Raw genomic sequence first — 57,671 nt, forward strand, 5'->3', positions numbered from 1 at the left:
CATCAGGGTATCTCAGCATACTTAAAGGAAAATAGATTGATAGATATAAATTCAGAGAAGAAAATTGCGGTCTTAATCGATGCCGAAAATGCTCAATACTCCGTGTTAGACGCAGTATTAAAGGAGCTATCTAAACATGGGCACATACTCGTTAAAAAGGCTTATGGGGATTGGAGTTCTGAGTGCTTGAAAAATTGGAAGCAACCTTTAAATGAGCTGGCGATAAATCCGGTGCAACAGTTTTCCTACACTCAAGGTAAAAACTCGTCTGATGCAGCAATGATTATTGATGCAATGGATCTCCTTTACTCCAACAAATATGACGCATTTGCTTTAGTGAGTAGTGATAGTGATTTTACTAAACTGGCTTCACGGCTAAAGGAGTCAGAAATTTATGTTTTTGGTGTTGGTAAAAAAATGACGCCTGTGGCATTTCGTAATGCTTGTGATGATTTCATGTATACAGAGGTGCTCAAAGAAAGGTATGCACCTAAAGAAGAGCTGCCTTCAACCAATAGCACGAGTGAAAAACCATCCCTGAATGACAGTAAATCCATTCGTAGGAAATTACGCCAAGACACTAAACTTCTTAATATCTTGCGAGGTGCTGCTAGTGAGTACCAAGATGAAGATGGTTGGTCGTTCTTAGGGCACTGTGGCAGTTTAATAAAGCGTCAGTATCCAGACTTCAGTTCAAAGAACTATGGTTTCACTACATTAAGTCAACTAGTTGAGGCAACGGAGTTATTTGACATTTTGCGTAAGGAAACAGAGTCGGGGGCAGTGCATATCTTTATTAAAGATGCTCGAAAAAATGCCTAACAAACTGTTTAAGAGTGATTCGCAACGCGTGGCATTTTTAGTATGCGTTGATTTATGTGTTTAAGGTGCTATGCGGTGGCTTCGTATTGCGTTGCTCACTACTTAGCTTAGCATTATGTTCTATGCTGAAAGTTGTTGAGTATTGGCAAAGGGCTTACGTATGACATTTTATGATTGGTTAGGTACTACTAAGTTGGCGCCTTCTACAGTTGAAGATTACTTTTACTGTATTAAATCAAAAATCAGTGAATGGGCAAATGAGCATAAAGTTACAGATAAAAACCTATTACAAGTTACTGATTGGAATGAGTGGATTGATATTGAAAAAGGAATAAATTCAATACCCATTTATAAGTCATGGAATGAATCAGCTCACAACAAATATAGTAGCGCTCTCAAATGGTATAAAAGCTATTTGTATGAGCTAAAGCAAGCTAATTCTATATCAGGTGATATTAAGGAAGTGTATGAGTCTAGTAGGGATAGTACAGTCAAAGCACGTTTAGTCGATGCTCGGCTTGGGCAGGGGGAATTTAGAGATGCGCTAATATCATTGTGGGGCTCGTGTAGTGTTAGTAATTACGGTTTAAGCAATATGCTTGTAGCATCCCACATTAAACCGTGGCGTGTGGCAACAGATCTTGAGAGGCTAGACCCTTACAATGGATTGTTATTGATACCTAACTTAGACAAGGCTTTTGATAGTGGCTTAATAAGTTTCGATGACAAAGGAAAAATTCTTATCTCCAATGCTTTAAGTGACCCTGAAAAACTTGGCATCAATACTGAGTTAAAGGTCTCCCTACATTCAGAAAATAAAGAGTATCTCTCTTATCATCGTGAGAACGTGTTTAAACGAACATAACAAACTGTTTAAGAGTGATTCGCAACGCGTGGCATTTTTACTATGCGTTGGTTTTGGTGGTTAAGGTGGTTTGCTGCGGCATCGGTATTGCGTTGCTCACCCCTCCCTTAATAGGGCGTTAGGGCTCAATCACGCTAGTTAGTACAAGGATGATTATAAATGTTGGAGCAATACTTATTTCTACTGCCAATCGCTACGCTGTTACTCTTTGGCGCGATGACACCAGGCCCTTCATTTATCTTGGTTGCGCAAACAGCTATGTCAAAATCTAGATCTGAAGCCATGTGTATTTCTATAGGCTTAGGCTTGGGGGCAAGTACATTTGCATTTATTGCCTCAATGGGGCTCATTGCACTTTTTGACGCTGTGCCTGAGTTTTACGTAGCTTTCAAAGTTCTTGGTGGCCTATATCTATGCTATCTGGGGGTGAGAATGTGGAGCGCGAGCAAAAGCAAAGTTGTTTCTGCTGACGCAAAGTTAACTAGCAAACCAACTCATTTTAAGGCGGTAGTTCTTGGCTTGGCGACACAGTTAAGTAATCCAAAGACTGCAATTGTATTTAGTATTTAGCAGTGTGTTTGCAGCCATGTTACCCGTGAAAGTTCCTGTTCATACAACATCAATATTAGTTGTTGGTGTATTTGTCTTAAATTTTTCTTGGTACTTCCTAGTGTCTATTTTGCTATCGAGTCCAAAGGCCCAAGCCAGTTATTTACGATTTAAGTCCTACATCAACAAAGGTTCAGGTGTATTAATGGGGTCAATGGGTAGTAAGTTTGTTGCTGAGAGTTTCAAGCCCTAACAAAGCGTTTAAGGCAGATTCTGTAGTTGACCCGATCTAGTGGACACCTTCAATAGCAATTGGAGGTGTTTATGCCAGCTTATAAATCAGGTAAAAAAACTCAACAATATCTCACGGAATTTAAGGTAACTGCCGTCCGACTTTCGCTTCGAGAAGGAGCTACAGTTAAAAGCGTGGCGCTATCATTGGATATCCATCCTTATATGCTTTCTAAATGGCGAAAGGACTATAGAGAAGGGGGTATTTTGGAAGATAAACGTAAGAAAAGGACTAAGATCCCGAGTCAGAAAGCTGAGTCTAGTCGGATTGCGGAGCTTGAACGTCAGAACGAACAACTTAAGCTCGAGAATGACTTGCTAAAAAAGTGGAAACGATTCGTTGCCCAAGAAAATCGACAAAATTCCGATTCATAGCCCATTACAAAACGCGTTATTCCATTGTATTGATGTGCCGTTTTCTATCTGTTTCTAAGTCGGGTTACTACGCATGGCTTGATAGAGAGCCAAGCCGCTACGATCAAGAAGAGCAGGCTTTGAAGAAGCGGATAATTAAAGTGTTTACCCAGAGTCGAGAGACTTACGGTAGTCCACGAGTTCATGCCGAGCTGAGGCGCCAAGGAGTTTCGGTTAGCCGCAAGCGTGTGGCTCGGATCATGAGAGAGCAAGGGCTAAGAGCACGAAGCTATCGCATTTACATGAAAATGCGATAGCTACATCGGTTCTATCAATCGATTAAGAATATTAAAAAAGACACACCAAAACCAACGGCAGTTAATCAACAATGGTCTGGAGATCTAACGTATATAAAGCAAGGTAAACGTTGGATGTATCTAGCGGTCGTTATCGATCTTTACTCGCGTAAAATCGTCGGTTGGTCGCTTGGTAGTAAGAAGAGTACACAGCTAACGATGAGTTCGTTGAGAATGGCAATTAGAAATCGAAAGCCACAAGAGCGCTTATTGTTTCATACCGACAGAGGTTCTGAATATCCAGCATTTTTATAACCGTTATAGACTGCACTCAAGTCTTGGATATCGAACCCCGCATGAATATGAAGTAGCGACGGGTTAAAGATAATAGGGTGTCCATTTTATCGGGTGAAGATCATTCGCAACGCTCGGCATTTTCGGTTTGCTTTGAATTTAGTGTTTACGGCACAATGGTTTAGGTAAGGTGGCAATGTTGCTCACTACTTAACGCGGCGTTATGTATCAAGGAAGATTAGGATGACCAAAACTAATAAATTACTCTTAATTTTAGCTCTCTCTATGATTCTCATGGGAGCTTCAAAGGTGGTTGGATACTATTTCAACTATGGATTAACCAACATCGTATATGCAGCCTACGTATTGATTGGATTACTATTTTGCTTCCTGCTTTACGCAAAAATGCAAATTGCTAACTGGCTTTTGTTCGTGTTTTTTATAGCTCAGGTTGTCGTGATATATAGCCCTACATATAGATATGACTTTACTACGGGGTTGAGCGTGCACTTCACATATTGGGCTGGCTCGATTGACACTCCTGTAAACGAAAGATTTGGATTTGCTTTCAACTTTTTGTCAGTTTTTCTTATGGGGTTGTGTATAGCAGGGATAGGAAGCACCAAAAAAGCTAACACCCTTGAAAATAGCGGCAAAGTTGAAAATACATAACAATAAATTTGAGAATGATTCACAACGCTTGGCACCTTCACTTCAAGCCAGTTTAGTGTTTACGGCACAATGGTTTAGCTAAGGTATAAGCGTTGTTCACACATTAATTTGGCGTTATGTGCTTGCGAGCCCCTGTATGTAAAAGCCTTGTAATTAACTGATATTTAATGGAATTATCTATATGAAAGTCGAAGTCGTTGACTATAATCCGGACTGGTCGAATCAATTTGAGAACGAGAAGCATGCTTTGGTTAATGCGTTGAGTAGCGCTATCACGGGTATCCATCACATAGGCAGTACTTCGGTTAATGGCTTGGCGGCTAAGCCAATAATTGACATCATTATAGAGTGCAGCTCACTGTCTGAACTTGATACTCACAAGTCGAAGTTTGAATCTCTCGGATATGAAGTCATGGGAGAATTTGGGATCTCGGGCAGAAGGTACTATCGAAAGGGCGGCGACGATAGAACTCATCAGATTCACGCCTTTGTAAAGGGTGACAATCATGTTTACCGTCATTTAGCGTTTCGTGATTACCTTGCCGCTCATCCCGAAGCTCTCGAGTCTTATGCGCAACTTAAGAGAAAGGTAGCAGCTCAATGTAACCACGATATTGAGATATATTGTGACGGCAAGGATAGTTTTATCAAAGAGCACGAGGCCAAAGCGCTAGAGTGGAAACTACTCACATAACAAAGCGTTTAATGCAGATTCGCATGGCATTTTCACTATGCGTTGATTTATGTGTTTAAGGTGTTATGCGGTGGCTTTGTATTGCGTTGCTCACTACTTAATTGGACATTAATTTCTTACAAGGACTAGAAGGTAAATATGGCAGTTTTAGAAATTCTGACTGCACCAGACCCAAGGCTCAAGCTTAAAGCGGAAAAGGTGCAAGATCTGTCGACGGTACAAACATTAATAGACGATATGTTGGAAACGTTATATGCGACTGACAATGGTATAGGTTTGGCGTCGACTCAAGTTGGTCATAAAGAGGCCGTTGTTATTATCGATCTTTCAGAAAGTCGAGATGAACCGTTAATTTTGATTAACCCAGAAGTGGTTAGTGGCTCAGATAAAGCATTAGGTCAAGAAGGTTGTTTATCAGTTCCTGATTACTATGCAGACGTAGAGCGTTTTACTTCAGTTGTTGTGTCTGCTTTAGATCGCGAAGGTAAGCCAATTACCATAGAAAGCGATGATTTCTTAGCTATCGTAATGCAGCACGAAATAGATCATTTGTCGGGCAATTTGTTTATTGACTACCTTTCTCCACTTAAGCGTCAAATGGCCATGAAAAAGGTTAAAAAGCACGCAAAAGGTTGATTTAGTATTCTTAAGTGTGTCATATCGTGTTGTTTGCTACTGAATTAGATGGTTTGTGAACAGGGGAGTTATGGGTAATTATTTAGATATTTGGTTCACGGTTACCGCCTTAGTTTTTATTGTCAGCTTACTTTCAGCAATGTTTGTTGGCGTTTGGCATAAGAATGGAAAAGCGTCAATACTATTAATCGGAGTCGCGTTCATTAGTATTGTTCTGTTTTTTTCTCAAAAATATCAAATTAGATGGCTCCTTTCTGAAGAGTTGAGTGCGTCTAGTTTCGTCATTGAGGCACATGAAGAGTTTGAAGCATCTAAATTGTTAGATTCTTTGAAAAATAAGAAGTACGTGAAGATGAATAGAACGGCCCCATTGTCTAAAAGTAAAGTGCGTATTGTTACTAATACTGGTGAGGTTGAGTTATTAATAGCTCAAGACTCTAAGAACAAAGAACTATTTTGGATATATTACCCTAAGTATCGATTTAGCCGTCTAAACCCAATTGGAAAAGTGCGTATTCATTAGACTTAGGCCGGCAGAGACTTCCAGATGCGTACCGTTAAATACAAAAATACCGCCGAGATCATCAGCGGTATTTTTTATGGATCTAATTGTCCATGCAAGTAAGCTGTCGCTGCTTATTTAATCAACTCTAACTCTCGATGCTCTGTTTGTTGCTAGGTGTTTTGTATGTTGCTTGACCTTCTTTTGCTGTCTGTTCAGAGGCGTTTACTTTCGGCTTTACTTGCCAATCTCCGCCTAAGGCTTTGTATACAGCAATGGTGGTGCTGGCTGTTTGAAGTTTGGCGGCCACTTGGCGGTCTTGCATCATTTTTTGTTGTCTCTGTGCATCTAATACCGATAAGTAATCCACTAGGCCAGCTCTATATAATGACTTGGCTTTACTGACCGCGCCATCGACGGCTAGGGTGGCTTCATCAATACGTTTTTGGTTCTCTTGACTGCGGCCATAGGCGAACAGGCTTGAATCTACTTCTGTTAATGCACTGTCTACCGAATGTTGGTAATTAAGTGCAGCTGAGCGAAACCTTGCTTCGTTCATCTCGATCATAGCTTCACCTCGACCACCATCAAACACATTCCAGCTAATGCCTGCGGATGCTGCCCAACCAAAAGAGTCGCTGCTGAACAAGTCATCAAAGCTTCCCGCAGTCACGCCTGGTGTACCAGTTAGGAAGAACTTTGGATAACGATTGGCGATGCTAGCGCCAAGTTCTTCATTGATCGCGGCCATTTCGCGTTCCGCGATTCGAATGTCAGGGCGTTGTTCTAACAAGTCAGAAGGTAAGCCTGTTGGGATGACATCATTCATTCGTGGCAAGGTAAATTCGCCCGCTAGGCGTTGGTTGACGTTCGAGAGTGATGCTCCCAACAATACTGCTATACGCTGCTTGTGAACTTGTTCTGCAATTTCTAGTTGCGGAACAATCGATTCTGTCGCGGCAAGCATCGCTTTTGCTTGAGCTAGGTCTAACTCCGAGCCATAACCGCTACGAACGACTTTGGTAACCAGTTCAAGTGTGCGTTGTTGATCTTGGATATTGTCCATCGCAATTGCTTTACGTTCTTGTGCCCCACGATATTGTAGGTAATTGTGAATCACGTCTGCGGTAATCAGCGTATTCAACCCCGATTGGAATATCTCGGCTTGTTCTACTCGAATCGTTGCGGCGTTGGATTGTCTATCGATACGTCCGAATAAATCCACTTCCCATGCGATACTTGCCCCTAAGAAACCGCCGTCGTGTTGCGCGTCAAGTAGCGATATACCGGTCGTTGATTCAACCGCGTTAGAAGCGCCAAATACAGGGCCGAGTAGGGAGTCGTTCTCGCTTAGCTGAATATTGTAGTAGCCGCCACCAATATTCACCGTTGGCACTTTAAATGACGCTACAACACTTTTGTACGAGCTAGCCATGTTGATACGTTCTGCCGCCAATTTGAGTGGGATGTTTTGACTTTGAACATCTCTCACTAATTGGTTTAACGTTGCATCATTAAACTGCACCCACCAGTGATTGTCTTGTTTGCTTGTTTCGCTGTGGCTCTCGCTATCTTGGTTGTACAGAAAAGTTTTAGCCATCGTTGTTTGTGGCTCTTGGTAATCTGGGCCAACCGCACAACCTGTAAGCAGCAATGCTAGGGCAATAGGAGCCGCTTTAAACCGAGGTAATAGATACATGTTTATGCTCCTTATTGATTAATGTTTGACTGGTTGGTGTTTGTGGCTCCACGTTCTGTGAAATTGGGTGTCTCATCATGCACAGTAATTGAGTCTTTAATGGTTTCGTTTCCCGTAGTTACCCTCTCTTCTGAACGATAGAAGAGTTTGTATAACGCTGGCATCACGAACAGTGATAATACCGTTGCAGCGGCAAGACCACCGATGATGGTTGCGGCCATTTGGTCGAACAGCAAATCGGTTAACAGTGGGATCATGCCAAGACCTGTGGTTAATGCCCCCATCGAAATGGCCATGGTACGGTTCACGGTTGCTTCTTTGATTGCATCTGATAACGAACGACCATTAGAACGCTCAAGTTCAATCTGATCCATCAACACGATGCCGTTTTTGATGATCATACCGGTGAGTGTTACTGCGCCAATCAACGCCATAAAACCAAAGGGTTTATCTAATAATAATAAGCTGAATGTTGCACCTGTTGCCGCTAACGGCAGCGTAGCGAAGATAATGACGGGTTGCTTGAAACCGTTAAACATTGCGACCAAGATGATTACCATTAACAAGGTTGCTTTTGGAAGTTGCTTAAGAATATCGCTGACGGCTTTGTGTTCGTCGTAGTATTCGCCTCCCCATTCCATGCTGTAACCCGGTGGGAGCGCGATAGCTTCAATATCATCAATCACTGAGTTCCTTACTGCTGCTGGCGTAGTGTCATGGCCAACTCCTGCTTGCGCGGTAATGGTTTTTACGCGGTCACGACGCCAAATCATGGTTTCTTCGCTGGTGAGTTCAAACCCATCGACAACTTGGCCAAGTGGTACGCTGTGTAAACCAAGTAGTGAGCGGACGGGTAACGTTTCTAATGATTCAATCGAGCTTTCAGTTCCACGGACTTGAATTGTCACTATTTCATCGTTTAGGTTCATTTGGCCAACAGGCATACCCTCAGAAACACGTTTCATCGCGAATGCTATGTCAGCTCGATCAATACCAGCATGACGAATTTTGTCTTGGTTGATTATCGGCTCAAGTACTTTGCTTTTTTGGCGCCAGTCGTCACGCACGTATTTGGTGTCAGGGTGTGCTTCAAAAATGGCTTTCGCTTGGTTCGATAAATCATGTAACACGGCAACATCAGGACCAGAGAAACGTGCTTCGACACTGAATTTATCTGAAGTGGCGAGCTTTAAACCTCTGAATCGTGGTTCAGCGTCTGGAAATTCTTTCGCTAACCATTTATCACCACGAGTAACCAACGTACTGAGTGAGGGATAATCGGCCGCATTAATCAAGATCTGACCATAAGCGGGGTCGAATGGTTCTGGTTCTATGGTGACTGAGAAGCGCGGCGCACCAGCACCGACATAGGTTGAAATATTGGTGACTTCCGGCTGCTCTAATAACCAAGCTTCAATGCGTTTCATGTCTTGCGAGGTTCGTTCTATCTTCGCACCATTCGGTAGCCAATAATCAAGGAGTAAGATTGGGCGATCCGCTTGTGGAATGAAGTTAATCGCAATGTTTGGAATAGCTAGCGCCGTCACTAGAATCAGCGGAATGAGGCCAGTCAATGCTTTCATTGGATTATCGACTGTCCAGTTAACGCTCTTGCGGTACAAGCTCACTTTGTTATCGGTTTTTTGTTTGGTTGGTTTGATGAACATCCAACACATTAGGGTAGTGAATGTCATGGCCACGAGCCAAGACAGCAGTAACGATGAGGCGATGATTAAGAATACTGAGCTCGCAAATTCGGCGGCGTCTGTCTGAGAAAATATAACCGGGCTTGCACCCATAATGGCGATAACTGTCGCGCCAAATAGCGGCATTCCTGTTTCTTTAACTGAATCGATGGCCGCAACAGTGCGGTTGATACCTTTGTTAATCTTCACGATCATCATGTCGGTAATCACAATCGCGTTATCCACCAACATGCCAAGAGCGAGGATAAACGTGCCTAAAGATACACGGTGTAAATCGATAGCGGCAATATTCATGTAGATTAACGTTAGTAGAATCGTCAATAGTAGACTTGAACCTACAATCGTTGCACTCTTTAAGCCCATGAAAATCGACAATACGACAAATACAATCGCGACACTTTCAAGCAGGTTGTTAACGAAGTTATCGATCGATTTTTGAACTTCTTCTGGTTGGTTGGCAACAGTTGCGACTTTGACACCCAATGGCAGTGACGTTTGGAACTCTTTAACAATTCGGTTGATGTCGTCCCCCAGAGATACGACGTTCACGCCGGAGACAGGGCTTACCGCGAGTGTTACTGCTGGCACCCCGTTATAACGATTTGCCGTCATCATTGGTTCTTGATAACCCATAGTCACATCAGCAATATCGCCAAGGCGCAATAGACCGATGCCAAGCTCACTCACACCGCCCTTGATCATCAAGTTTTTAATGTCAATGAGCGAAGTAAATTGGCTCGATTGGTGAACACGAATGCGCTCACTGCCTGCAGAGAATTTACCGGAATCAAACGTGGTGTTCTGCGTGTTCAGTTGGCTCCACACTTGAGCCATCGACAAACCGTATTGAGCTAATCGCTCGTCTGGAATATCAATATGCACCACGCGAGGTTGAACACCGTGCAATTCCACTTTCTTAATTCCGTCTACAGTTTTAATCCGACGCTGTAACTCTTCTGCATAACGACGAAGTTCAACAGGGGACGCATCATTGCTATGTATTGAAAAAAGCATGCCATACACTTCAGAGAACTCATCTTGTACTACGCTGATTTGGGCGGTAGTAGGTAGGAGTAATTTCATGTCTGATACTTTACGACGTAGCAAGTCCCATTCTTGTGGTAGCTGTTTGGAGTTTAGTGACTCTTTCAAGTCTACAAACACCATTGATATACCTGGGCGAGACAATGAACGAAGTCGGTTTAACGATGCCATTCCTTGCAGCTTGGTTTCGACGGTGTCCGTGACTTGTTGTTCCACTTCTTCGGCTGAGGCACCAGGATATAGAGTCACTACCACGGCGGTTTTTATGGTGAAGCTTGGGTCTTCAAGTTTGCCCAAATCAAAATAAGAAAACAGGCCTGCGATAACACTCAATGCAGTGAAAAACAGGATGAAGGTGCGTTGTTTGATCGCGAAATCAGCTAGATTCATGATGGTTTACCTACAGGCTCTTAACTTGGATATTGGAGAAATGTTGGCCTTCGATAACGTATTGAGATCCGCTAACTACAACGTAGTCGCCACCTTTCAATGTTGATTCAACACACGCAGAGTCTTTTTTAAGTGACATAACACTAACCATCACACCTTGCGCTTGCTCATTTTCGATCGTGAACACTTGCTCGATACCAGATTGATTCACAATAGCTGAATAAGGTAGACAGAAGTTATTGGAGATGTCATCTAGCTGAGTCGACAAGGTTACGGCTTTGCCCGGTAAAAGCTGCCTACTCACTCGATCATCACCGATTGGTGCTAAACGGTAGGTCACCGAGTAGGTTTGTTTGATTGGGTGCGGTTGAGTCGAGATCTCGCTAGCGTAAGCCGTTAGACCTAGCTTTGAACCATACCAACTAATTTTCGATTGTTGATCAGGGCTGAACTTATGAATGAGATTCTCAGGGACATCAATTGTAACTTCCAGTTGGTCTGGGTTGTGAATCGTAAATACAGAGGTGCCCGGTAGAACTTGCTCGTACTGGTCAAAGTTCGAAGAAGCAACGACTCCATCGAAAGGCGCAAGTAGTTGGGTATAACGAATGGAGTCTTTAGCGCGACGGATATTTTGCTCCACCACTTTAACAGCCGATTCGCTACGCTCGTAGCTACTGATTGCTCGGTCTAAGTTGACGTTGGCAATGGCGTTGTCATCAATCGCTTGTTTCACGCGCGCTAGCTCCACCTTAGCAAGTTTACGTGCTGACTTCGCCTCTAGTGCGCGAGCTTGTAATTCTTCCAATGTCACTTGATAGTCATGCGGATCAAGTTCTGCTAAAGGTTGGCCTTTAACTACAGTGTCTCCCGTAGAAACTAAGATACTTTGAATGGTGCCAGGAACACGAAATGCCACGCCCGCGGTTTCAGAAGATTTTAGTTTACCTGTAAATGACTTTTGAGCTTGGTTCGCAAGCGGTTCAAGCTGAATGACCTGGATAGGTTGCTCTTGTGTTACTTTGATAGAAGCGCTCGATGGCGCAGAAGTAACGGATGGTTCAGTGATAGCAGATGGGTTGCAACCGATAAGAGGCAGAAGCGTAGTGGCAAGTAGGGAGTAGCGATAGATTGACATCATTAATTGTTCCTAAAAATTGATGGCGCAATTCTATCTAGATGTAAGTCACAGATAATCAGTGTTAACGGTATAACACTGTCATGATAATCGTGACAATAATTATATATTTGGCAGTTCTTGTAACAAAAAGTCAATCAATAATTGGCTGGCATGGCTCAAAGCTTTACGTTGTGGATACAATAGCCAAGCTTCTTCTTTTTGTATGACATCAATAGGGAATAGGTTAATCAGTGAGCCGTCCTTTAGTTCTTGCCTTACCATCAGTTCTGGTAACAGAGCGATGCCTCGGTGGCGTGTAGATGCACCTTTTACGAAACCTATACTGTCGCTGACGATAGAAGGTTCAACCTTAATTATATGATCAGAGACTTGCCATTCTTTGTCTATATCACCGCTTGGCCAACGGAAACAAACACATGGAAAGCGAGAGAGTTCTTCAATCGTTGAAGGCTTACCGTATTTTTTTATGTATTCTGGACTCGCAACAAAAATACGTCGTAAATCCATCACCTTACGCGCGACTACGTTGGAATCACTTAAGCGGCCACCATGCATTGCGAGGTCTAATCCTTGGCGGTACATATCAAGAAATCCGTTACTGATACTTCTTATATCGAGCTCAACCTCAGGGTATAAATCTTGAAATTTAAATAGGGTAGATTGAACGATATCGCCAGTCTCTGGAAGCAAACCAATTTTCACGCGACCATGTGGGACTTCTAAAAGGTTAGACGCCACGTGGTTGGCTTTTTCGAGTGCACTTAACGCTTTCAGTAATTCGTTATAGTAGAGCTCACCCGATTTAGTAACCGATAAACTCCGAGTAGTACGGAAGAACAGCTGAATATTGAGTGTTTTCTCTAAATCGTTGATCCGTCGACTTACATTTGCACGTGGGAGATCTAATGCGTTAGCGGCTGCGGTAAAGCTGCCAAGCTCAACAACGGTTGTGAATAGTTTCAGGTCTTCGATTTTCATAGTGATGGACGGATTCGAATACGGGCTGGGGATGATTAGCAGGTATCGTATATTAAATGGTATACGAAATCGAAAAAAACCGATGAGCAATTAAGTACTCATCAGTTTGAGTTGGATCCGAATTAACCAATGCTAAGCAAGAAAGTTTATACTTGAATGTAGCTATATTTGAACGTAGCTACGTTTTAACGTGACCAAAGGTTACCGCAACTCGATACTAGCGACCTCGGCCATCAACCATCACCAAAATTGTTTTTGTCATAATGTTTAGGTCTGCAGCAATCCATGATCTCATAGAACATAGACTAAGAGCATAACTGTGGTCGAAGCCAACTTTGCGACGAACATCTTCAATGCACGTGTCATACCCTTGGTTTACCTGTGCAAGACCTGTGATACCAGGCATAACACCATAAGTACGGTCAGCAAAGTAAGGGATTTCATTTTCCAGTTTGTTATAGAACGTTGGGCGCTCGGGGCGAGGGCCAATTAATGACATTTCCCCTTTCAACACGTTAAACAACTGCGGAAGCTCATCAAGGCGTGTTTTTCTTAAAAAACGACCAACTGGTGTGATTCGAGGGTCATTTTCCGTTGCCCACACTGCACCTGAGCGAGTTTCCGCATCTTGATACATGCTACGAAACTTCATGATTTCAAAAATCTCCATCTTTTCCGGTGTCGATTTTCCGACGCGCAGTTGACGGTAGAAGATCGGGCCGCGAGAAGTGAGTGCAATAGCCAGTGCGATAAATGGGAACACTGGAGATAAGATGACTAACGCGAGTAAAGAGCTAACAAAATCAAAGGTGCGTTTCGCGCGAGAAATCTTGTATTGGTATAGATTCAGGTTTGATAATTGATCAATGTTCATCATGGTCAGTCCTTAACGATTCACTCGAGTCCAAGGGGAGTTTTCAAGTCCCAGTAGGTAACGTACGCCACCAATGAAGTTGGCATAATGACCAACGATTAAATAAGAAATTAATGAAATAGGCTTATTGATCAGGGCTTTTGGCATGATGCAGCCCAGTACACCAATGCTGTAGACCGCGATTTGTATCCAAAGTAACACTTCGAATAACAGGTTTTCTTTGAGAAGGGCGGAGCAAACTAAGCACATAATCATTAGATAAGGAGTGAGAAGTCGTAGGCCTTTCCCGGAGAAGAAAGCAAAAGCGGTGCCTTTAAATTTAGGGTTAAACAAGCCACACAACAGAATCGCTTGTTGCATGTTGCCAGCAGAAATTCGCAAACGTCGATTGAAGTCTGTCTTTAGGTTTGATTCTTCTAATTCTAAAGCCACCATTTGCGTTTCGTATTCAGCGATATAGCCTTGTTTGACGATTTGCATGGGTAAGATAAAATCATCATTGATGGCGTTATGAGGTAATAACTCAAACAGTTTAGTTCGGAATAAGTAGAAGGCACCGTGAGAACCTAAGCTCGAACCCATTGACGATTCATACTCTTTGACAGCGGTTTGATACTGCCAATAACTATTCTCACCTGTGTTTTCCGTTGGGTATAATTGATAAGTGGCATTAACGACACCAACCTTGTCATTTTCAAAATGAGCAGCAGCAATCAATAACGCATCCAATGAAATGAGTGCTGAAACGTCACTAAGAGCAATGATATTGCTGGTTATGTTTGTTACTTCTTCGTTGATAATGGCGACTTTTCCTCGATTTTGAGCATAGTCATGTATCTCGAAGTGAACATCACTACACATCGCTTCTTGGATTGCCATTTGTGCAATTTCGACCGTGTTGTCGTTACAGCCATCACACGCGATAATGACCTGCAGTTTCTTTCTTGGGTAATCTAACGAAGCGAGGTTACGAATCTTTTCAGCTATCCATTGTTCTTCATTAAAAGCAGGAACTAGAATGGTGATAGAGGGAAGAGTCGAGTCTCGTTGCTCCTCTTTATAACAACGAGAGCTTTCTGATACTTGACGCACTGGATTACGTTTTGCGTACCAACGCAACAAAATGGGGTAAGCGGCGTGATGGTAGACAATTAGCATTCCAGAAAACAAACATAGACTTGCGAGTACCCAATCAATCATGCGTAAGCTCCTTCAGAAATGACGTCATAAGACGCGACCATTTTCACAATGTCGAAGTTATTAAGAACGTAGCGACGAGGGTTAGAAGTATTTTCAAAGGTTAGAGCTATTTGATGTTGCTTCTTGACTGATGAGTTGAGAGTGGCTTTAAGCAGTTCGCCTGCTAACCCTGTGATACTGCCATTTTTGACAAGATGTCCACTGATTGGACAGAGTGTTTCTTCGACAGCCCCCACATTCATCGCGACGGTCGGAATGTTACAAGCTTGAGCTTCTAATGTAGAAAGTGGTAATCCTTCATGACGTGAAGGTAGGCAGAAAGTATCGAGTGCACCATAAAAAGTCGTCATGTCATCAACTAATCCAAGAAAGATGACGCGATCTTTCAAGTTGAGGTTGTTAGCTAATCGTTCTAATTGTTTTCGTTTAGAACCGTCGCCCGCAAAAGCTACGATGGTATTTTTAGGCAGCAGTGCAAGAGCTTGAATCAGTTGATCTTGACCTTTAACGTGCTCCAATCGACCTGCGCAACCAACAATGTTCTTGTCTTGTGGTAGGCCTAACGCTGTTCGTGCTTCTATTTTCGATACTGGCTTGAATTTGTCGCAATCAACGCCATTTCTGATGGTAATAATATTGTTGTAGGTGAAAGCTGAGCGGAGTTGGTTGTAGACACGTGTTGCATCGGCCACGAGTGTTGGTTGAACGGCTTTCAGTGCTAGTGCTTGTAGATGACGGCGTTTATCGTCTTGAAGATGCCACGCATCGTGTTCGGTATGGATTCGGGTCTGTACACCGGTGAGGCGAGCGGCATATCCCGCGTAAAGTAGTGGGCCAATATGATGAGTATGAACCACATCTGGACAAATAGATTTGAATTCTTTGATTAACTTGAGAATAACATTGAATTGAATGCCTGACTCTTTGTCTAGAAATATGATTTGGTTTTGGTAACGCTCTAACTTTGGCCAGTTATCAATAGACTCTTGTTTTGTTCCCTCTAAGCTTACAATAAACACTTGGTCACAAGGCTTAGCAAGGCGAAGCAAATCTAAGGTGAGTGTCTCTAGGCCTCCAGGAGCGAGATGCTGAACAACATGTATTACCTTCTTCCCATGTGTTGTGAGTTGGTTTTCCATAGCGCTCTCCCTGCTATTAAGTTATCTAAGTTGTTTCGTTTTCATTTTGTTATTCAATAACTGCACGAGTTGTGCCAATTAATTAATCTTTAATTATCAACAGCTTAATTTCTTTTTTATTTTATCCTCTTGTTATTCTCAAAATAGGAATCAAAACAGAATGTCGAAATAGGTAAGAGACTAATTAAGTGGGAGAAGAATAAGGCGAGGCGGTGTTTTAATCTGATAAAGATAAATGGCAGAGATGAAAATACAAGCGTAAAAAAGTGCCCATAGAAAGAAAAACACCAGTACGAAGCTGGTGTATTGGTTAAGTCTTAAATTGGATTGCTCATTTTGGGGATAACGGTGATCACAGGAACGCCCAAAATATCTTCGATTTCTTCTTTACGTTTGATAGAAGAATCAAACAATTCGAATAACACCGCTAAACCGACACCAAGACCAATGCCAGCAACCAAACCTGCTAGGATAAATACGAATGTCGGCATGTTAGATTTTACGCTTGGTGTAAAAGGCAAATCAATAATCTTGACTCGCTTGTTCTGCTCGAATATACCTAGAGAGCCTGTTAGTTGTGCCATTTCATAGCGTTCAGTAAGTTCATCATATAACTGACGTTTGATCTTCACATCTCGTTGAAGTCGGTACATCTCTTTTGCGTTTTCACCGAAGTTGTTGGCCTTGTTTTCCAATTCAAAGATTATAGTGCGAAGGCTTTTTGTTTCTTCTGTTAATGATTCAAAGCGTGCTCGAACTAATTGAAGGCTTTGCAATTGTGTGACCAGCAATGGTTGATTGTCGGATAGCTTACTCAATGTTGCGCTACTGGCTATATCCCACAACTGGTCATTGTTCATTCCTGGTTGTTTGAGAGCCAGCAATGTCTTGCGCTCGTTCTCCAGCCTCTCTAGTTCGCGAACCTTGGCTTGAACTGCGCTGTGTTTGTCTGTGTATTTCGCTTGTAGCAAGGTTAGCTCACTACGAATATCAATCAATTGATCTTCTAGGCGCCCAATTACCGGGTTGGTTTTCGATAGTTGCTGATCAATCGAGCCTAGGCTTTTTTGGACACCAGATAACTCCGCCTCTTTCTCGGCCAATGTTTGTTTGAGTGACGCTAGTCGATTCAAACTCTGACTCTGAACTTCAGGTGTTGAGTGTACGTTTTCATTTACATAAAGCGCCAACGCTTCCTCTGCTTTGGCTAATTCTGCGCTGCGTTCGTCAATATGTACTTTTAAAAAGCTACTAGAGTCTTGAATTGATGAACGCTCCGGCGCTAATAGCTGTTCGATAAAATGTTCGCTGACTGACTGAAGAGTTGACTCCATGCCAATTGGAGTGTTTGAACTCAGGCTTATCTTTAGAAAATCTTTTCCTAGTTGAGTGACTGATAAACGTTGTGACAAATCGGAGATGAGTGTCTCTTTGTCGAAATTGGACATTTCCGGCGTGAGCAATTTAAGCTCTTCCGCCACTGAGTAAAGTACATGGCGGCTATGCAATAGTGTTCTCAGTGCGCTAATTCGATCTTTAAGCATTGTCGATACAGCGATGTCTTTTAAGAAAGGGTTCATCTTTGCGGTTTCTTGGATCAACATGCTGGTGTGAGCATCATATTTGGTAGGAGCCAGTTTACTGACTCCGAACCCAACGAAGGGGAGAACAAGAATCGGGACTAATATTACGTAGCGTTGACGCCACATTGCATTCAAAAGAATCAATAACCGCAATTTCAGATTATTCATAGTAGCTCCAACATCCAGTGTACGAACTTGGCACGGTTCTGCCAGCTGTCTTTTTCAACGAGTGATAGTGGTGAGTTGGTAAGCTGCTGAGCTTTGTTTAACGCCTCTATCATTTGTTGTGCGTTACTGACTTTTGTGACGTGATCTTGATAAGGTAATAGCGCTGGAAAAGGCGTGGTTACGATAGGCGTTCCTGCCGCAAGGTATTCCATGAGCTTCAAAGGGCTGCATGCACGAATCTGTTCGTTATCAACAAATGGTAAAAGGCTCACATCCCAATGTTGCGAATAACTTGGCAAAGAATGGTGGGGTTTTGGACCAAGGTAATGAACATTGTCAAGGTTAGGAAGCGCTAAACTATCAAGCTCATTCGGGCCAATGAAAACAAAATCCCAGTCGGGCATTGCTGTCGCTACATGTTCAATAAGGCCGTAATCGAGCCATTGAGATAGGCTTCCATAAAAACCTGCGATTGGTCTGTGATTACTGGGTAAGTCTTTCGCTCTCGGTACTTGAGTAGAGAAAAGGCTTACATCTACGCCATGTGGCAACAACTGGACTTTATCTTCTGGAAACTTGTTTATTAATGTCTTACTCGCGGCAAAGATTAGGTGCGATTTTTTTATCAGATCGGATTCATGCTCTGTAACAGTTTGATGGTCAACTCCGGCTAATGCGCTAAAATCGTCTCCACAATAATAAACCACTGCAGATTCACCAAGGTGACCACACAGGTCGACAGCGGTAGGAAGTGACGTCCACAAGATCGGTGCCCGCATGTTTAGCTTTGCGATAATGGGCTTTAGTTGTTTCAACATGAGCATTTGTGCAAGCTTTCTTGCTAATGTTGATGAAGGTGCGGGGATAGTTTTTAGGTTTACCACCGTAATATGACTGTGTTCATTTGCATCGAGCATATTCTGTGTCACGGCATTGGTTTTACCAAACCATTTGTTGAACGCACGCATGACATCTTTTGTTGACAGTTTAGGTTGTCTTAAACCAATGGAGTTAATCCATAGCACTTTGTGTGTCTTAGCTAAGTGGCGAATCAGATGCTGAGTGGATGAAGGAAGTCCGCCAAAGTCTTCACCAAATACGATTAGATCACGCATGGTCACCTCTATGAGTTTCAAACGATTTAACAGTATCTGGTTTGGCCGCTTCAACAGATTCAATCTGTCCTACAACTCGTGCTGGGTTGCCGGCTGCAATTGCAAATGGCGGGACACTTTTGATGACGACACTACCTGCAGCAATCACAGCACCTTCACCAATGGTCACACCGCCTTTTACGGTCACGTTTGTGCCTAGCCACACATCTCGCTCGAGGATAATATCGCTGATCTGTTGGGGATCATCGCCTTCACCATCAGCTCTTCGTTTTGCATCAAGAGGATGACCCGAATACCCAAACAAGAATGCACCGCCAGCGATACGAACATTGTCAGAGATGATGACGCGTTTGCCCACTGCAATCGTTGATTGCCAGCCGATATCAACATTGTTGCCAATCGATAGAAGAGGGGGCATGAAACTGTCTAGTGGCTGAGAGCACCCTGAAAATGTCGTGTGGCCAGAAACTCGACAGTTATCGCCAATTGAAATTTGTAAAGGACCACTCACAAACGGTAAACCACCGTACAGGTACAAATGTTTTCCGCATTGCGTGACTCTTCCTTTGAATGCGGGTGTCCAATAGCAAAAACGAGTAAAGCCCGTAATCATGCTCACAACCAACGTGTGTAATTGGTAAAGGCAACGGTTAACCATTTGTGGGGTCGGGAGCTCTGCGCTTCTTACGCTTTTCAAAACAGAAAATACATTTCGAATTCGAGAGTTTGGGTGAAACTTAAGCCAATGTTTGAATTGATGTACGGATACTGTCGTCATAATGAAATTCCTTTTACGTTGTTACATAGAAGTCTTTCATATTGCGTGCCACTAAATAAATATATAATTTTCAAATGGTTACAGCCTATCTTTTAGGTTTTCTCATTTTGACAAGCAGTATGAGACACGTTTGATACGCAAACGGTAAGTGCGGCTAAGATGTAAATTGGCCAGTTGAAACCTTGTGTTAGGAAGGTGCCTGATACAATGGTACCAATTAAGCCCGCATAAACAGCATAAGCAACTGCATTAAGCTCGGGAGCGACCGCCGTACCTGCTTCAGACAGTCTTGCTAGTGTGGAGCGAGAAGTTCTGATTAATGAGATAATTAGGATGACAAAAATCATGAGACCAATAAAGCCTGTTTCTGCTAGAACGCCAAACCATGTACTGTGAACCGCGTGATTTAAACCATCCCAGTGGGCGCTATAAAAGAAATAATTTGAGAAGAAGTTGTTTAATCCAACACCAGTCAATGGATTTTCCACGGCCATTTTTATTGCAGCTTCCCAAGCGTAAATTCTCCCCATGGCAGATTCATCAATGCCTTGCTCAGCAGCGCCTCCAGAGGCTCTGTCGGCAATGCCTGCGACAAGATAAAGTATAATCGCAGCTACGGATCCTAGCGATAGCAACAACACTTTTGAACGAATCAATTTCAAAGCAAAAATACCTATTACCGCAATAGAGCCAAGTAATCCGCCACGACTCTGAGTGGCAATAATCGCCGCTAACAATAGGACACAAACTAGCGCACTTATTATTCGCTTGAAATGGGAAATACCTGGCGTCGTGGTTTGACTAATGGCGAATGCGAGTGGGAAAAGCAACACCAAAGCGAGGTCGTTCGGGTCACCGAGCATCGAACCAAAATCTCGTCCAATGGTCACTCTGGAGCCTTCCACAAGACCGATACTGTACACGGAGTTATAAACGGCAATAGTACTCACTAATGCGCCGGCGTAGATGATGGTCATCGCTGTTTTAGCAAGATTTTCTGTTGTGTTAACGAGCCAAACGATAGCGAGGGACATGACTATTATCTTCCAATAAATGCCTTTGAACTCTGCGAGCGCTATGGTTCGGTTCGACGCGAATACGATTCCAATAATGGTTAACACCCAAAATATAGAAAGCCAATTGAGTGAAGGGTGCCAATAGATTTTTAGCTCTTTACTGATTAGTGAGTGCCATAACAGTGCCGATAAGGCCCCCATGGATAGCAGCAAAGGTATTTTCAAAGGGTAAAGTAGCGGTAAAGCTTCGTGAATTCTAAAAAATGAAAACACCACAAACAGGATCACAAACCAAAATGCTTTGTTGATAATTAACAGTGCGCCTAAAGGAATGAAGGCGATCAATATCACCATCGCTGGATGAGGAGCCAAATACCAAGCAGCACCAATCAGTAGGCTTAAGGTGGATAGCCCAATAATGAGTGGTATTCTGTTGGCTTGATATTTCATTGCATCTCCTAGAAACGGATATATCGGCTAGTTCTGTTGATAGGCCTTTCTAATCGACAATTTGATTCTAAAACCAATCAATAATTTTACTTCTTAACAAGAGATAGCAAGGTAAGTGCCACATACGTATTAAATTTAAATCGCTGTATTTGATGAATATTTCAAATATAGATGGGGTGTACTTTGACGATTGTTCAAATTGAGAATCAGATTGAATGGAGAATTAAAGAGATTGAAGTAACTGATTAGAAGGAAATTATGAGCCGTAACACTTTAAGATTTGGGGAATAACAGCTTGAGGGGAGTAACGCTCAATGATGGTGCTTCTTGCTTTATCTCCCACCGTGCTTTTATCTTGAAGAGGAAGATTGATCCAGTTCTGCAGGCATTTATGGAGTTCTGCTTCACTTTGAGCGAGATAACCATTGGTTTGATGTTCAATCAACTGTGGTAGATTACCAACTGCTGTGGCGATAACAGGGATACGTCGTGCCATGGCTTCGAGTGCTGCCATCGGTAATCCTTCATATCGAGAAGGTACAACTAATACATCGATGGTTTGCCACGCTTTTTCCATACTTGTTTGGTGGCCATGAAAGGTGAGATTAGCCGGTTGATTACACTCTAACGATTGTCGTTCAGGGCCATCACCGAAAATGTGGAAGTGTTGATTTGGGTTAGACTTCGCTAACATTACAAATCTATCGGCGGCTTTTTCGTGGCTCAAGCGTCCAACAAAACCTATGTCATAAATGCTGGTGTTTTCTTTTAATACGCCAGGAACTGTCGAGTTAGACTTGCAAGATGAACAGGATCGTTCCGGGATTGAAATGAAGTTATTGAGCAGTGTTGTTTTCGTTGGAATCTTATCTCTGATTTTATCGCTCACCACTAAAGAGTGATTAGAGATAAAACCGCTATACCGGTCGAGAAAATCGTAGAGCCACACTTTTCCTCTTGGCTTTTCTCCTGCGTGATAAGTGGATATTTGACGCAGTTTGTTCGGAGTCGTCGTGAACTTAGTGACCTTACTCACTATGCTCGCTTTGTAACCATGGGCATGGATAAAGCTAGGTTGGTATTCGGTAATTGCCTGTTTGAGTTGAGATAGTGCGTTTTGGCTATTTGGAGCAAGCTCGCAGAGGTGACAGTAAGGAAGCTGTAATTGGTTTAAGCGTGTGATAATCGGCGGTGGAGGGTTGAACTTAGTGAGAAGAACGACTCTTACTTTCTGTTTATGCTCAATTAAACCTATTGCTAATTCAATAACGTGAGTTTCAATTCCTCCGAAAGTTTGGCTGTCGATCAACAGCCAAATTTCATCATGCCCAAGAGCAAGTTGTTGTTGAGCCGAAGTGAGTATCGTCGTGTTCAATTGATTAGGCTTGATTGTACTCATCCTCTGATTCCCAAGCCTGTTTCTTACGATAAACAGTAGAAGGGCTTAGTTCTAGCAATACGGCAGCGCTTAGTACATTGCCATCACAATGATTTATGGCGTGCTGGATTGCTTCACGTTCAATTTGCCACATAGGGCGAATTGCGCCATCACTGGTTGTTAGTGGCGGTGTTATTGGAGCATGTTGTGCTGGCATTTTGTGATCGTGAGTCGTTGAAGTGTGCAGCAGCTCTTCAGGGGGGATTGGTGGTAATCTAGTTTCGGAGACAGCGGTATCTTGAGGCGCAGCAACAGAGGGCGACGCTACATTTCGTATTGAAGTAACACTTTTCGGCGTCGCAATATCCATTCTGTTGATTGGCGGCGGTACCATCTCTATAGTCACGCTCGTTTCGTTGTTTAACACCACTATGTTTCTAATGACGTTCTGTAATTGACGAACGTTTCCTGGCCATGGGTAACGTTTGAGTTGTGTCTGTGTTTCTTTGTCGATGGATTTGAATTTCTTTTTATCTTGCTTAGCGTACAGTTTTAAAAAGTGGTTAGCTAAGGTGAGAATATCACTCCCGCGTTCTCTTAAGGGGGGCATTTCGATAGGCACGACATGTACCCGGTAATAAAGATCTTCTCGGAATCGGCCTTCTTCAACTTCAACGAGTGGATCACGGTTAGTTGCGCAGATAATTCTGACATCAACTTTTATTTCTCGATGACCACCTAACGGTGTGAAGGTTCCGGTTTGCAAGAATCTCAGCAGCTTTTTTTGCATCTCCAATTCCATTTCACAAAGTTCATCAAGAAATAGGGTTCCGCCATGGGCCTGCATTGCTGCGCCTTTACGATCAGTTGTCGCTCCAGTGAAAGCGCCTTTTACGTGACCAAAAATTTCACTTTCCATTAAATCACGAGGAATCGCACCACAGTTAATGGCAACGAATGGTTTACCGTTACGTTGACTTTCTTGGTGAATAGCTTCTGCGCAGACTTCTTTACCCGTACCACTTTCGCCGTGGATGAATACGCTTGCGGTGGTGGGTGCTACCGAGTCAATGATTTTGTAAACCGCTTGCATGGGTAAACAAGAGCCAATGAAATTATGAAAGCGGTTACGATCGAACTTACTCTGTATGTCGTCGACAAGGTTTTCGAGCTTAGCTCTACGTAGGTGGAGGTTGATTGACGTTCTCAGACGGTCGGCCTGAATGGGTTTCTCTAAGAAATCTTCCGCACCACGTTGAATGAGGTCAACAGCGATATTCACGGAACCATGTGCAGTTGCGATTACAACGGCTGTGGGAATGTCATTATCACTGATCCAATCCAATACTTCTTCACCCGGCATATCGGGCAGTTTCAAATCAAGGATAACCAGTTGTGGAGCGTGTCTTTCAATGAATATTTTTGCTTCAGTACCAGTCTCAACATGAAATATATCGTAAGGCTCGTCTTTAACATACTGTTTGTAGAGCACTGCGAGAGAGGTGGAGTCTTCAACCAACAATACTTTAGGGCGCATTGAGTCTTCCTTTTGAAACTTTATCCTAACCAATCAATAGCATAGTGATATGCAACCATCAACATGAAACAAGTAGAATTGTTATCTACGTGTACAATATCTTTAATAACACTTGGTGAGTAACGAATAGTTCTTAATTACTGGATCTTAACAATAAATGTGGTTAAGCCTACTGCAGAGACTTAAATAAGTATTGATACCGTCCTATTCGAAGTTTTGCTTTTCCAGGATAATTCGAAAGCTGACTTATTAACTAAAGCCTTCGTTTTTTCTTTTCAGTAAGGCCTTAATTGAACGGTCTGCGAGCTCTAACAACTCTTCAACCCTAAGAAAGGCGGCATCATACTCTTGCTCTAGACATTGTTTTTCTAAAGTTCGAGACAGCACTGATAGAGGGCGGTTGCCTAACACCAATGCCGTACTGCCTATAGTGTGTACTTCAAATTCGAGGGCTTGTGCGTCGTTATTGGTGGCGGCATGTCTAATGGCGGCTAAGCGCGTGCGTGATTCTTCAACATAGTGATCGATTAGAATAGGGATAACCTCCGCACTTGTGTCATGAATTAGCTGTTTTATAATTCGCTCATCAACAAGTTCTGCAGAGGTGTCTGAAGCTAAAGTCGAGTTGTCCACACTAACTCCTTTATTGTCCCGCGAGTAAATACGCTCGCTTGAGGTATATATACTTTGAGCATTATTAAGTTTTAGTCATTTATTAGAATAATTTCAACTGCTTGCCGGTAAAAGATGAGAATTACTCGACTGGCTCTATAACTAATGACTTAATAAAATCCTGAATGCAGACCTATACCTAGTTGTTCTTGATTCTTTTTAAGGTGTCGAAACCATAGACTATGAGCGAAAATGTGATTTCTTTTCTTTAAAAATCAGTTTCTTAATGATTTCCTCAGTAAGAGGATTGATTATAGAGTTTAAGAGTTTAAAGGCTGGAAGCGCTAGGAAGGGAGAAAGCTGTCAGTTTTAAATGACAGCTAACATATTACATCGACAGGTTTAAGAATTCATTACGATGCAGCTTATTCGCCAAGTTATCACGAATTTTTTTGGGAATGAACTTCATCCGATTGATCTGCCTAACGAGCTCTTGAGCGAAACTAGGATGTTGTTTCATATTCATTACGCAGCCCATGAGAGAGATACTTTTTGCGTCGAGTAGTTGCTTAGCTTGCTCTAGATGATGAGTTGACGTTTCACCATAGGCGACAACCAGTAATGCACAATCACAAGCACTTGCGACGGATTGAGCTGGGATATTACCTTTGTTGATATTCAGTAGTGGTGAGGTATCGACGATGACACGATCATAGCTGTGCAGCCATTGGGTTACTGCTTTTTGAAGCGTCGAAGGATCTTTGTATGCCAGTTGGGCAGACGCCAATTGTGGGGCCGGGACCCCAAGGAACATACGTTGTGACTCTATGTGCTCTATAAGTTGGCCTGACTGATCTTCTTCAAGCATGTTTACATCCTTAAACCCAGGATTAAACAGGTTAAGGTCTACGTAAAGCGTAGAGTGACCTGCCAACAAAAAACGTTCTGCAAGTGCAGTGGCGATAGATGTTACACCGTCACCAGATTGACAAGCCGTAACACAAATCGAACGCTGACCATTAAGTTCCGAAGCTAAATACAATTGTTCAACTTCGGCATGCGTGGCTGAAATAGTCATTATAAAGCTCCTATAAGAACGATGGTGGTCGTGAGACGAAGAATGTCATCTAACCCTACACGGGCTTTTTCAAGAAAACTTTCACGACGGTCAGGAATGTAAATGGTGTCACCCGCGCGCAATACCGGTAAATTGTAAATATTCGCGGTTTTACTGAACTCGATAAGGTTGAAGGTGCGTGCTTGGCCTTGGCAGCAAGACATATTGACGATGGTAATTTTTTCTACGTAAGCATTGTCGGTAGGACCTGCTGCTTCTGCCAATATATCAAGGATCGTCATATTGTCGTTGAACACATAACGACCAGGGTTGTTGATAGCGCCCAGCACTCGAACGGTTGCTTCTTTTGGCGTATCTAACCAATTCTTGTTTTTCTCTGGAATGTAAATGGTGTCACCAGTGGTCACGTTTGGCAGCAATGATTCATCGCCAGTTTCAAAGTAAACGGATAAGTTTAGCTTGCTTACTTGCGAATAGGTTTTGTCACGATGTGTCACTCTAATATTGTGTATATCGGCACCTTTAGCTGGGCCATCAGCGGCAGACAATATGTCTAAGAAGTGCATGTCCTTGGTAAAACGGTAACGGCCGGGGGAATTCACTTGACCAAAAACGTAGATCGAAGCATCTGAGCTTTGACGAACCCATTGTGATTTATTGTCTGAAGGATCTTGTGGTAAGTCATGAACACGAACGATTGAACCCGCTCTAATGGAGGGCATCTGATCTCGTGGGGCGCCGTTTTTAATAAATTCATCAAGGTTAAACACAACCAGTTTTCTGCCTGTCACCACCTCAATTTTTGACGTGTCTGCACGTAGAGTTGGGCCTCCCACATGAGCTAACAAACCCATGAAATTCATTTCATCTGACCATTCGATACGACCGGGGCGATTCACCTCTCCAATAACATTAACGGCTCTATCGGGCGTAATTTTCAACCAAGACTTCTCATTCATATCGGTTTTTTCAGGAACGAAAATCGCGTCACCCGCCTGAATTGAAGGGGGAGCTGAATCTGATATGCCTTCAGTATAGGCTGCTAAGTCAAATTTAAGTACACGGCCATTGGATTTGATAACACGGATTTGTCTAGACTCAGCAAATCGAGTCGGGCCACCAGCATTCGCAAGAATATCCATAAATGTCGCGTCTTTTTTACCTTCAAAAGCACCAGGTGCTGCTACTTCTCCCATGACGTAAACGGTATTCGCACCAGATTTAATCTCTTCTTCTTGTTTCGGTACAAAAATGGTTGAGCCGGGTTGAAGGACGGGCAACAAGCTTTCATCTCCAGAGTCTAGGTAGCGCTTAAGGTTAAACAGGGTCGGTGTGTTGTTCGAAATTACGCGGATTTGTTCGACGCCGGCATAGCGGGTTACACCACCAGAACGCATCAGTACATCAACTAAGTCGGTGTTCTCTTTGTAAGTAAACGAGCCAGGTGCGTTCACTTCACCAAACACCTTAATGGCGTTGCGAGAATCGGCACTGTCGCCAGAGTTAGCAAGTTTTGCAGCATCAAACTCTTGCTCGATGTTGCCTACTAACGGAGAAGCTGGAACAAACAAAGAGTCAAGCGATTGAAGCGTTGGTAAGGTAGATTCATCACCAGAATCAAGGAAACGTTTATAGTTAAACTCTGTCTTACCAGCCCCGCGTTTTAAGATAAGTTTGTCTAATTGTGCGCCCGGACGCAGACCACCCGCAGCATACAATGCCATTTGAATACTAGAGCCCAATGATAATGTGTATTCACCTGGCTTTTCTACGTAGCCTTGAACAGCGATAATGATTTGTTGCTCTTTCACGTAAACTGAAGCGTTAGTTAGATCTTTATATGCGGAGGCTAGTGCTTCAAGCACGACTTGATTCAACTGGTCGTTATCGTAACCCGCGACAAAAATTGTCCCCACTTCCGGAAGAGTGATTCGCCCGCGCTTGTCAACCTGAAAACCTGTATTCAAGGTGACTTCTCCGGGTAAATTGACTTGAATAAGATCGCCCACTTGTACTGCACCTGAAAATTTGTCTTCTGCATTGATTGTGGCTGCAAAGCATAGCGAGATGGTAATAATAAACGTCAGTAGTATTTTCATAATGCGCCTCCCATTTTCGCCGCATTTTCATGTGAGATCACTTCAATGCTTACCCGACGATTGGTTAAACGTGTTTCGTCATTCTCACCTTCGAAAAGTGGTACTGTTTCACCGACTGATACGGCTTTGATTCGTTGTGGGCTTAACCCAAAGATAGTGAGGTAACGCTCAACTTGTTTAGCACGGCCGAGCGCCAGTTTGTTGTTGTAAGTTTCTGATCCGCTTGCGTCTGCATGCCCCGTAACAATGAGGTCTAGCGATTCATTTTGCTTTAAAATATTGGCCGCCTCAGCGAGGTGTCCCATGTACTTAGGATTTACTTCGGTAGAGTTTTTCGCGAATTGATTGTCGACATTGAGTAGGTCATACAACTGCTCAATCACCGACAGTTGCATACGGAATTGACTTTCATTCTTAGGAGGTTCACAACGAGCCTGTGAGGTCACGTAATCAAGTTGGAGCTCAAGTTCATTAAGGCGTTTTCTTTGAATAACCAAATCGTTAGCAGCATCTAACAACAACCCACCTTGCAGTTCGCGTGCAATTCGGTTTTGCTTTTCGATGGCTTGAAGTACCGCAGCAGGAAAGCACCAACGAGCGCCTTCCTGAATTAAGGCGTTTAGGTGCAGTTTTGCTAATTGCCAATCAAAGCGTAAGCCGTGTTCTGGGCCGAGTGGTTCGTCAGGCATGACTGGCGATAAATCTGAATTTTGATAGTTAATGGAATCATAACTTTCAGCCAATCCCCCCGTGCCTTGCTCCGGGTAGCTTGTACAACCAAGAACAAGAAAAGACAGAGAAAGGCCAATATAATTTTTCAGTATTTTCATGCCAACGTCCTTTGTTTTCTATTTTTATTATTATGTTTTGTTATTTCTAGCTTAGTGGATCTTCATGAATTAGTAGGATTTTTTGAGTTAACTGGGATCGCGTGGCCAATGCGAAGTAGCTGCATAATTTCAAGAGGTTGTCCTGAAACATTTTCTAAACGCATATTTCTTTCTCGCTCCGTAAGACGTTTGAACATATAAACAATGGCACCTACACCTGATGAATCAAGAAACTGAACTTGGCTAAAATCCACTTCGATTTCTTGATGCCCATAATTTGAAATAACATCATCAATATCGGCTTGCGCCTCGCGGCTACCTGCTGCGTCTAAATTGCCAAAAATAGAAAGGGTCAGTGTTGTAGTGTCTAAGTCAATTTTACGTAATTCCATAATGCTATCTCCTTTAATGTATGACTTAACAAGAGCATGTAGCATGCCAATTTTAATTTTATTGTTTTTCAATGAGTTACAATGTCTATTGTTTTTAATCTCATATTGATAGAGGTTGTTTCTCAATATGAGAATTAGAAATGAGCTAATTTTTGTGAGTTATAAGTCATTAATTTTATGAATGAAATTTAAAATTAAATAAGGTTGATGTCTGGATCGCATCTTATTCCAAAGTTTGTCTATCTGTGGAGTGGAACGCTTAGGATTGAAGGAGTTATTAATACGGAGCAGATAATGAGGCTAACCAAACTGGCTATAGCGACTTTATGGGCGTGTTCGCTTTCATCTCATTCATACAATTTACCGCCAGAAAATTTAATCTTGGCAAACACATACCAGCAAGGTATTGATGTTTCTGAATATTGGAAAAGTGAAAAGCTCGATGGGATTCGGGCGCTGTGGGATGGTAACCATCTCTATACTCGTAACGGAAACCAGATTTATGCACCAACGTGGTTTACTGAGCAGCTACCAAAGGTCCGCCTTGAAGGGGAGTTATGGGCCGGTAGAGGCAAGTTCCATTTAGTGCAATCGACTGTTCTTGACCATACCCCTAGTGATACAGCATGGCGTGAAATAAAGTTCATGTTATTCGATATGCCGGGAGCGGCGGGAGATTACCAAAAACGCTACTATAATATCTTGCATTGGGTGAGTCTAATTGACGAGTCTCATGTGGGTTATATTGAACATGTCCCAATCAAAAATGAAAAGGCGTTATTTCATCAGTTAGACAATATCGATGAACGTAACGGGGAAGGTTTGATGCTCCGCAAGATCACAAGTCGTTATCAGGCAGGTCGAAGTAATGATCTTCTAAAACTGAAAAGGCATCATGATGCGGAAGCAACAGTCATTGGTTACAAAAGTGGTACAGGGAAATACAAGGGGATGATGGGTTCAATTCTGGTCCACACGGAAGAGGGGGTTGAGTTCTATATCGGTAGTGGATTTAGCGATAAAATGAGACTGTCACCTCCTGAAATCGGCAGCAGGATTACCTTTCGTTATAATGGCTTTACGCAAAATGGAAAACCGAAGTTTGCCCGCTTCGTTCGAGAGAAGAGTGAATATTAGACTACATTCACTGAACTCATACAGTAAAAAATTGAGCTCTAGACTCTTATCTTAAGAAAGTCAGAGCTCTTTTTTATTTGTGGTATCGGTTCTATCAATTTAGCAATTGAGCATTTAACGAGAACTAAATTCTAACTGTACAACGTCATCTTGCTTGTGCATCCAGTGCAGGCGCATACCAAGCATCATTGCGGCTGAAGTGAGTCCGATAATGAAACCAATCCAGAAGCCGTGAGCCCCCATTGGTTCCACAAGCCAATCCGTCATCCCAAGAATATAACCCGTCGGTAGACCAAGTAACCAATACGCAATAAAGGTTATGTTAAAAATAGAACGCATGTCTTTATATCCACGTAATGCACCCGCCGCGATCACTTGAATCGCATCAGTACATTGATATACCGCGGCAAAAATAAGAAGCTGCATGGCAATGGTGATCACTGCGGTGTTTTCTGTATACAGTAATGATACTTGTTCTCTAAACAACACCGTCAATGCTGCGGTCATAAAGGCGGTAACCAAACCAACAATAATCCCTACATGGGTCGCAATCTTAGCGCCTTCGGTATTATTCTCGCCCAGTTTATGTCCCACACGAATACTCACAGCAGCGCCGATACTCATTGGAATCATAAACACTAAAGTCGAGAAGTTAATGGCGACTTGATGCGCTGCAACCACTAATGAACCTAATGGAGCAACCAGAAGAGCAACCACCGCAAACAAGGTCACTTCAAAGAAAAGTGCCGCGGCTACAGGAAAACCTAGCTTAAATAAACGGATTTGTGCTTTTAACTCAGGTTTATGGAATTGACCAAAGATGTTGATCTTCGCGAGACGCTTCGAAGTGAGTATGTATGCAAATAGTAGAGCAAACATTATCCAATAAACGATAGCCGTTGCTACGCCACAACCAACACCACCCAGAGCAGGAGCTCCAAGCTTACCGTATACAAACATCCAGTTAAGCGGGATGTTTAGCAACAAACCAATAAAACCAATCACCATTGCCGGTTTGGTTAAAGACATACCGTCCGTAAAACTTCTTAAGGTTTGAAAAAGTAAGAAAGCAGGCACCGCAAACATTACCGCATGCATATAGCCAATGGTTTTTTGAGCCATCAAGGCTTCAATGTCCATTAGCTCAAGTATGGCTTGAGTTTGAAAAAGTACGCCAATGATCGGCAGTGATATCAACAACGCCAGTACCGCGCCTTGTTGAATTTCGTATGGAATTTTAACTTGACGACCTGAGCCATTAAGTTGAGCAACCACTGGGACTAATGCCATCAATAAGCCTACACCGAACAAGATCGAAGGAAGCCAAATACTCGCAGCTATTGATACTGCGGCCATGTCAATGGCACTCACGCCACCGGCCATCACGGTATCGACGAAACCCATTCCGGTCTGTGCTACGGATGCGATCAATACAGGGGTCGCAAGTTTGATTAGATTTGAGGCTTCTTCTTTGTAACGATGCACAAATTACTCCAAATTAGATTAGTAGTATGAGGGATAGACGTTCAGAAGAAATCAGAGGCACTGATCATTAAGCTTCCATTGGACGAATCATAAAGAAATGTCACAATAACTGCTATTAAAAACTGATAGTAATACGCTAAATAGGAATCTTATGTTTACAGGTATTGTTCAAGGAATGGCAACATTGGTTGCTATAAATAAAAAAGAGTTGTTTCAGACTCATACCATTGAGCTAACAGATGAAATGATTGAAGGACTAGTGATTGGCGCTTCATTAGCTCATAACGGTTGTTGCTTGACTGTCACTGAGATTTCAGGAAACCATGTCGCATTTGATTTAATGCAAGCAACGTTGAGGTTAACGAACCTTGGTCAATTGAATGTTGGAGATCAAGTAAATGTAGAGCGTGCAGCCAAGTTTGGCGATGAAATTGGTGGTCACAGTATGTCTGGGCATATTGCTCTTAAGGCTAAACTGGTTGAAGTGATCACAACTGAAAACAATCGTACGCTATGGTTCGAATTGCCAGAAACATCAATGAAATATGTACTAAGTAAAGGCTACATTGGTTTAGATGGGTGTTCATTGACTATTGGTGAAGTTAAAGACAATCGTTTCTCTGTGCATTTAATACCAGAAACATTAAACCGAACTCTATTTGGTGTTCGTAAAGTAGGGGATGATGTCAACATTGAATTCGACCCTCAAACACAAGCCATTGTCGATACCGTTGAACGCGTACTGGCTAATCAGAAATAGCTTTCTGTTTACTTTAAAGTTTCGTTTACTCTCGAATCAGCCCGGAACATTGCGATAAAGACACTATATAATTAAAAAAGAGCACTTGATGTGCTCTTTTTCTCTCTCTCTATGGGATATCAATACATACGACTCAAAACACCTGCTCGTCATCAGCGTCAATGGATAGACTTATTTTGTCTCTTATCTCGTCGACCTGCATATCTAAGTGAATCGGATTGCAACACACAGGACAATCGTCATAAAATTCCTGGCTGCCGTTGGATGCATCAAGCGTTATATTAATGGCGTGCCCGCAATGCGGGCAGGAGACATGTTTTTCGGTGTATTTATGCATGGCAAATTCTCCCCACTGTAACCAACACCAACCCTAGTAAATTACGGTGATTAGCATTAAACGGCCTGAATTTTCTGAATACACGCTTCGGTTTGTGCCAAATAATGACCGCCAAATTGATTACAGTGATTAAGCAGGTGGTACAAATTGTAAATGTCTTTGCGATCAGTATAGCCAATATCGAGTGTACTGACGCTTTGATAGCCTTCATAAAATTCTTTTGGAAACCCCTCGAACAACTCTGTTAATGCTAAGTCACATTCATGATCACCCCAATAACAGGCTGGATCATAACAGATTGGACCAAAAGCAGAGTTCGCAACATTGCCATACCAAAGATCACCATGAAGCAAAGAAGGGCGAGGGTTGTGGCCTGCGAGGCGCATATTAACAACATCGACGAGTTCATCAATATCACCGAATTTAATGCCTTTTTCTTTCAACAGTTGCAGTTGAAAACCAATGCGTTGTTCTGAGAAAAATCGGCCCCACTTCTTATGCCAAGGGTTAGGCTGCAGTGTACTACCGATGTAATTGTCTTGATCACAACCAAATTCTTTCTGTTCACCCCATTGATGAAGTTGAGCAAGTTGAACGCCGAAATCAAAGCTATTATTGCCGGTTTCTAGCGGCTTGGTTGGTAAGTAATTAAGAATGATGAATGAGCACTCTTTGGTTTTACCAATAAGTACGAGTTCGGGAACATAAACCGTGGAGGTCTCTCTCAACAAACGCAAGTTCTCGGCTTCAATTTCGAACTTTGGTAAAAATTCTCGCTGATTCACTTTCACAAAGTAACGCTCGTTACCATCACTTATCATATAGCAATCATTAATGTCGCCACCAGAGAGCTTGGTGCGTTCAGTAATCTGGAAGCTAAATAGAAGTGTATCTGAAAGCTGTTGAGAAATGGCTTGCCACATAGAAAACCCTCAGGGAATGTTTGTTTAATAGCAATAGTTTAGGATAAATCTGAGTAATTTATAGATGTACTCGTCAATGTTCTTGTTTCTTATTCATCTTATGTTGATTCATTTGGGTAATTTGTGAACTCGAACTATTTCAAGCTCATTGATAAACAAGAATAAATTGAAAATACGATGTCATAAATGGTTTGAGACGAGTCTCACAAACGGCACGTTTTGGATCGTAATAAACTGGAAAAGTCGACATGACTTGTTATTGTTTCAGCTTCATCTTAGGTAAAACCTCAGAGTGATAGAATGTACTATCATTCAGTGGAGAGCCAGGCTGCTGGAACGCTCGTCTAACTCTTTGGAAGCATGTGACTGTCTATGTCATCCGTATATTGCTTGAAATTTAAGCTTAAAGGCTCATTAGTAGCATTTTAATATGATTTTGAGTAATAAAGTGATGACAAACAACTTCATTTACATAGTATTAGGCAATTACGTATTAATCTGCTCTAGAGCTTAAAACGGAGATTTATTGTGGTTGTAGAAACCGATGGCTATTTGGCTTTGATCGAACACTTATCATTTAACTTAGATGTCTTTACGAATAGTAATGGCTATACAGGTAATGAAAGTGTTGAAGACATCATTACTGACATGATTTCAACTAACATCATGGCTATTTTCGAGCAAAATCCAGAGTTACATTCCAGCGTTCGTTTTCAGTTATTGAAAGAAGCTGATGCCGTAGTAGCTGATTTAGGTGAAGTGCTAGCCGGTGTGTGGACCAAAAAAGCAACCAACGAGCAAATTGTATTTCTAGACGAATACATCGCTTTGGTGAAAAACCTATTTGATTCAGCCGTCGCTAAATACGATTAGATAGAACTGATATTATGATGCACGCTTACCTAGCATATTAGTGAGCGTGTAAGGTCGGGTATAAGCCTGCAGTGGATCTGTTATAAACGTCTAAAGTGCCAAAACTTGGAAGCCCAATAAGGGTTATCCAGCCTCGATATAATCACACCTTTCGATGTAGAAGCATGTAGAAATTGATTATTTCCGAGGTAGACACCTACGTGTCGCACAGTCATCGATGTCTTAAAAAACACCAAGTCGCCACTTGTTGCCTGTTCATACGCAATTTCTTTTCCCTTTTGACTTTGATCTTTTGTGGTTCTTGGTAGAGCTTGTTGGGTCGCATTTTGCACGGCAATCTGCACAAAAGCGGAGCAATCTACACCTCTAAATGAGGTTCCACCGAAATGGTACGGCACGCCTTTCCACTGCTCATACACGCTCATATAAGCATTTTTAGTCAATTGTTCCGATTTTGATAAAGGTTTCTGTGCGGTTTGACTAAGCTGAGAGGGAGACGGGGTCGAGCTACATGCAGCTAATGTTGCGAAAGTTATTGTAACTGCAAGCATTTTTCTGAATTTCATATGTAACTCTTCTGAAAAAAAAATGAAATAAAAACGTCATCAAGGACTTCTAGTATACAAACTAACTTAAGGATATCTCTTTTCGTAGTCAAACTGGATTTCACATGCCCGACACAAATTTATCAATAAAACCCTCACGTTATACATTCTCGCTCATCCAAACCGTCACTACCGTATTTATCTCCATTCTTTTACTAGTTAGTTTTTTGTCGATGGTCAGCATAACGGGAGTTGAACGGATTGGGGGTCACTTCAACGCGTTGTCCGAACGAGCACTACCATTAGCTCTTCATAATGCAGAACTGACACAAAACGTGTTAGAGCAGGTGAAGCTCCTCACTTACAGTACTCAATCGAAAGATCTAAACACATTGAATACGACTCGCTCATCTATTGAACAACTCGTCGAGTCAAGTAACAAAGTGCTAGAGGAACTCCTTTTTATCTCTCAATCTTTTCCTGAAGCGATTTCTGTTGAACAAAAGCAAAACCTAACTGAAGACATGACGGCATTAAAGCTTATGACCAACAAGGTCTTGATGTCTCAAATTGAGATTCAAAATAAACAAAATCATATTGATGGCCAAGTCGCTGAGTTTCGCTATGGTGTAAATTCAATTGGACCTGAGATGAATCGTATTAGCTCTTTTCTTGTTCAGGAAAACCCCGCTGCACACGATGCCGCCAACCGCTTCACGGCGAGTGCTTCGTCAATGGCGAATACCTTCCTAATGCTGATGATGCAATCGGACTTAGACAAAGCTGAAAGTGAGTTTCGAGAGCTACGTAATCGCATGGCTGGGATTAATCTCGCTTATGACGATTTTTCAGAATGGCACCCTGATATCACTGAGTTTGCAAGTTTAACGGCCCCTTATGAGATGGTTCAGACTGGATTCCAAGACAATGGTGTCTTAAAACAAATTCTGCTAAAGCTTAAGTTAATCAAGCAACAAGAAGCCGACCTTGCTGAAGTGATAAAGCTTGCCAACACTGTGATAGGCACCTTAAATCAACTGTCTAATACTGCATCCATATTAATTGATGAAAGTGAATCTGTGGTCAATCAAACGATAGCGACCATTGACAGAGTGTTATTTATAAGTGGATTAGTGATCGCTGCTATTATTGCTACTTCATGGTTTGCGTTACGTCGTTGGGTCAATAAAGGGCTCAAAAACATCACTTGCCAACTAAGCTCCCTTGCTGAGCACGATTTTTCAAAGCAAAGCGAACTGGTTGGGCCAAGAGAGCTTCAAGTTATCGCTTCGAAGCTCAATAGCGTTGTAGACTCGACAGCCGATTCTGTACGATCGGTGACGCGTAACTGTGAAACGCTTTACCAAACAGCAGAAGTAAGCCACGACGCTGCAGAACAAACTAATTCTAGCTTGAACGAGCAAAACGAATCGCTGCAGAACATGATCACCACCATTACTGAACTGGAAGCGTCAATCGGTGAAATTGCACGTATTTCGAATGCATCCAATGACGATGCACAAGTTGCAGAAGACGAGTCGGTCAATGGTAGCCAGGTGGTTGGGCTCAACCAGCAACGTTTGCAAGCGTTAGAACAGTCACTAAGCATGAACGAAGAATCAATGGCCGACCTTGATGGCCGCGTGAAACAGATTCGTGAAATGGTCGATATGATCAGTGGCATTGCAGAAAACACTAACTTGTTAGCACTGAATGCGGCCATTGAAGCAGCACGAGCAGGAGAGCAAGGTCGCGGCTTTGCTGTCGTTGCCGACGAAGTACGCAAATTGGCGAGTGGCACATCTCAACAAACCACCAATATTCGCAATATGATGAATGAGCTGGTGGCTGCGGCTGATCGCTCTCGAACGTCTGTTACTGAATCTCGAAGTGAAATGGCCAATGCACTACAAACCAGTGGCGATGTGAAGCAAGCTTTTGAAAAAATTGAGGTTGCAGTTAGCCAAATTAAAGGACGTGTTGAACAAATCATGGTGGCAACAGAGCAACAAGCACGTGCAACGGTTGATGTGACACATTCGATCACTCGTGTTTCTGAACAAGGTGAGAATACTAAGTTACAGCTTGAATCCATGATTGAAAGTTCAGAGCAAGTGGCAGAAATCGCGGGCCACCAACAAGCTATGCTTCATAAGTACCAGTTTGATGCAGAAAAATAACGAATATTGCTAGTGCCTTAAAAACTGAACCACAATAATAAAGCAAAACTTTCGGATAGCTTGTTAGTTCTTATTTTCCTGATTATATCTAAATGGCTGGGTAATCAACTTATCTAGCCTTTGTTCTTTTCCATCGCGTATTTCTGGAACGCCAATGCTTACCTTGTCGTGACCAAGCTTAGGTTGAGCGCGATAGGTCTTGAACCAAATGTCCCACACCGATAAAAAGAAACCAAAATTCGAATGGGTTTCTTTGACGATAACTGAGTGGTGCACTCGATGCATATCAGGCGTGACAATCACTTTGCGTAATTGCTTATCGAACCATAACGGCAAACGACCATTACTATGGTTGAACATCGCACTCACATTCAACACGACTTCGAATATCACGACCGCTAATGCCGGTACGCCGAGTACAAAAATCAATGCGACTTTAATCAGCATCGATAAGACCATCTCAATCGGGTGGAAGCGTGTGCCTGTCGTTACGTCAATATCCAGATCTGCGTGATGAACACGATGGAGTTTCCAAAGCAGGGGAATACGGTGGAAGACGAGATGCTGAGTGTAAATGGCAAGGTCTAGCAACACGACACAGAGAAACACGGTGATTTCAAAAGGAAGCGTAATGTTATTAAACAAGCCCCATTGGTTTTGTTCAGCAATCAAAGCCGCTTGAAACGCTGCAACGGGGATTAATGTTGCCAATAAAATGCTATTAACCGCCATCAACGAAAAGTTATTTCCCCAACGAAACCACTTGTTTTGAGTCAGTGTTTTTCGAGGAGCACGGTACTCCCACAGCGCACACAAGATGAAAGCGGTGATAAAACAGACAAGGCGAAGTAGCGATGGGTCCTGCATAAGAATTCCTTCTATCATTATCAAGCCACTGTAAGTACAATCGTGCCACTTTTCTAGTTCTATCTGTCGTTATTGTCCATGAGAATCCACGCTTTCCACCGTTTGTACCAACACCGTTTATCTCTTTCTACCAAACCGTTTAATGCGCGCGGGTGTAAAGTGGTGCGATGTGAGTACTGCAAAATCAAACAAGACAGTTGTATCTGTGAACACCAACCAGACATAGATACGAACGTCGCGACCATGTTGATCTTGTCAGACAACGAAATCTTAAAGCCGAGTAACACCGGCCGATTGATTGTGGACACGGTAAAAGACAGTCATGTTTACCTTTGGCATCGTACAGAGCCAAACACAGAGATGCTGGAAGTACTCAAAGACGACAAGTATCAGCCTGTCATCGTGTTCCCTGAAGATTACACCGATGACAAAACGCGAGTGGTTCAAGACTTACCACAAATGCGTGACCCGAATAAAAAGCTACTGCTAATTTTCATCGATGGTAGCTGGCGTGAAGCAAGACGTATCTTCAGACGTTCTGAGTACCTGCAAGATTTACCGGTGCTATCGATTGAGCCTGAATCGGTTTCTCAATACATGATGCGTAAGTCTGATAACGACCAACACCTTTCAACCGCAGAAGTAGCGAGCTTAGTATTAAAACAAGCAGGTGAAGAGCAGGGCGCGAAGACTTTGCAGCTTTGGTTTGAAGCCTTTCGTGAAAGCTATATGTTGAGTAAGACTCGTTATAAGTCGGATCCGACCAAACCAAGTCTGAACGCTTTCATAGAGCACGGTAAAAATGAGAAGTCACTCTAACCTTTAACCGCTTTGTGCTGACTTGTTGTTCAAACGGACTCGAACACGAGATAAGTTTGTTATCTATCACGGTTTGTAGGGGGAGTGTTATGGATAATGCTCCTTAGTTTTTTATTTACAAAAATTTGTTTGCCCGAATTTAGGGAAAAATTGGAGAGATTTCATGTATTACGGCTTCGATGTTGGCGGCACAAAAATTGAGTTTGGTGCGTTCAATGAAAAACTTGAGCGAGTAGCAACAGAGCGCGTACCAACGCCAACGGACGATTATCAATTACTGCTTGAAACCATTGCTGACTTGGTAAAAAAATACGATCGTGAATTCTCTTGCGAAGGCAAAATTGGCCTTGGTCTTCCTGGCATGGAAAACGCAGACGACGGCACAATGCTGGTTGTTAACGTACCAGCTTCAACAGGTAAACCACTACGTAAAGATTTAGAAGCGCTGATCGGTCGTAGTGTAAAGATCGAGAACGACGCAAACTGTTTTGCGCTTTCAGAAGCGTGGGATGACGAGCTTAAAGATGAGCCATCGGTTGCTGGCTTAATTCTAGGTACTGGCTTTGGTGGTGGTTTAGTTTACGAAGGTAAAGTGTTCTCTGGCCGTAACCACGTTGCAGGTGAGCTAGGTCATATGCGTCTTCCTATTGATGCATGGTTTCACCTTGGCGACAACGCACCATTATTAGGCTGTGGTTGTGGCAAGAAAGGTTGTCTAGACAGCTACTTATCTGGTCGTGGCTTTGAGTTGATTTACGAGCACTACATCGGTGAGAAGAAGAAAGCGATTGAGATCATCCAAGCATACAACGAAGGTGAAGCAAAAGCGGCTGAGCACGTAGATCGCTTCATGGAGCTCTTGGCTATCTGTTTCGCAAACCTGTTTACTGGTCTTGACCCACATGTTGTTGCATTGGGCGGCGGTCTTTCAAACTTCGAGCTTATCTACGAAGAGATGCCAAAGCGTGTGCCTAAGTACCTGTTGTCTGTAGCGAAGTGTCCTAAGATCATCAAAGCGAAACACGGTGATTCAGGCGGCGTTCGTGGTGCTGCATTCCTTAACATCAAGTAAGATCTATTTGATGTAAGTTATTTAAAAGCACAAATAAAAATGCCGCAATCTCGAAAGAGGTTGCGGCATTTTTTATGGTTTGGCGTTTTCGTTTCTTAAGTCTTAACTACTAACTCTTAGTTCTTAAGTACAAACGAAAAGCTAGAAGCTAGAGAACAGAAAAAGAGCCAGAGGGCTTACTTCTTCTTTTTACCAACACCAAGGTTGTCTTTTTGCTTCAACGTAAGCTTAGTAAAGCCAAGTTTACGGAAGTAGTTGTCTTGGTAGTTACGAACCGCTTTCGTATCAGAAATCAACTCAAGCTGTTGCTCAGTTTTAAGATACTCAGAGATGTCGATACCTTCAGCTGCAGCGACAGCTTCTTGGATCGTGCGGTGTTCTTGTTTAGAAAACAATAACTCTTTATCTTCGTCTTTATAGGTATACAGAATGGTACGAGCCATGGTGCTCTCCAATAGGATTATTACTTTCGCGCACTCTACATAAAAACAGTACGTGGCTCAAGGTAATGGTAAGAAATCTTAAGATTATCGCCTTAACGCTTATCGCTATGTGAGCTTTGAATTAAACGCGGCCCTGCAGAGGGATAATCGTCACTGTTTCGCCTACCTTCACCGTATCAACCGCTGGTGAGATTTCGATCAAGCAATTTGCTTCGCTCATTGAACTCAGAATACCTGAACCTTGTTTACCGGTTGTTTTTACTTCAAGCACACCAGATTCGTTCATTGAGAACACACCACGGCTAAACTCAGTACGACCTTGGCGAGAACGTAATTGCTCAGTCGCAACTGCGTTCGCTTTCACTGGTGTCCAATTCGTTTGACCTTGAAGCTTACGAATCGCAGGCTCTACAAAGTTAATGAACGACACCATCACAGCTACTGGGTTGCCCGGTAAACCGAAGAAAGGTTTGTCTTCAATTTTGCCGTAAGCAAGAGGTCGCCCCGGACGCATGTTGATACGCCAGAAGTTAATCTCACCCAACTTATCTAACGCGAGTTTGATGTAGTCAGCATCACCAACAGATACACCGCCAGACGTTAACACCATGTCAGTCTCCAACGACGCAGAATGCAGTACATCCATCATCTTCCGTTCGTCATCTTCAATGATGCCGTAGTCAACGATCTCACAGCCAAGCTTTTGTAACATGCCGATAATAGTAAAGCGATTAGAGTCGTAAACAGAGTTTGGTTTCTGCTCGCTACCCGGCGCTTGAACTTCATCACCCGTCGAGAACACGCCCACTTTCACTTTACGTAGAACAGGGCAGGTACCGAAACCCAGTGACGCCATCATACCCATTTCTGGTGCTTCGATTCGTGTGCCGCGCGTAAAGACAGGTTGACCGATTTCTAGGTCTTCACCCGCCATACGGACATTTTGTCCTACTGAAATTTTCGCGTCTGGGAAGCTAACGGTGTCGCCCTCTTGAGCGGCTTGCTCACGCATCACAACCACATCAACGCCTTCAGGCATTGGCGCGCCAGTCATGATCTTAACAGCTTCACCTTGTTGAACGGTTTTGTCATAGCTATGACCAGCCATCACTTCAGCAATAACGTGGTAGCTATCTAGATCTAAATCTTCACCACGAATGGCGTAGCCGTCCATCGCAGAGTTAGTGTTCTGAGGCACGTTGATTGGCGAGATAACATCTTCAGCCAATACACGACCATAGCCTTGCTCTAACGCAACAGATTCAACAAGCTCTAGTGCGTCAATGCTATCAACAATTTTCTGCTGACCTTGAGTCACCGTTAAGCCGGCTGGAGAGAAAGAGTCACAACACACAACTGGTGCGTTGTCTTTTGACGATGCACACGCAGCGACTTTACTTGTTTTCGAAGCAGGGGCGAACGATTGAGCATAGTCGATGATGAAATCACGAATCGCTTCTAAGTCGCTGATCGCCATTTGTGGCAGGTTAGATTCAACGTTGCTGTCTGCGGCGATAGCAATGATGTTGTCATCGTTTGGATACAGCCAAGGTTTGCCAACTTCGTCACGGTGAAGCTCAATCTTAGGAAAGGCGATGTTCTTACAGCCTTCAACCAGAATTAAGTCCAACGTGTTGGTATCGAAACGTGTAAGCAGATAATCAAAGTCTGCTTCGGCTGCTGGCGTTTCTGTCATCATCACGTGACGGTTACGCGAAGCGATCAGCATTTGATTCGTGCCCGCTTTGCGTAGGCGGTAGCTGTCTTTACCCGGCTTATCGACATCGAAATCGTGGTGAGCGTGTTTAAGAACACCCACTTTCAAACCTGCGTTGGTAAGTAAAGGCAGTAACGCTTCAAGTACGGTAGTTTTACCTGTGCCGCTGTAGGCAGCGAAACCTAACAAAGGTAGGTTAGGGCGTTGTTTTGAATCTTTCATTATTGAAGCGTTCCGAATTGGGTGAGTTCTTCTGGCGTATTGAGATTTACAAAGCAGTTAGGCGCGTCGCTAAAATCGACGTACTCCGTCACACACTCTTTATATAACAAGATGATCTTGCGGTCGCCACGCTCTAAAAACGCTTCTAACTTTGGAAGAACACGTTTGTGGAATAGGGTAAACACAGGTTGTTTATATTCACCATCGTGAGCCACTAGAATGTCGCTGTCTTCCTTTACCGCAGCGCAAAAACGCTCGACAAGGTCGTCACTGATTTGCGGGCTGTCACAAGGAACAAAGCCCACCCAGTCTGTGGCCGCGTTTTTAAGGCCAGCGTGAATGCCACCTAAAGGACCTGGATAATCAGGGAACGAATCGGAAACAACCGGAGCGAATGTTTGGTAACTGTCGAGGTTACGATTCGCATTGATGGTGATGCTGACATCTTGTTGTGACAGCTTGTTTATAACGTATTGAATAAGCGGGGAACCGTTGAGCTCAACGAGTCCTTTATCTTTTCCACCCATACGGCTGGCTTGTCCGCCAGCCAAAATAACCCAACTAGTTTGCGTTGGAAGCAGCATAAATATTCTCTTGTGCTTTGTTCTTTTTAATTACTTGCAGAAGCGGTGATTCGGTCAAGGTATTGTCTTTGATCCACCACTGCTTCTTGCACAAATCGGTTAACGCGTTAGTTTGGTGACTGGTAATGACTAAACTCGCGCCTCTCTGAAGAAGATCTTCGGCCATAATCACCAATCTTTCAATAGATTCTTTGTCTAAAGAAGCACTTGGTTCGTCCATCAGCAAGATTGAAGGCTTGAGAATCCAAGCTCTTGCCATTGCTACGCGTTGACGCTCACCACCAGACAACACGGAAATGTGCTCGTCTGCTAGGGTTTCTAAACCTACCATCCTCAATGCATTAATTATTTGAGCTCGCTTATCTTTTTGGTTCTGTTTGTTAAAGCGAACGCCATAAGCGACATTTTGGTACACCGAGCCATCAAATAGGTAAGGGGTTTGATGGAGATAGATGATGTCTTTAAATTTTAGTCTGGGAAACAGGTTATGCTGCCAACTTTGTGTCGGGCATTGAAGACGGCCAGAGCTTGGTTTGAGCAAGCCTGACAATATTTTAAGCAGGGTCGTTTTGCCAACACCGTTATCGCCTTTAAGATAAATAGCATCGTTTGGGCCGATAGACAGTTCAGGAATATGGAACAAAACACGCTCTTTATAGCGCATTGAAATTTGCTGCGTTGTTATTTTTATACTCATGACAGCGTTCCTAAGTTCTTAAATAGCCTTTTCCTCTCACACTGGAAAGGAAAAAGTTAAGGGCTAATGCCAATGCTAATAACACCATGCCTAGCGCAACACCTTGTGCGAATGCGCCTTTGTGACTTTCCATAGCAATAGCCGTTGGGATATTTCGTGTCATTCCCATAATATTGCCGCCGACCATCATCGAACAGCCGACTTCGGTTACGATGCGAGAAAATGCAGCAATGGCAGCTGCAAGTAGCGGGAAACGAGTTTCCCAAATCAAGGTACACGCAACTCGAGTGGTAGAAACTCCAAGGGTACGTGCCGTTTCTACCGCTCGGCGATCACTGGCTTGAAGCGCGCCGTGCATCATAGCAACCAAAATAGGGAAGCAGATCAGCATTTGGCCCAGAATCATCGCCTTTTGAGTGAACAGCAATTGCCAGTCACCTAAAGGGCCAGAGCGAGAGAGCATCATGTACATCAACAAGCCAATCACCACAGTCGGTATCGCTTGTAAGGTGTTGATCACCGAAAGCAGTGCCCATTTACCGGGGAATTCGGTGTAAGCCAATAAGAAAGCCATAAGGATTGCAGGAACAATCACCAGAGAAATGGCAGACAAAGACACGCTGAAGGATACCGCTACGATTTTCCACAGTTCGTGGTCAAAACTGACTAGTAGGTTCATTGCATCAATCGTTGTTTGCCATAGGGTCATGAAGTATCTCGTGTGAATCGACAATAAGTCTTAAAAGGTAATGCTGATATTTAGGTTATAGCTGACACGGGATTCGTCAAACAGGGTGAGTCAGCTATTCATTTTTTGCGAGCTCAATATTCACCCTGTAAGAGTAGTGCAATGACGACTATTCAGCGCTCGCAACAAACAACTGCTTGTCGTGTAGCTTGAAGTCGTTAATCAGTTTCTGACCTTTAGGGTTCACCAACCAATCACTGAATACCTTCGCCGCTTGGTAGTTGATGCTTGGGTAGCGCTCAGGGTTTACAAGAATCACTTGATAAGGGTTAAATAGGTTCTTGTCACCTTGGAACAATACTTTTAGGTCAAGCTTGTTTTGATAAGCCAACCATGTACCACGGTCTGTCATGGTGTAGCCTTGCATTTCAGACGCCATGTTCAGAGTAGGGCCCATGCCTTGACCTACACTGCGGTAGCCACCAAAGTTTGGTTCCATTTTGGTTTGTGCCCAAATCCCCATCTCTTTCTTGTGCGTACCTGAATCGTCACCACGAGACACAAACGTCACGTTGTTGGTTGCAATCGCTTTGAACACATCAGCCACTGCTTTTTGAGATTCAATTTTTGCCGGATCGCTTTGAGGGCCAACAATCACAAAGTCGTTGTACATCAGTTTACGAGGTAAAACGCCATAGCCTTGTTCAACAAAGTTTGCTTCAGCCTTTGGCGCGTGAGTCATCACCAAATCCACATCGCCATTTTCACCCATGCGAAGAGATTTACCCGTACCCGCAGCTAGAACATCGACTTTAATACCAGAATCTTTTTCGAATTCAGGTAATAAGTAGTCTAGTAGGCCAGAGTGATATGTGCTTGTTGTTGTCGCAAGTTTGATATGCGTGGTGTCTTCTGCGCTGCTAGCCGAGTAACTGACGATAGATAGAGCGGCAATCGTTAAGGGAATTGCTTTCATTATTATCATGTCCATTCTGTTATAAATGAATGACACGCTTTCTTTTAAAGAACTCAAAGAAGAGCATGTGCATAAGATGCTAATTTTTGTAATTAGAAATCATCACATTATAAGCAAGCTTAATGCCAATAAATAGTGCATCAGACTTCATTAAATTGCTGTTATTCCGCACAAAACTGCGCCATTTGACCCGATAAAATGCATCAAAATATGAGCTAGGACAAAATGTCGCACGTTGACCCTGTTGATCAAAAGGTTAATTGGTACACTCTGTCCCAACTTTTCCTATCGGCTGATCATTATGTCTTTACCTAGTTCAAGCGCGTCTCATCTCAACTCAAACACATTGACTCAATATCAAGCATTTTCTGTCTTGGTTGTCGATGATGAAATTGGGATGCAGGCAGTTCTTAAGAAAGCACTAGGTAAGTACTTTGGCAAGGTATCGAGCGCAGGTTCAGTAGAAGAAGCTGAGGTTCTGCGTTGCAACGAACACTTCGATCTCATTGTTCTCGATATCAACCTTCCCGGCCGCTCAGGTATTGAATGGGAAGAAGCTTTTAACGACAGTGACCGAAAAGCCGATGTGATCTTCATGACCGGCTATGCCGATTTAGAAATGACCATTTCGGCACTTAAGCTTGGTGCTTCTGACTTCATTCTAAAACCGTTCAATCTAGAGCAGATGATACAAGCTGTGCTGCGCTGCATGGATAAACGCCTAGACCAAAGAATGCAATACGCGTTGAAGCGCGATGTTAGCCGTCATATCAAAACCGAGCTGATCGGCAGTTCAGACAAAACTAAACAACTTAAGCTGCTCATCAGCCAATTCGCGCCATCACGAGCATCGGTTCTGATTGAAGGCGAGTCGGGCACAGGTAAAGAGTTGGTTGCGCGCGGCGTACATGAAGCCAGCAAGCGAACAGGGCCGTTTGTGCCAATTAACTGCGGTGCGATTGCTCCAGAGCTCTTAGAAAGTGAATTGTTTGGTCACACCTCTGGCGCGTTTACTGGTGCCAAGAAAAATCGTGAAGGCTTATTCAGAGTGGCAAGCGGCGGCACACTTTTCCTTGATGAGATTGGTGAAATGCCACTGCCAATGCAGGCTGCGCTTTTACGTGTGTTAGAACAACGCACAATCCGACCGGTGGGCAGTGAGAAAGAGATCGCCGTTGATGTACGTGTCGTTGCGGCGACCAACCGTAACCTTCAACAAGAGGTAGATAAAGGAAACTTCCGTCGCGATCTCTTCTATCGATTGAATGTATTGAAGATTGATGTCGTGCCGCTCAGAGAGCGTCCAGCGGATCTGATTGAGCTGGTTCCATACTTCACCCGTCTATTATCGAGTGAGCTAGGCATGCCCGTTCCAAACTGGGCACATGAAGATATCTTAGCGATGAATGAATACGAATGGCCGGGGAATATTCGGGAACTTAAAAATTTAGTGGAACGCTGCATTTTATTAGACAAGCCACCAGCTCACTATTGGCGTGAAGTGAATGGCGACCCGGCACCAACCAGCATTTCGGTGACGGTGTCACACGGCGCAGAAGTACCAAACCTGAATAACGCAGCAGACGCCGTAGAGGGCTACCCAAATACTTGGACGCTCAAAGAAGTGGAAAAATCCCATATAGAACAGTTGGTAAGTTTCCATGATGGTAATAAGTCTGCAGCAGCAAGAGATCTTGGTGTCGCACGAAAAACCTTAGAACGTAAATACAAAGACTGGAATACAGAAGGCTCTGAATATGCCGATTAGACGTCAGTGGTGGTCCAAGTGGGCGTTCCGCTTCAAGACCATGGTACGTTACCGTTTATTGTTTCTGACATCTGCGCCGATCATTCTGACGTTGTGCGCGCTTGTTGCTATCACGCTGTATTGGTCGGTTCATTACACGTGGCAGGGGGCATTAATTGATGTTGATGAGCGCTTGGACGTTGCCGACAACAGTATTCAACTGATTCAAAGCCAACAGGCCTATAACGTCCGAGCATTTGCTGAGTCTTACAACTTCCGGATCAAACTTTCGAGTGATATTTCAAAAGAAGAGCTCACACGTTGGGTTTCAGAAAACAAATCTCGCTATGAACTCGATTTTCTACGCTGGCATAGTGTCGAACGTATGGATAAGAAGCTGGAATACCTGAATCTGACCCATAAAGCGTCGTTTTTCAGCGTATTAAGCCAAAATGAACTCAGCAACCTAGACCGAGATCTCGCGAGAAAAGCCGAAGTGCCTATGCTTAACGGACAGAGTGTCGAAACACGAGGTCTAGTCAGTCGCACAGTCGTATCCATTCGGGATGAGAATGACCGTGTAATTGGTTTCCTAGATGGCGGTATCCTACTCAACAACAGTACACAGCTCGTCGATCAAATCAGCAATTTGATCTATCCGCAACGCGATGGACTTAATCGTCGTATTGGTACTGTCACCGTGTTCCTTGATGATCTACGTGTCAGCACCAACGTGCCTTTAAGTAGTGAAAAAAGTGCAGGACGCGCGATTGGTACGCGTGTTTCGCATGAGGTTCACTCAAAAGTCTTAAACGAAGGCAAAGAGTGGCTAGATCGCGCGTATGTTTATGACGCTTGGTACATCACCGCATATCAGCCTATACATGACCAGTTCGATAATGTGATTGGCATGCTTTATACCGGTTATCTGATTTGGCCGTTAATAGAAACATATCTGACCAACCTTGGTGAAATCAGCATTACGATTGTGCTGCTATTGCTGGCTTCTGGCTTGATCGTTCATCGTGGTGCACGTGATCTTTTCAACCCAATTGAACGCATCCATAAAGTGGTCAAGCTAGTACAGATGGGTAAAGACAAGCGAATTGGCGCGCTTGGTCTGGATGATCAACATGAATTAACACTACTCGCTAAACAATTCGATAAGATGTTGGATTTGCTCCACGAACGCAATCAAGAGATCCAACAAGCCGCTTCAGAACTCGAATGTAAGGTTCACTCACGTACGGCGAGCTTAAAAGAGAAAACTGAAGAGCTTGAACTGCACATCAAACTACTTAATCAAGCCAGAGATAAGCTGGTGGTCAATGAAAAATTAGCCGCGCTAGGTGAGTTAACCGCGGGCATTGCCCATGAGATCAACAACCCGACGGCGGTGATTCTTGGCAACGTCGAATTGATGAAGTTTGAACTCGGTGACGAAGTGAGCCGCGTAGAAGAAGAAGTCCACGCCATCATGGAGCAGATTGATCGTATCCGAAACATCACCCGAAGCCTGCTTCAATACAGCCGACACGGCGGTGTACAAGATGAGATAACTTGGCAACACATCAACCCAATCGTTGATGAGAGCATTACGCTTGTAAAAACGGGTGCTAAGAAGAAAGGCATAGTGTACGTATCACAACTGAATGCTAAAACCTCAGTGGAAGTGAACCGCAACCAATTGCTACAAATTCTGGTTAACCTCCAGATGAATGCCATTCATGCCATGGACGGACAGGGCACATTGACTATCTCAAGTGAAGACTGGCTTGAAAATGGCGTGTCTCATGGGGCGATTGTTCATGTGGAAGATGAAGGTTGTGGTATCAATGAAGAACAACTGAAACGCATCTTCTCGCCTTTTTACACCACCAAACGCGACGGTACGGGCTTAGGTTTATCCGTTTCTCAAAGTATCTTGAGCCAAACTGGCGGTGAGATACGTGTTGAATCGAAAGTGGGTAAAGGGAGCCGTTTTAGTATCTATCTTCAACAAAAAGCCACGCCTCAATTGCTACTAGTATCAAATCTATAAGTTCTAAGAACCAATTCACTGATATTATTACCCGATAATATTTCTAACGCGCTTGGGCTATTACACGAACGTTTTAGCCCAAGCACGAAAATTCCGCATTTCTAATCTATCGCCAGCCAAATCTCAACCTCTGCCTGTTTGACGGGCACCTCTTTTTGATTATGTAACACAGTGTATATATGCATCACTTGATGCATATCAACTTAGCTGCGCGACTTTTTGATACCTTGCTCCAAAATTCATAATCAAAAAAGATAATAAAGTCAGTCAGCTATGAAATTAAGTAATCTATCCATCAAATCGAAGCTCGCATCCATCGTCGTTTTATCGGTTGTTCTATTGGGAATGGCGTCGACCTTTAATTTAATCCAGCAACGTGAAAGCTCCATGCAAGAGCGACAAGATAAACTCAGTGCTCAAGTCGAAACAGCGGTCAGCTTAGCTCAACACTATTATGACCAACGTAATGTTCTTGGCGAAGAGGTGGCGAAGAAACAAGCCCTACAAGCCCTTGAAACGCTTCGCTATGACAACACCAACTATTTTTGGATTTTAAACCAGCAACTCAACATCATTAACCACCCATTAAAGCCAGAGCTGAATGGCACCAATGCCGGAAACTTGAAAGACGGCGCGGGTAAACAGCATTGGCGCGAGATGGTGACTATTTCTCGAAACCTAGAAAAGAAAGGTTTTCTCGATTACCAATGGATGAGCCCTCAAGGGGAATTGAAAGACAAGATTTCGTACGTTCAACTATTCCCAGAATGGAACTGGATTGTGGGCTCTGGAATCTTAGTCTCGGACATTCAAGAAGCCTTCTATGCGTTAGCCATTAAAGAGGGGGTGGTTGCCGTTGTTTTATCGGGTCTGTTGTTTGCGATGGGATATGCGATTTCAAATAATATACTCATCCCACTTAACAAGCTGATTGATAACACCCATAAGATTGCAGACGGTGATCTTCGCGTGCGTATGAATATGACGCGCAAAGATGAGTTAGGTGATATGAGTCATCAAATTGATACCATGCTCGAAAAACTACAAAGCACGCTTCGCACTGCCAATGAATCGGCGGATTTATCCAGCAACATGGCAAGTCACATCGCGCAAGCCAGTGAAGAAGCCGCAACCAGTGTGAACTCGCAACACGCACAGCTTGAGTTATTGTCTACCGCAATGACCGAGATGAGCGCTACCATTTCTGATGTCGCGGTTAATGCAGAAAATACCGCCGAGAGCACCAATAAAGTGGTCGGTCATGCAAACCAAAATGACAAGAACATGCAAGTGACGTCTGAGACGATATCTCAGGTTTCAGAGAATATTTCGACAGCAAACGACCTAGTGAGAGATCTGCAATCAGGCGTAACTGAGATAAGCCAAGTGGTGAGTGTGATACGTGATGTATCAGAACAAACTAATTTGCTTGCGCTTAACGCAGCAATAGAGGCTGCACGGGCTGGAGAACAAGGGCGAGGGTTCGCCGTAGTGGCAGACGAAGTACGTAACCTAGCGAGCCGTACTCAGAACTCAACCAATGAAGTACAGGCGACGATTGAGAAGCTGACTCAGCAAGCAGAGCGTACCTTTAAAGCGATGCAAAGCAGTAATGAGAAAGTCGATCATAGTGTCGTTGCCTCTAACGAAACTCGTCAGCAGCTTGATGTGATTGTTAATGAGCTTCATAACGCTAATGACATGGTGGCACAGATTGCTGCAGCGTCGGAGCAACAGAGCACCGTTGCGACGGAAATGAGTGAAAATGTCACCGGTATTCATTTAGCGGCTAACGAAGTTCTCCAAGCGTCACAATCACTCGCAGAAGACAGCCAGAAAATGGCCAACACCACAGAACATCTTACTGACCAGTTGAAGTACTTTAAGGTGTAAATCCAACGACTCTAATCTTTCCACACCTAGCAATCTCATAAAAACACCTCCGCACTTGAGATAGTTCGGAGGTGTTTTCGTTCGTTAATAACTAAATGGCTATATAGCTAGATAGAAAGCTAAATCTGAAACCAATCTTGATTAATGCGCTGCCACTGAAATTTGCGGTGGATTAATGTTGTGCTTTTTAAACTCTTTCATTACTCGAAGGGTAATGTCTGTCTCGAACAACTTCTCATACGCCGTATCCACAACATAAGCCTTACACGTTAACTGTATCGCTAGGTAGTTGTCAGTAATCGTCTGTTTAACAAGAACCGTCACCGGCTTTGGTAAGTGAATGTAGCGGCTTGAAGAAGCAGCCTCTTGAATCAAATCACGGGCGAGAGTGATGTCTTCATTCATCCCAACATAAAACGGAATCACCACTTGCATATCCAACGCGCCATAGTTTCCACTGGTGGTCACTTCATTCAAGAACTTGTTGTTTGGAATCGTAATGATGTCGTCGTTTAAAGTTCTCATCCTTACAGAGCGTAAACCGATAGTAATGATATCCCCGTAGTTGCCCTCAAACGTAACACGATCACCAACCTGGAACGGTCTATCAATCATCACCGTGATGCCAGCGATGAAAGATGCCGCCAAATCTTTAAGTGCGAAGCCAACCGACACGGCGAGGGTGCCCCCAATCAGAGCCAGTATTTGGTCGTTGATTCGAAAACTCATCATGAATACGATAAGCCCTGTACTTACGTAAATGAAGAACTGAGTAAACGACTGCAGCTTTTGCAACAACATTCTATATTGCACGAATTGGCTACCAAAGCTGGTCACCAACGAATTGATGAATTTAAGCAATAACCACATCGCTGCTATCACGATCATGGAAAAGAACACGCCGCTCCATCGTACTAAGCTAGCTATCTTCGAAATGTTTTCTACGTTAGCTAACTCTTCCGTTGCGTAGATCGGAAAACTGACCGCCGTTGCTAGGCCAACAAGTAATAGGACAAATAACTTCTTCATTTTACTTCACCAATAAATGTTGACGGTCGAGGACGTTGGTAATGTGCCGGAACCAGTGATCTGAAATCTTTGCCTTATCTTCATTCCAACCAATGTAACCACGGCTCTCGAAGTAACGCAAAACCCCAGTAATTTCAGCGATACTCAATTGAGTACAGTCAGACAGCACTTCAGGAGACGCGATTTCTAACTGCACAATAGAGCGCAACACAGCCAACATAGGTTTAGGCATGTTTTCGAGCTCTTGCGCTTCTGGCACATGAAACAATCTCACTACAGCTTGATCCGTCTCTTTATTCCGATTTAGAGAGAAACGGAAGAAACGCAAGGCGACAGTAGGGTTGCCATCTGAGTAGTGCCATAAGATCCGATAGAAACCTTGGCGAGCGCGCTCTTCTTCTGTCATGTCATCTTGATCCCACTGTTTGGGAACGACCAAGCCATCAAACGACAGCGGCTTTTCTAACTCGGTATTAATGCGGCTTGTCAGTAGATCACCGATTTGTTTCTCTGTCCAACGTGGCAGAAAGCAAACCAAATCAAACAACAAGCGTTCACCACGCGCTCTATCAACAAAGCGCCAACTAGACTTTGCAATCGACATCACTACACGGTGATTCTTTTTAGAACGACGTAATAAATTAGTTAAACGGATAAGATCAGATAAGCCTCCGACCATTGGTTTAACCAGCCTCTGAGCATTATCAATTGCGATCAAGTAAGTCGTTTCGCTTTTCCTTAAATGTGCCAAGATTTGAATTTCTGTAGCGTCTTCGTCCAAACCAATACTCATGGCGAGGTGACATAGAAACTCTTGATATCCGGCATAAGGGCAACTGACGTAAAGGGGTTCAGCATTAGAAACCTTGTGCAGTAAAGTATAAAGCAGAGTTGTTGACCCAATGCCACGCTCACCAGACACGATACAGATAGCAGGGCTGTCCGACATGAGGTAACGAGACAATTGTTTCACTTCGTCACCAGCGTAATCTATTAGTGTGCTGTCGATCGAGCCCGGAAGTATGTATTCAAAAGTTTGGTCGCCTTTGATTCGTACTAAGTTTTGCTGGCTTTTATCAAGGTCAGATTGCTTTGCCACTTCGATTCTAAATAGGTAAGCCAACGCTTGGCTAAACAGTGTGTAATTAGAAAGCAGAACCATAATGCGATGCTGACAGTTGTAGATACCCAACCATATAATCCCCAGTACTGTGGCTATTATATTAAGTAGGAAAGTGTCTTTGCGGTTAACCGCCCAGTTTACCCATACCGGTCTTTCTGAAATATGCGAAAGAGCGTCAAATACCTTTGAACGCCATAGTCGTAGAACAGATATAGTGACCAGTACAAACCATACGAACAGAGCACTGTAGATCCAGCTGTAAATAGTACCTTTACCAAGAGTTTTAATCGATATCTGAAGGATGACGCCCGCGACAATAAAACTCCATACATAACGTCGGATAGTAGACAAACGTAGTGCAACAACTTCTTGGTTTGAAGTTCGACTCATACGATAAGCAAATTCGAGGATAAAGCTAATCGCGATCGAACCACCAAGTATCCACCACGTAAAGATCTCTAGGAAGATCAAGTGCTGTAGGCTAGGTAAACTGGAGAGCACTCGCAATGAGATAGTGATAGCAATTAACCACGCTATCGCACGATGGGCACGGCTGATATACCAAACCAAACGGACCAAAAAAGGAGGGTTCTGCTTGGCTTCCAAAATATTAACTCGGAACAATTCGGTAAGACGCGTGCTGTTTGATAACCACCAGACTAAACAGAAATAGATAAACAATACCTTCAATGAAGCCCAAATAACTGGGACCGGTGAAATGAAGATCTCTGTAATCAAAGCGTTGAAGCTACGAGTTTGTAAATACACCAAGTACTCGATATTAAGTTGAGTTAGCTGCCATTCCTGCTTAAATTGGGTTACGCCATAAGGCCCAAAACCCGTTAAGCGCTCTCTGTTCGCGTTCGTTGTTTGCTCTAAGAGGCTCTGTTTACTGACGTTCAAACTTTTTAATGTTAAGTAACTCGATTCAACAAAGAACCACTGGTCTGAATCGGCCTTGTCTCGATATGTTTTGAGCTGTCGTTCAAACGTTTCGATTTGTTGGTTTTGAATTCGTATTACGTCAGCAAGCAAGATACTGACTTTACGTTTATCCGATTCGTCCATAAACAAAGGGTCAGGCAGTACATCGATTCGTTTAGCCAGATTTTGAACAACCTCCGACACCTCAGGTTGTAATTGCACGTCATATTCCAAGTTGGCATTAACAGACCAAGAGAGCAGGGCTAATGTGAGTAATAAGAAGCGCAATAATGAACGCATAAAAAGTCTCTTAAAATTATGAGGTTAGGAATACTATAGTTAGTTAACCTTATTTTGTGAAATCTAACGCCGTTTGGGGATAAGTACTTTATTCTTGTTTCTTTCATCATGCTCATGACGTTGTCAGGATTCAGGTTAGTATTTGAGCGCCTTGCTATGTCGCGTGTTACTGATATCAAAGAAGTTTTTAAATAGCTTACCGTGCTATATATTCGACCATGAGAATTTGATCATTGTAGAGGGCATATAATCCCCAATATTGGTTATCGTTCTTTATTTTATTGTTTCTGAAGGACAACGTTTTTCGCAGTAAGTTAGAGAATAAGAAGTGTGAGTTAACTCAAATTATAATTTGACTAGGTTATGCTCAATTAATGGCGGGTAATTACAATCAAGGCTTGCAGTTAAACCCTTGAACAAGTAACGTTGCGGCGTTTTTCACATTAAAAAGGTAAATGCATTGATCTCCACAGCAAATATCACTCAACAATTCGGTGCTAAGCCACTTTTCGAAAATATTTCAGTTAAGTTCGGCGAGGGTAACCGTTACGGTTTAATCGGCGCGAATGGCTGTGGTAAATCGACGTTCATGAAGATCCTATCTGGTGAACTTGAGCCAAGTGCAGGTAACGTAAGCTACGATCCAAATGAGCGCGTTGCGAAGCTAAACCAAGACCAATTTGCTTACGAAGAATTCACGGTAATCGATACGGTTATCATGGGTCACAAAGAGCTTTGGGCTATCAAACAAGAACGTGACCGTATCTACTCGCTTCCAGAAATGAGCGAAGAAGATGGCATGAAGGTAGCTGATCTTGAAGTTCAGTTTGCTGAAATGGACGGTTACATGGCTGAAGCAAAAGCAGGTGAGCTTCTTCTTGCTGTAGGTATTGAAGAATCAATGCACTTCGGCCTAATGAGCGAAGTAGCACCGGGTTGGAAACTTCGTGTTCTATTGTCTCAAGTACTGTTTGCAGACCCGCATATCATGCTTCTTGACGAACCAACGAACAACTTGGATATGGACACGATTAAGTGGTTGGAAGATACGCTAAACCAACGTAACTGCACAATGATCATCATTTCGCACGACCGTCACTTCTTAAACTCAGTTTGTACACACATGGCTGATCTTGATTACGGTGAGCTTCGTCTTTACCCTGGTAACTACGATGAGTACATGACAGCAGCGACACAAGCTCGTGAGCGTCTACTTTCTGATAATGCGAAGAAGAAAGCACAAATCGCTGAACTACAAACGTTCGTTTCTCGTTTCTCAGCTAACGCATCTAAAGCGAAACAAGCGACATCTCGTGCTAAACAGATCGACAAAATTCAACTAGACGAAGTTAAAGCGTCTAGCCGTCAAAACCCGTTCATCCGTTTCGAACAGTCTAAAGAGCTATTCCGTAACGCACTTGTGGTTGAAAACCTATCTCAAGGTTTTGAAGAAGACCTTTACAGCAAGTTCGATGCGATTTTCGAAGTAGGCGAGCGTGTTGCTATTATTGGTGAGAACGGTGTGGGTAAAACAACGTTACTCAACACACTAGCAGGCGCTTTGGAACCTCGCACTGGTGAATACAAGTGGTCTGAAAACTCAAACATTGGTTACTATGCTCAAGATCATGCACATGACTTCGAGACAGACATGAACCTGTTTGACTGGATGAGCCAATGGCGTCAAGAAGGTGAAGACGAGCAAGTTGTCCGTGGCTTCCTTGGTCGTATGCTGTTTGGTCAAGATGATATCAAGAAGTCTGTAAAGGTTATCTCTGGTGGTGAGCAAGGTCGTATGCTTCTTGGCAAGATCATGATGCACAAACCAAACATCCTACTTATGGATGAACCAACGAACCACATGGATATGGAATCTATCGAAGCGCTTAACTTGGCTCTTGAGAACTACAAAGGCACATTGTTCTTCGTATCTCACGACCGCGTATTCGTAGACTCGCTAGCAACTCGTATCCTTGAGATCAAAGACGGCAAGATCAACGACTTCCGCGGTACTTACGCTGAGTTCTTGAAAGCACGTGGTTAAGTTTTAAGTTAGCCTTAACTTCCAACTCAATAGGTTGAGAATTAAGCTTTCAACTAAAAACGCCGTCAGACTGAAAAGCATGACGGCGTTTTTGTATTTATCTCTTGTGAGCCACTAACTCTTTACATCAGAACTCATCAGAACTTTACAATTAGAAACTGTTAGTGCACCACCAAATCGAACTTACGCTTTTTGTTCACCTGCTGATTATTCACCTTTTACATCGAATTCAATCTTTTCTGCGCCAGTAAACACTTGGAAACGAAGGCCTTTAGCGCGAGCAATGGTCGTGATGCCAAATTGCTGAGCCAAATCTAAGCCCATCTGTGTAACGCCAGAGCGTGATAGCAGAACAGGAATACCCATTTGCGCCACTTTGATGACCATTTCAGAGGTTAGACGACCAGTGGTGTAGAAAATCTTATCTGCGCCATCTTCTTTGTTAAGCCACATCTCACCGGCCAGGGTATCTACCGCGTTATGTCGGCCTACATCTTCAACAAACGATAGCACCTTGTCGTCTTTGCAAACTGCGCAACCATGAACTGCACCCGCTTTCTTGTACGTGTCGTTGTAATGAGTCAACGCTTCTAAAGCCGTATAGATTTCAGATTGCTTAATCTTGGTTTGAGGCACTTGGTAATCTTCCAATTGCTTCATTACGTTACCAAACATGGTGCCCTGACCGCAGCCAGAGGTCACTGTCTTCTTCTTAAGTGCTTGCTCAAGTTGGCTCGTGTCTTCTTTGGTGATAACCGCAGCAGAGCTGGTTTCCCAATCGATGATGATAGATTCAACCGCTTCAGGATCAGAAAGGAAGCTTTGGTTCTTCAAATAGCCTAACACTAACGCTTCAGGACGTGAGCCTAATGTCATCAGCGTGACTATCTCTTTCCAGTTCAACATAACGGTAAGAGGGCGCTCGCACGCGATTTGTTTCGTTAGCTTTTCGCCATATTCATCAAACACTTCAACTTCGATGGTCTGAAGTGGGTTTTCACTGGTTTTTATTATGTTTGGTTTTACCACAGTCATGTCCTACTTAATGAGACAGCGATGTTAT

General features: G+C 43.2%; 50 protein-coding genes and 1 pseudogene. 19 read left to right on the top strand and 32 right to left on the bottom strand.

Translation table 11 applies throughout. The features are described from left to right. Nucleotides 1–36: 36 nt before the first annotated feature. From OCT63_RS14360 to OCT63_RS14405, 9 genes and pseudogenes are all read left to right on the top strand, one after another. Nucleotides 37–822 carry an NYN domain-containing protein gene (locus OCT63_RS14360; protein WP_443088551.1) on the top strand — a complete coding sequence of 262 codons (786 nt, stop codon included), beginning with the start codon at nt 37–39 and terminating at the stop codon, nt 820–822. Between the two features lie 160 nt (nt 823–982). Next, a complete protein-coding gene (locus tag OCT63_RS14365; protein WP_269983931.1) occupies nt 983–1,687 on the top strand; it encodes an HNH endonuclease in 705 nt (234 codons plus the stop codon). A gap of 159 nt (nt 1,688–1,846) precedes the next feature. Then, entirely contained in the window at nt 1,847–2,257 is a 411-nt protein-coding gene (locus tag OCT63_RS14375) for a LysE family translocator (RefSeq protein ID WP_269983933.1), read from the top strand. Between the two features lie 16 nt (nt 2,258–2,273). Next, a complete protein-coding gene (locus OCT63_RS14380; RefSeq protein ID WP_269983952.1) occupies nt 2,274–2,489 on the top strand; it encodes a LysE family transporter in 216 nt (71 codons plus the stop codon). 71 nt (nt 2,490–2,560) lie between these two features. Further along, nucleotides 2,561–3,559 (top strand): annotated as a pseudogene (locus OCT63_RS14385) (IS3 family transposase). Nucleotides 3,560–3,714: 155 nt separating this feature from the next. After that, nucleotides 3,715–4,143 carry a hypothetical protein gene (locus tag OCT63_RS14390; protein ID WP_269983934.1) on the top strand — a complete coding sequence of 143 codons (429 nt, stop codon included), beginning with the start codon at nt 3,715–3,717 and terminating at the stop codon, nt 4,141–4,143. 181 nt (nt 4,144–4,324) lie between these two features. Then, on the top strand, nt 4,325–4,837 hold the full coding sequence (locus tag OCT63_RS14395) for a GrpB family protein (RefSeq protein ID WP_269983935.1): 513 nt from the start codon (nt 4,325–4,327) through the stop codon (nt 4,835–4,837). A gap of 138 nt (nt 4,838–4,975) precedes the next feature. Then, nucleotides 4,976–5,473 carry a peptide deformylase gene (def, locus tag OCT63_RS14400; protein WP_060467707.1) on the top strand — a complete coding sequence of 166 codons (498 nt, stop codon included), beginning with the start codon at nt 4,976–4,978 and terminating at the stop codon, nt 5,471–5,473. Between the two features lie 70 nt (nt 5,474–5,543). Next, on the top strand, nt 5,544–5,996 hold the full coding sequence (locus tag OCT63_RS14405; protein WP_060467706.1) for a hypothetical protein: 453 nt from the start codon (nt 5,544–5,546) through the stop codon (nt 5,994–5,996). A 127-nt stretch (nt 5,997–6,123) separates the two neighbouring features. Here OCT63_RS14405 and OCT63_RS14410 read toward each other — a convergent pair whose 3' ends face one another. The 18 genes from OCT63_RS14410 to OCT63_RS14495 form a co-directional block, all read right to left on the bottom strand. Beyond that, nucleotides 6,124–7,674 carry an efflux transporter outer membrane subunit gene (locus tag OCT63_RS14410; RefSeq protein WP_237668538.1) on the bottom strand — a complete coding sequence of 517 codons (1,551 nt, stop codon included), beginning with the start codon at nt 7,672–7,674 and terminating at the stop codon, nt 6,124–6,126. A gap of 11 nt (nt 7,675–7,685) precedes the next feature. Further along, nucleotides 7,686–10,814: an efflux RND transporter permease subunit gene (locus OCT63_RS14415; RefSeq protein ID WP_269983936.1), complete on the bottom strand. Its 3,129-nt coding sequence runs from the start codon at nt 10,812–10,814 to the stop codon at nt 7,686–7,688. 10 nt (nt 10,815–10,824) lie between these two features. Then, entirely contained in the window at nt 10,825–11,955 is a 1,131-nt protein-coding gene (locus OCT63_RS14420) for an efflux RND transporter periplasmic adaptor subunit (RefSeq protein WP_060467703.1), read from the bottom strand. 99 nt (nt 11,956–12,054) lie between these two features. Next, nucleotides 12,055–12,933 (bottom strand): LysR family transcriptional regulator, encoded by an 879-nt coding sequence (locus tag OCT63_RS14425; RefSeq protein WP_161687468.1) that lies wholly within the window; start codon nt 12,931–12,933, stop codon nt 12,055–12,057. A gap of 217 nt (nt 12,934–13,150) precedes the next feature. Then, nucleotides 13,151–13,810, bottom strand: coding sequence for a sugar transferase (locus OCT63_RS14430; RefSeq protein WP_017057312.1), 660 nt, complete (start codon nt 13,808–13,810; stop codon nt 13,151–13,153). A gap of 9 nt (nt 13,811–13,819) precedes the next feature. Continuing rightward, complete coding sequence (locus OCT63_RS14435) at nt 13,820–15,007, bottom strand: glycosyltransferase family 2 protein (protein WP_060467701.1); 1,188 nt, start codon at nt 15,005–15,007, stop codon at nt 13,820–13,822. Beyond that, nucleotides 15,004–16,146, bottom strand: coding sequence for a glycosyltransferase (locus OCT63_RS14440; RefSeq protein ID WP_060467700.1), 1,143 nt, complete (start codon nt 16,144–16,146; stop codon nt 15,004–15,006). The genes OCT63_RS14435 and OCT63_RS14440 overlap by 4 nt, the downstream gene beginning before the upstream one ends. A 317-nt stretch (nt 16,147–16,463) precedes the next feature. Further along, a complete protein-coding gene (locus tag OCT63_RS14445) occupies nt 16,464–17,897 on the bottom strand; it encodes a GumC family protein (protein ID WP_269983937.1) in 1,434 nt (477 codons plus the stop codon). Beyond that, on the bottom strand, nt 17,894–19,012 hold the full coding sequence (locus tag OCT63_RS14450) for a glycosyltransferase (protein ID WP_060467698.1): 1,119 nt from the start codon (nt 19,010–19,012) through the stop codon (nt 17,894–17,896). The genes OCT63_RS14445 and OCT63_RS14450 overlap by 4 nt, the downstream gene beginning before the upstream one ends. Further along, nucleotides 19,005–19,790: an acyltransferase gene (locus OCT63_RS14455; protein ID WP_269983938.1), complete on the bottom strand. Its 786-nt coding sequence runs from the start codon at nt 19,788–19,790 to the stop codon at nt 19,005–19,007. Before OCT63_RS14455 ends, OCT63_RS14450 begins: the two co-directional genes overlap by 8 nt. A 92-nt stretch (nt 19,791–19,882) precedes the next feature. After that, nucleotides 19,883–21,256, bottom strand: a complete 1,374-nt coding sequence (locus OCT63_RS14460; protein WP_269983939.1) for an O-antigen ligase family protein — start codon at nt 21,254–21,256, stop codon at nt 19,883–19,885. Between the two features lie 256 nt (nt 21,257–21,512). Next, on the bottom strand, nt 21,513–22,655 hold the full coding sequence (locus OCT63_RS14465; RefSeq protein ID WP_269983940.1) for a glycosyltransferase family 4 protein: 1,143 nt from the start codon (nt 22,653–22,655) through the stop codon (nt 21,513–21,515). Continuing rightward, complete coding sequence (locus tag OCT63_RS14470) at nt 22,636–24,171, bottom strand: sigma-54-dependent transcriptional regulator (RefSeq protein WP_161687482.1); 1,536 nt, start codon at nt 24,169–24,171, stop codon at nt 22,636–22,638. Before OCT63_RS14470 ends, OCT63_RS14465 begins: the two co-directional genes overlap by 20 nt. Before the next feature lie 249 nt (nt 24,172–24,420). Next, nucleotides 24,421–24,804, bottom strand: coding sequence for an Hpt domain-containing protein (locus OCT63_RS14475; protein WP_269983941.1), 384 nt, complete (start codon nt 24,802–24,804; stop codon nt 24,421–24,423). Nucleotides 24,805–25,171: 367 nt separating this feature from the next. Continuing rightward, entirely contained in the window at nt 25,172–25,861 is a 690-nt protein-coding gene (locus OCT63_RS14480; RefSeq protein ID WP_060467692.1) for a tyrosine-protein kinase family protein, read from the bottom strand. Continuing rightward, the gene (locus tag OCT63_RS14485; RefSeq protein ID WP_161674525.1) at nt 25,861–27,960 is read right to left on the bottom strand and encodes an SLBB domain-containing protein; all 2,100 of its coding nucleotides are present in this window, start codon (nt 27,958–27,960) and stop codon (nt 25,861–25,863) included. The genes OCT63_RS14480 and OCT63_RS14485 overlap by 1 nt, the downstream gene beginning before the upstream one ends. After that, a complete protein-coding gene (locus OCT63_RS14490) occupies nt 27,957–28,790 on the bottom strand; it encodes an OmpA family protein (protein WP_137033173.1) in 834 nt (277 codons plus the stop codon). The genes OCT63_RS14485 and OCT63_RS14490 overlap by 4 nt, the downstream gene beginning before the upstream one ends. Nucleotides 28,791–28,852: 62 nt before the next feature. Next, nucleotides 28,853–29,182, bottom strand: coding sequence for an STAS domain-containing protein (locus OCT63_RS14495; RefSeq protein WP_017057299.1), 330 nt, complete (start codon nt 29,180–29,182; stop codon nt 28,853–28,855). A gap of 294 nt (nt 29,183–29,476) precedes the next feature. Between OCT63_RS14495 and OCT63_RS14500 the strand changes: the two genes are divergently transcribed. Continuing rightward, the gene (locus OCT63_RS14500) at nt 29,477–30,319 is read left to right on the top strand and encodes a DNA ligase (RefSeq protein ID WP_077680390.1); all 843 of its coding nucleotides are present in this window, start codon (nt 29,477–29,479) and stop codon (nt 30,317–30,319) included. Nucleotides 30,320–30,433: 114 nt separating this feature from the next. Here the strand turns inward: OCT63_RS14500 and OCT63_RS14505 are convergent, their stop codons facing one another. Beyond that, entirely contained in the window at nt 30,434–31,804 is a 1,371-nt protein-coding gene (locus OCT63_RS14505; protein WP_046224275.1) for an MATE family efflux transporter, read from the bottom strand. Between the two features lie 151 nt (nt 31,805–31,955). Here OCT63_RS14505 and OCT63_RS14510 point away from each other — a divergent pair, with 151 nt between their 5' ends. Beyond that, on the top strand, nt 31,956–32,564 hold the full coding sequence (locus OCT63_RS14510) for a riboflavin synthase subunit alpha (RefSeq protein WP_161679777.1): 609 nt from the start codon (nt 31,956–31,958) through the stop codon (nt 32,562–32,564). A gap of 133 nt (nt 32,565–32,697) precedes the next feature. On the opposite strand, the gene OCT63_RS14515 is transcribed toward OCT63_RS14510, so the two are convergent. Then, nucleotides 32,698–32,901 (bottom strand): CPXCG motif-containing cysteine-rich protein, encoded by a 204-nt coding sequence (locus OCT63_RS14515; RefSeq protein WP_082710327.1) that lies wholly within the window; start codon nt 32,899–32,901, stop codon nt 32,698–32,700. A 56-nt stretch (nt 32,902–32,957) separates the two neighbouring features. Further along, nucleotides 32,958–33,824, bottom strand: coding sequence for a fructosamine kinase family protein (locus tag OCT63_RS14520; RefSeq protein WP_150878032.1), 867 nt, complete (start codon nt 33,822–33,824; stop codon nt 32,958–32,960). A 528-nt stretch (nt 33,825–34,352) separates the two neighbouring features. On the opposite strand from OCT63_RS14520, the gene OCT63_RS14525 reads away from it, so the two are divergent. Beyond that, a complete protein-coding gene (locus OCT63_RS14525; protein ID WP_017057293.1) occupies nt 34,353–34,697 on the top strand; it encodes a DUF3802 family protein in 345 nt (114 codons plus the stop codon). Nucleotides 34,698–34,777: 80 nt separating this feature from the next. Here the strand turns inward: OCT63_RS14525 and OCT63_RS14530 are convergent, their stop codons facing one another. After that, entirely contained in the window at nt 34,778–35,263 is a 486-nt protein-coding gene (locus OCT63_RS14530; protein WP_017057292.1) for a C40 family peptidase, read from the bottom strand. Between the two features lie 104 nt (nt 35,264–35,367). On the opposite strand from OCT63_RS14530, the gene OCT63_RS14535 reads away from it, so the two are divergent. Then, complete coding sequence (locus OCT63_RS14535; protein ID WP_161687486.1) at nt 35,368–37,422, top strand: methyl-accepting chemotaxis protein; 2,055 nt, start codon at nt 35,368–35,370, stop codon at nt 37,420–37,422. Nucleotides 37,423–37,485: 63 nt separating this feature from the next. Here OCT63_RS14535 and OCT63_RS14540 read toward each other — a convergent pair whose 3' ends face one another. Next, nucleotides 37,486–38,289: a sterol desaturase family protein gene (locus OCT63_RS14540; RefSeq protein WP_161687488.1), complete on the bottom strand. Its 804-nt coding sequence runs from the start codon at nt 38,287–38,289 to the stop codon at nt 37,486–37,488. Between the two features lie 72 nt (nt 38,290–38,361). Here OCT63_RS14540 and OCT63_RS14545 point away from each other — a divergent pair, with 72 nt between their 5' ends. Both OCT63_RS14545 and nagK read left to right on the top strand, forming a co-directional pair. Next, nucleotides 38,362–39,108: a tRNA-uridine aminocarboxypropyltransferase gene (locus OCT63_RS14545; RefSeq protein ID WP_082710326.1), complete on the top strand. Its 747-nt coding sequence runs from the start codon at nt 38,362–38,364 to the stop codon at nt 39,106–39,108. A gap of 163 nt (nt 39,109–39,271) precedes the next feature. Next, nucleotides 39,272–40,180: an N-acetylglucosamine kinase gene (gene nagK / locus OCT63_RS14550; RefSeq protein WP_161687490.1), complete on the top strand. Its 909-nt coding sequence runs from the start codon at nt 39,272–39,274 to the stop codon at nt 40,178–40,180. A 176-nt stretch (nt 40,181–40,356) separates the two neighbouring features. Here nagK and OCT63_RS14555 read toward each other — a convergent pair whose 3' ends face one another. From OCT63_RS14555 to OCT63_RS14580, 6 genes are all read right to left on the bottom strand, one after another. Then, complete coding sequence (locus tag OCT63_RS14555; protein ID WP_017063882.1) at nt 40,357–40,623, bottom strand: DUF2960 family protein; 267 nt, start codon at nt 40,621–40,623, stop codon at nt 40,357–40,359. 121 nt (nt 40,624–40,744) lie between these two features. Then, the gene (locus OCT63_RS14560) at nt 40,745–42,562 is read right to left on the bottom strand and encodes a bifunctional molybdopterin-guanine dinucleotide biosynthesis adaptor protein MobB/molybdopterin molybdotransferase MoeA (protein WP_269983942.1); all 1,818 of its coding nucleotides are present in this window, start codon (nt 42,560–42,562) and stop codon (nt 40,745–40,747) included. After that, complete coding sequence (gene mobA / locus OCT63_RS14565; protein ID WP_161687494.1) at nt 42,562–43,146, bottom strand: molybdenum cofactor guanylyltransferase MobA; 585 nt, start codon at nt 43,144–43,146, stop codon at nt 42,562–42,564. The genes OCT63_RS14560 and mobA overlap by 1 nt, the downstream gene beginning before the upstream one ends. After that, on the bottom strand, nt 43,124–43,843 hold the full coding sequence (locus tag OCT63_RS14570; protein WP_161674547.1) for an energy-coupling factor ABC transporter ATP-binding protein: 720 nt from the start codon (nt 43,841–43,843) through the stop codon (nt 43,124–43,126). Before OCT63_RS14570 ends, mobA begins: the two co-directional genes overlap by 23 nt. Nucleotides 43,844–43,853: 10 nt before the next feature. Then, nucleotides 43,854–44,552 carry an ABC transporter permease gene (locus tag OCT63_RS14575; protein WP_060467681.1) on the bottom strand — a complete coding sequence of 233 codons (699 nt, stop codon included), beginning with the start codon at nt 44,550–44,552 and terminating at the stop codon, nt 43,854–43,856. Nucleotides 44,553–44,700: 148 nt separating this feature from the next. After that, a complete protein-coding gene (locus OCT63_RS14580; RefSeq protein ID WP_161687498.1) occupies nt 44,701–45,507 on the bottom strand; it encodes a substrate-binding domain-containing protein in 807 nt (268 codons plus the stop codon). Between the two features lie 301 nt (nt 45,508–45,808). Between OCT63_RS14580 and OCT63_RS14585 the strand changes: the two genes are divergently transcribed. The 3 genes from OCT63_RS14585 (at nt 45,809) to OCT63_RS14595 (ending at nt 51,188) form a co-directional block, all read left to right on the top strand. Continuing rightward, nucleotides 45,809–47,275 (top strand): sigma-54-dependent transcriptional regulator, encoded by a 1,467-nt coding sequence (locus OCT63_RS14585; protein ID WP_161687500.1) that lies wholly within the window; start codon nt 45,809–45,811, stop codon nt 47,273–47,275. Further along, entirely contained in the window at nt 47,265–49,295 is a 2,031-nt protein-coding gene (locus tag OCT63_RS14590; protein WP_269983943.1) for a sensor histidine kinase, read from the top strand. The genes OCT63_RS14585 and OCT63_RS14590 overlap by 11 nt, the downstream gene beginning before the upstream one ends. Nucleotides 49,296–49,568: 273 nt before the next feature. Further along, nucleotides 49,569–51,188: a methyl-accepting chemotaxis protein gene (locus OCT63_RS14595; protein ID WP_269983944.1), complete on the top strand. Its 1,620-nt coding sequence runs from the start codon at nt 49,569–49,571 to the stop codon at nt 51,186–51,188. A 141-nt stretch (nt 51,189–51,329) separates the two neighbouring features. Here the strand turns inward: OCT63_RS14595 and OCT63_RS14600 are convergent, their stop codons facing one another. Next, nucleotides 51,330–52,217, bottom strand: coding sequence for a mechanosensitive ion channel family protein (locus OCT63_RS14600; protein WP_017057278.1), 888 nt, complete (start codon nt 52,215–52,217; stop codon nt 51,330–51,332). Between the two features lies 1 nt (nt 52,218). After that, nucleotides 52,219–54,564 carry an ATP-binding protein gene (locus tag OCT63_RS14605; RefSeq protein WP_269983945.1) on the bottom strand — a complete coding sequence of 782 codons (2,346 nt, stop codon included), beginning with the start codon at nt 54,562–54,564 and terminating at the stop codon, nt 52,219–52,221. Between the two features lie 460 nt (nt 54,565–55,024). Here OCT63_RS14605 and OCT63_RS14610 point away from each other — a divergent pair, with 460 nt between their 5' ends. Beyond that, nucleotides 55,025–56,608: an ABC-F family ATPase gene (locus tag OCT63_RS14610; RefSeq protein ID WP_017057276.1), complete on the top strand. Its 1,584-nt coding sequence runs from the start codon at nt 55,025–55,027 to the stop codon at nt 56,606–56,608. A 207-nt stretch (nt 56,609–56,815) separates the two neighbouring features. On the opposite strand, the gene fdhD is transcribed toward OCT63_RS14610, so the two are convergent. Then, nucleotides 56,816–57,637, bottom strand: coding sequence for a formate dehydrogenase accessory sulfurtransferase FdhD (fdhD, locus tag OCT63_RS14615; RefSeq protein ID WP_060467720.1), 822 nt, complete (start codon nt 57,635–57,637; stop codon nt 56,816–56,818). Nucleotides 57,638–57,671 lie beyond the last annotated feature (34 nt).

It is taken from the genome of Vibrio sp. RW (genome assembly GCF_027587105.1).
Classification (GTDB): domain Bacteria; phylum Pseudomonadota; class Gammaproteobacteria; order Enterobacterales; family Vibrionaceae; genus Vibrio; species Vibrio toranzoniae.

Coding starts and splice junctions, on each gene's coding strand:
- OCT63_RS14515 (WP_082710327.1), bottom strand. CDS start 32,901: ATGCATAAATACACCGAAAAACATGTCTCCTGCCCGCATTGCGGGCAC.
- OCT63_RS14540 (WP_161687488.1), bottom strand. CDS start 38,289: ATGCAGGACCCATCGCTACTTCGCCTTGTCTGTTTTATCACCGCTTTC.
- OCT63_RS14425 (WP_161687468.1), bottom strand. CDS start 12,933: ATGAAAATCGAAGACCTGAAACTATTCACAACCGTTGTTGAGCTTGGC.
- nagK (WP_161687490.1), top strand. CDS start 39,272: ATGTATTACGGCTTCGATGTTGGCGGCACAAAAATTGAGTTTGGTGCG.
- OCT63_RS14490 (WP_137033173.1), bottom strand. CDS start 28,790: ATGAAAATACTGAAAAATTATATTGGCCTTTCTCTGTCTTTTCTTGTT.
- OCT63_RS14380 (WP_269983952.1), top strand. CDS start 2,274: ATGTTACCCGTGAAAGTTCCTGTTCATACAACATCAATATTAGTTGTT.
- OCT63_RS14530 (WP_017057292.1), bottom strand. CDS start 35,263: ATGAAATTCAGAAAAATGCTTGCAGTTACAATAACTTTCGCAACATTA.
- OCT63_RS14415 (WP_269983936.1), bottom strand. CDS start 10,814: ATGAATCTAGCTGATTTCGCGATCAAACAACGCACCTTCATCCTGTTT.
- OCT63_RS14555 (WP_017063882.1), bottom strand. CDS start 40,623: ATGGCTCGTACCATTCTGTATACCTATAAAGACGAAGATAAAGAGTTA.
- OCT63_RS14585 (WP_161687500.1), top strand. CDS start 45,809: ATGTCTTTACCTAGTTCAAGCGCGTCTCATCTCAACTCAAACACATTG.
- OCT63_RS14375 (WP_269983933.1), top strand. CDS start 1,847: ATGTTGGAGCAATACTTATTTCTACTGCCAATCGCTACGCTGTTACTC.
- OCT63_RS14495 (WP_017057299.1), bottom strand. CDS start 29,182: ATGGAATTACGTAAAATTGACTTAGACACTACAACACTGACCCTTTCT.
- OCT63_RS14395 (WP_269983935.1), top strand. CDS start 4,325: ATGAAAGTCGAAGTCGTTGACTATAATCCGGACTGGTCGAATCAATTT.
- OCT63_RS14485 (WP_161674525.1), bottom strand. CDS start 27,960: ATGAAAATACTACTGACGTTTATTATTACCATCTCGCTATGCTTTGCA.
- OCT63_RS14465 (WP_269983940.1), bottom strand. CDS start 22,655: ATGAGTACAATCAAGCCTAATCAATTGAACACGACGATACTCACTTCG.
- OCT63_RS14365 (WP_269983931.1), top strand. CDS start 983: ATGACATTTTATGATTGGTTAGGTACTACTAAGTTGGCGCCTTCTACA.
- mobA (WP_161687494.1), bottom strand. CDS start 43,146: ATGCTGCTTCCAACGCAAACTAGTTGGGTTATTTTGGCTGGCGGACAA.
- OCT63_RS14450 (WP_060467698.1), bottom strand. CDS start 19,012: ATGCGTGATCTAATCGTATTTGGTGAAGACTTTGGCGGACTTCCTTCA.
- OCT63_RS14580 (WP_161687498.1), bottom strand. CDS start 45,507: ATGAAAGCAATTCCCTTAACGATTGCCGCTCTATCTATCGTCAGTTAC.
- OCT63_RS14605 (WP_269983945.1), bottom strand. CDS start 54,564: ATGCGTTCATTATTGCGCTTCTTATTACTCACATTAGCCCTGCTCTCT.
- OCT63_RS14510 (WP_161679777.1), top strand. CDS start 31,956: ATGTTTACAGGTATTGTTCAAGGAATGGCAACATTGGTTGCTATAAAT.
- OCT63_RS14560 (WP_269983942.1), bottom strand. CDS start 42,562: ATGAAAGATTCAAAACAACGCCCTAACCTACCTTTGTTAGGTTTCGCT.
- OCT63_RS14440 (WP_060467700.1), bottom strand. CDS start 16,146: ATGGAAAACCAACTCACAACACATGGGAAGAAGGTAATACATGTTGTT.
- OCT63_RS14590 (WP_269983943.1), top strand. CDS start 47,265: ATGCCGATTAGACGTCAGTGGTGGTCCAAGTGGGCGTTCCGCTTCAAG.
- OCT63_RS14390 (WP_269983934.1), top strand. CDS start 3,715: ATGACCAAAACTAATAAATTACTCTTAATTTTAGCTCTCTCTATGATT.
- OCT63_RS14410 (WP_237668538.1), bottom strand. CDS start 7,674: ATGTATCTATTACCTCGGTTTAAAGCGGCTCCTATTGCCCTAGCATTG.
- OCT63_RS14470 (WP_161687482.1), bottom strand. CDS start 24,171: ATGCGCCCTAAAGTATTGTTGGTTGAAGACTCCACCTCTCTCGCAGTG.
- OCT63_RS14480 (WP_060467692.1), bottom strand. CDS start 25,861: ATGACTATTTCAGCCACGCATGCCGAAGTTGAACAATTGTATTTAGCT.
- OCT63_RS14500 (WP_077680390.1), top strand. CDS start 29,477: ATGAGGCTAACCAAACTGGCTATAGCGACTTTATGGGCGTGTTCGCTT.
- OCT63_RS14460 (WP_269983939.1), bottom strand. CDS start 21,256: ATGAAATATCAAGCCAACAGAATACCACTCATTATTGGGCTATCCACC.
- OCT63_RS14520 (WP_150878032.1), bottom strand. CDS start 33,824: ATGTGGCAAGCCATTTCTCAACAGCTTTCAGATACACTTCTATTTAGC.
- OCT63_RS14575 (WP_060467681.1), bottom strand. CDS start 44,552: ATGACCCTATGGCAAACAACGATTGATGCAATGAACCTACTAGTCAGT.
- OCT63_RS14455 (WP_269983938.1), bottom strand. CDS start 19,790: ATGACGACAGTATCCGTACATCAATTCAAACATTGGCTTAAGTTTCAC.
- OCT63_RS14570 (WP_161674547.1), bottom strand. CDS start 43,843: ATGAGTATAAAAATAACAACGCAGCAAATTTCAATGCGCTATAAAGAG.
- OCT63_RS14420 (WP_060467703.1), bottom strand. CDS start 11,955: ATGATGTCAATCTATCGCTACTCCCTACTTGCCACTACGCTTCTGCCT.
- OCT63_RS14535 (WP_161687486.1), top strand. CDS start 35,368: ATGCCCGACACAAATTTATCAATAAAACCCTCACGTTATACATTCTCG.
- OCT63_RS14600 (WP_017057278.1), bottom strand. CDS start 52,217: ATGAAGAAGTTATTTGTCCTATTACTTGTTGGCCTAGCAACGGCGGTC.
- OCT63_RS14595 (WP_269983944.1), top strand. CDS start 49,569: ATGAAATTAAGTAATCTATCCATCAAATCGAAGCTCGCATCCATCGTC.
- OCT63_RS14445 (WP_269983937.1), bottom strand. CDS start 17,897: ATGAATAATCTGAAATTGCGGTTATTGATTCTTTTGAATGCAATGTGG.
- def (WP_060467707.1), top strand. CDS start 4,976: ATGGCAGTTTTAGAAATTCTGACTGCACCAGACCCAAGGCTCAAGCTT.
- OCT63_RS14430 (WP_017057312.1), bottom strand. CDS start 13,810: ATGATGAACATTGATCAATTATCAAACCTGAATCTATACCAATACAAG.
- OCT63_RS14435 (WP_060467701.1), bottom strand. CDS start 15,007: ATGATTGATTGGGTACTCGCAAGTCTATGTTTGTTTTCTGGAATGCTA.
- OCT63_RS14405 (WP_060467706.1), top strand. CDS start 5,544: ATGGGTAATTATTTAGATATTTGGTTCACGGTTACCGCCTTAGTTTTT.